Raw genomic sequence first — 52,411 nt, forward strand, 5'->3', positions numbered from 1 at the left:
CCGCGATATCCGAAGGCTTTCGTCATATTGCGGAGGCGACCTCGCAATTGAAGCCGGCAGGTGCGGCGCTGCTGCAATTGGGAGTCCATGGCAGCGTCGACCTGCGTCGCCTCGAACTGGCGGAGTTTCGCAGCGCGCATCCAGATATCGGCTTGCGGGTGCTGCAGCCCGCCGGCCTGCACGAACTGGTCGAGGGCAAGGTCGACCTGCTGATCGCGCGCGGTCTTGGCCACCATCCGGGCTATCGCTGCGACCGGGTCACTGAGGGGACCGGTTTGGGTGATTGGCTGGTTGCGCCTGAGGGCACTGCGGATTGCCCTGAAGTCGTCAGCTTCCGCGAATGGCTGCGCGCCTTCCTCGCCGAGAACCCGCACGCAAACCGCCGCCCCCGCCTGGTCGGCATCAGCGGACGTTGAGGCGGCCCTCTGTCGTTGCCAATCCCGCCTGCGCCGCAATCTCCTCACTTCGCCAGCACCGGACCGCATGTCCGTCGGCACGCGTTTCAAGCACCGGCCCGGGCTCGCGGCGGCACACCGCTTCGGCGTAACGACAGCGCGGGCTGAACGCGCATCCGTTTGGCGGATTGAGCGGATTGGGCAGGTCGCCCCCTGTCGTCGCTAACGGTGCGTGGCGTAAGGGATCGGGGATGGCGGCGATCAGGGCTTGCGTATAGGGGTGCGCCGGCCGTTCGAAAATCTCGCGCCAGTGGCCATTCTCGACGATGCGGCCGAGATACATCACGGCGACCCTGTCACTCATATGCTCGACGACGCCGAGGTCGTGGCTGATCATGATGAACGAGAGACCGAGCGTGTCCTTCAATTCCAGCAGCAGATTGATGATCTGGGCACGGATCGAGACGTCGAGCGCCGAGACCGGTTCGTCGCAGATGACGATCCTGGGATTGAGGATCAGCGCACGCGCAATGCCGATGCGTTGGCGCTGGCCACCCGAGAATTCATGCGGGTAGCGGCCCGACTGTTCGGGCCGCAGGCCCACATGCTGCAGCATCGTCGCAACGCGGTCCTCGATCTCGCTTTTCGCGGTCACGCCGTGCACACGCAGCGGATCTTCCAGCGTACGGCGAACGGTCTGGCGCGGATTGAGCGAGGCGTAGGGATCCTGAAACACCATCTGCACGATGCGGGCCAAGGCCTTCCGATCGCCGGATTGCCGGTTCGTCACGACCTGTCCGTCCACCACGATGCGGCCGCGCGTCGGCGTCAGGAGACCAAGGATCGACAATGCGACCGTCGACTTGCCCGAGCCGGACTCGCCGACGAGGCCGAGGCATTCGCCGCGCCTCAGGCTGAGATCGACGCCGTCGACGGCACGGAGCAGCCGCTTCTCGCGGCCCAGCAAGCCACCCCCGAGCGGAAAACGAACCGCGAGATCCTCGATGCTGAGGATGACATCGTCATCCGCTCTCCCCTGCGGTTCATGCATGATGGTGGCACCTGACAAGTCCGCCTGCCTCCAGCAAATCCGTCTCGGGCGCGACTGTCCGGCAAATATCGGTCGCCTGCGCGCAACGCGGATTGAACCGGCAGCCGTCTGGGAAGCTCGTAATGGCCGGAACGACGCCCGCGATCTCCTTCAGCCTGCTACGGCCAAGCGCGGCGCGGCTGCCAAGCCGCGGCAGCGAGGCGACCAAGCCTTGCGTATAGGGATGCGAGGGCGTCCGGAAGATATCGGCCGAGCCGCGCTCCTCGACGATGCGGCCGGCATACATGACGGCCACGCGGCGGCAGACATTGGCGACCAGGCCGAGATCGTGGCTGATCATCAGGATCGCCGTCCCTCTCTCGGCGCATAGATTGCGCATCAGCTCGATGATTTCCGCCTGCACGGTCACGTCGAGCGCGGTGGTCGGCTCGTCTGCGATCAGGAGATCCGGACCGCATGCCAGCGCGATGGCGATCATCACGCGCTGACGCATGCCGCCCGAGAGCTGATGCGGGTAATCCTTCACGCGCCGCTCGGGCGCGGGGACGCGGACACTCGCCAGCGCCTCGACCGCCAATTGGTTGGCTTCCCGCCAGCTCTTGCCCTTGTGCAGCACGAACATCTCGGCGATCTGCCGTCCCACCGGCGAGACCGGGTTCAGGGCCGTCATCGGCTCCTGGAAGATCATCGCGATGCGGTTGCCGCGCAGCTCCCGCTGCCCGGCGGCGGAAAGCCGCTGGATCTCCTGCCCCTTAAAGCGGATGACGCCGCCTCCGATCGACAACGGCGGCCGCAGCAGGCCGATCAAGGCGAGCGCCGTGATGCTCTTGCCGCAGCCGGATTCGCCGACCAAGCCGAACGTCTCGCCACGATCGATGCGGAACGAGACATTCTCGACGGCAGGCACCTTGCGGGATCCGTCGTTGAGATCGATGCGCAGATCCTCGACTTCGATCAGCGGCGGGCCCGTCATGTGCGCCGGCTCCGCGATTGTGGATCGAGAATGTCGCGCAGGCCGTCGCCGAGCAGGTTGAGGCCGAGCACCGTCAGGAAGATGGCAAGGCCGGGAAAAACCGAGAGCCACGGCGCCGTCGTGATCTGGTCGCGGGCTTCCGACAACATGCTGCCCCAGCTCGGAAACGGCGGGCGGACGCCGAGGCCGAGGAACGATAATGCGGCTTCGGACAGGACCGCGCTGCCCATGCCGAGCGTGCCGATGACGACGATCGGTCCGAGCATGTTGGGCAGCAGCTGCGTGATCATGATGCGCAAATCGCCATAGCCGAGCACGGTTGCGGCCTGCACATAGCCCTGACTCCTCAGCGACAGCGCCGAGGCCCGTGCGATCCGGCAGGTGAAGGACCAGTTGGTCAAGCCGAGCGCGATGAGCAGGCTGGTCAGGCCGGGCCCAAGCACCGCCATAATGGCCAGCGCGAAGATCAGGGAGGGGATCGCCAGCATGAGGTTGGTCAGGGCGTTGACGACATCGTCCCACCAGCCGCCCAAGTACCCGGCGCTCAGGCCCAGTGCCACGCCGATGATGCTGTTGATGAGCTGGGAGACGATACCGACCGTCAGCGAGACGCGCGCGCCGTAGACGACGCGGGAATAGATGTCGCGGCCCTGCCCGTCGGTGCCGAACCACCAGGTCCAGCTCGGCGCCTCCTCTGCGTTCATGAGGTTGGCATCCATGACGGGATCGGTGTGCGCCAGCCACGGCGCGAGCAGGCCGACCAGGATCGCAAGCGCGAACAATACGCCACCGATGATGAGATTGGCGCGGAGCTTCATGCGTATCTGATCCTGGGATCGATCACGCCGTAGAGCACGTCGATCAGCAAATTGATCGCGAGAAAGGCCAGCACCACCACGAGAATGGAGCCCTGAACGGCGGGAATGTCGCGCTGGAGGACACTGTCGACGAGCAGCGAGCCGATGCCCGGCCACGAGAACAATTTCTCGACGACGACCGCCTGTCCCATCAACGCACCGAATTGCAGGCCCATTGTCGTGAGGATCAGGACGAGCGCGTTGCGCATCACGTGCCACTTCACGACACGCATCTCGCTCATGCCCTTGGAGCGCGCCGTGCGGACAAAATCGGCGGTCATGATCTCCAGCACTGCAGCGCGCGTCGTCCGGGCCAGCAGCGCCATCGGCGAGACGCCGAGTGTCACCGCCGGCAGGATCAAATATTTGAGGCCGCCGTCGCCATAGCCGAAGCTCGGCAGCCAGCCGAGCTTCAAGGCGAACAGGTACATCAGCAGCAGGCCGAGCCAGAATTTGGCCATTGACAGGCCCGACACGGCGACAACCATGGAGACCGTGTCGACGATGCCACCCGGTCGCAATGCTGCGACGAAGCCGAGTGGAACGCCAATCGCAATCGCAAACGTCAAGGCTGCGAATATCAATTGCAGCGTCGGCCACATCCGTTTGGCGATCATGATCGTGACCGGCTCACGAGTCCGGAACGACGTCCCCAGATCACCTGTCGCAAGCTTGGCGATGTAGGAGCCAAAGCGCATGTAAACAGGATCGTCGAGCCCGAGCTGCTTCTTCATGCGCTCCACGACCTGCGGGTCCGCTGCCCCTCGGCCGTCATCGCTCATGCTCGAGACGATGCTGCCGGGGACCACGCTGAACAGCACGAAGACCACCAGCACCACGGCCAGCACGGTCGGAACGGTTTGCAGGATTCGACGGGTCAGAAAGGCGAGCATTGCAACTGTTCCTCCCTCCCTCCAGCGCTTCCCGCGATGAAGGGAGGGTGAGAGCGCGTGTCACTTGGCGGGCGACGACTCGTCCACCCAGAGGTCCTCGACGTTCTGATGGGTCAGTTCCGTCGCATTCAACTGAATCCCCTTCAGCCACGGCTGCACCGCCATGACCGCCTTGTTGTAGTTGAAGAACCAGACCGGTGCCTCTTCATAGAGCAGGGCATTGGCCTTCTGGAGCAGTTGATCGCGTTTCGCAGCGTCGTCGGTCTGCCCGGCTTCGTCGATCAGCTTGTCGAAATCTGCGTTCTTGAAGGAGGTGTAATTGCAGGCTGATTGCGGCGTCGACGAGTAGAAGCATTTCAGCGCCGCCTGAGGATCCGGCCCTGTCGCCATGGAATAGACATAGGCCTGGAAGTCGCCTTTCTTGATGACCTCCGCCAGCACCGCGGTCTCGACCTGCTTGACCTTCACCTTGATGCCCACGCGGTCCAGCATCGGGATGATGGCCTCGACGATCGGCAGACCCCAGCTTTCATTCTGACTGGTCGTCCATTCGAATTCAAAGCCCGTGGGATAGCCGGCCTCCGCAAGCAACTGCTTTGCTTTCGCGGGATCGAAGGCGTAGGGCTTCATTGTCTTGTCGTAGATTGGCGAGGTCAGAGGCAGCCAGCTGGTGGCGCGATAGGCCTTGCCTTTGACCAGCTTTTTGATGATCAGGTCGGTATCGATCGCGTGGTTGATCGCCTGCCGGACGCGCTTGTCGGCAAACGGCTTGAATGCCGGATTCATCCCCATGTGACGCGTGAAGACCTCGGCAACTTCGACGATGGTGCCCTTGAGGTCAGGGTCGGCCTGATAGGCGACGTATTGTGCAGGCCCGAGCACCGAGGTGTCGATCTCCTTGTTGCGGAAGGCGACATCGCGGGCCGCGGCCTCTCCCATGACCGACACGATAAGCTTGTCGGCATAGGGCTTGCCGGGCTTGTAGAACCGGTCCCACCGCTCCAGGACGATGCGCGATCCCGGCACATGCTCGACGAACTTGAACGGCCCGAGGCCGATCGGCTTCTGGATGAAGCTTTCCTTTGCACCTTCGTCTGCGGGATAGATCGAGGTCAGCGCGTTGAAGAAATAGAAACCCGGATCGACCTTCTCGGTCAGCTTCATCTCAACGGTGAAGTCGTCGATCTTCTTCAGGCCGGAGATCTCTTTGGCCTGGCCCTTCTCCACTGCGGCCGCGCCCTCGATCACCCGGACGAAACGCGCGCCGGGATAGGCTTTGGTGCCGTCCATGATGCGGTTGTAGGACCAGATGACGTCGTCAGCCGTCATCTTGCGGCCGTTGTGGAAATAGGCATCGTCTCGCAGCTTGAAGGTGTGAACCAGGCCTCCGCCCGAGACCACGTCTTCCTTGGCAAGCTCAAGAACCGGCTTGCCGTCCGCGGAATTCCAGATGTAGAGCGACCGATGCAGGGCCTTGGCGTAGATCTCGTCCTGGGCACGCTGTGTCGTGTGAATGTCGAGGCTGGAGAAACTCGAGCCATAGGGCGCGGTCATGCGGATGGTTCCGCCCTTGCGCGGGGTCTGAGCCTCTGCCGTGGTGACCAGCGCCAGCCCCAAACCAGCGACGACCGCAATCATCCTGAACATCATGTGTCCCCCAACAACGCAGGAATTCCGATCAGGGATTTGATCATTCGTCGCCTGTCGAAAGCAAGCTTCGTTTTGGTGGCAACCGATGCCGGTTCCGAATAGCAGCCCTTCGACGGAGAGCTCGGGGCTCAGGTTGTATCCCCCGGGCGATGCAAGCCGCCGATTGACGCGGTGCGTCATCGAGCGACCAGAACCAGTGAACATTTTTCGCGATCGATGCGACCAAGCTCAGGATCGTTATCTGAGCCCCAGGGATCGCGCACGGCGTCCTGCTCCCGGTGCGGCTTTATTGACGTTCAGCGACAATCCCTCCCCGTCACTGCGAGCGCAGCTCTCTCCACCGTCATTGCGAGGAGCCCTTGCGACGAAGCAATCCAGAGTCTTTCCGGAGAGGGACTCTGGATTGCTTCGCGGAGCCTGTCATCGGGCCGCGCTTCGCGCGGACCCGTTGGCTCGCAATGACGGAGTGCTCTCACGAGGTCCTCAGTTTGACAATTCCGGCATCCAATCCCGCAATTTTCGTGCAGCACCCGTGACCTCAGCGATCGTTCGAAACGCCGCCGCCTCCACCATCATCGCCCTTGCCAGACGGACGGCACGCGCCTCGCTAACCGCTCGCCTCCGTGGGTCCTCGATCAGCTCGAAGTCGATATTGTGGGCAAGACCGAAGATGCGGCGGATGGTTTTTGCGGCGGCGAAGCCGATCGTATCAGTGAACAGGCGCTGCATGTAGGCCTGCCGCTCGGCCTCGAGACGTGCGGCGCCCCTCTCGCCGGCAAAAAGTGAGACGGGATATGCATCGCCCACGGCGCCGGCGCGCCAGAGGTCGAGGAATTTGCGGGCGAACTCGCTCCAGACCTGCTCGATAGTCTCCAGCAGCCAGCCCTCGAATGCGGCCCGCTCCCCTGGCGAGCGCTCGTGACCGGCGGCGGCGAAATAAGCCATCAGCAGGTTGGCCAGCACGGCGCCGACGTCGAAGCCCATCGGGCCGTAAAACGCGAATTCCGGGTCGATCACCCGCGTCTGGCTCTCCGTGACCATGATCGAGCCGGTGTGGAGATCGCCGTGGATCAGCGCCTCGGGGCTTGCCATGAACTGCAGCTTGAGACGGGAGATCGCGACATGCAGGTCCATGTCGTCGCGGAGGCTTGCGGCCAAGCCATCTAGGTAAGGCGCGGTCCAGCGGTTCTGTTCGGCGATGCGGTAGGGATCGGTGAAGATCAGGTCCTCGGTGATCTTGCACAGCGCGTGATTGCCGGCGAAGGCGGCGATGCCCTGCTTCTTCTCGGCCGCGGAGAGCGCGAGGTCGGAGGTGAAGAACAGCGTCCGCGCCATGAAGGTGCTGATGTCGTCGACAAAGCGCGGATATTGCGTTGCCGCAACCAGCCCCTTGCGCATGATGATGTGGGGCTCGAGCAGCTCCATCACCGTCAGCGCCAAGGCCTCGTTGTGATGCAACAGCGCTGGCACCAGGCCGGGTGCGAGCTGGGCCTGCTTCGACAGCGCCAGATATTCGTAATAGGCCCGCGACAACGGCAGCGGCCAGCTCTCGCCGACGAGGCGCACGTAAGGCAGCGCCTGCTTCACCGCGATGCCGCCGCGTCCACCTTTGACGATGAAGACGAGGTTGAGATTGCCGTCGCCGACTTCGGTGATCGACCACGAGGCCTGCTCACCGCCCAGGAGTGCCTTGAGGTCCGGCAGGCCTGCGAGATAATCCCGCAAGGCCGCCTCATGCAGAATCCGGTAGTCCCCCTGCTCCTGCGCCATGACGATCCCATCCCATGCTTGACATGGCCGGATCGTTACTCCCGCTCCAGGAAGCTCGAGCCGATCCCGGCCTTTCTTTTGATCGGATCGTAATCACAATAGACGCTGTCCGCCCCACCAGCGTGTAGCTGGCGCTGACGGTGTATTTGTCCAGCTTGACCGAGTTCAGGCCGATTACCGAGGTGCTCTTGCTGCCGTTCCATTTGAACGGCGTCGAGCTCTTGGCCTGCTCACAGGCCATCACGGCTTCGTTGAAGACGTAGCCCTCGACGAACGCCTTCAGGGTGCGCACCTGCACCGCCATCCTCCATTCGACATAGCCGATCGCGCCAAGGCCGGCGACGATCAGCACCAGAAGCGCGATGACGATGCGCTGAAAAGTCATTCTTCCCCCCAAAACAAAAACGAGCTTAAGATCCTAAGTGAGCAATGAGACTAAGCAACCTCTATCCGCGACGGACCTTCACCTCTCCCCGGTGGGGAGAGGTCGGATTGCGCCTGGCGATGCGAAGCATCATCCAGTGCAATCCGGGTGAGGGGCCGCGGCAGAGAGTGAGACTGTAACCCCTCACCCGGATCGCATCTTTGATGCGATCCGACCTCTCCCTTCGGGAGAGGTGAAACTAGAACGGCATTCCCATCATCTTCGACAGGCGCTCGATCGAGAGATAGCCGGCGTGATAGGCGGCCATGCCGAGGCCGTAGATGACCGCCGAGATGATCGTGGTCCAGATCAGCTTGCGCCCCATCCGCGTCAGGACCGGCGCGCCGGGGTCGGTGCCGGGCGCACCGATGCCGTCCTCGTGCTGGCTGCGCACGCCGAACGGCAGCGTCAGGAACAGCGCGATCCACCAGATGACGAAGTAGATCGCGATCGCCGTTGAGATCTGGATGGCCATGGGGCGGCCTTATGCCTGCTCGATCTCGACCAGGGCGCCGGAAAAATCCTTGGGGTGCAGGAACAGCACCGGCTTGCCGTGGGCGCCGATCTTGGGCACGCCGTCGCCGAGCACGCGCGCGCCCTCCTTCACCAGCGTGTCGCGTGAGGCGATGATGTCGACGACCTCGTAGCAGATGTGGTGGATGCCGCCGTCGGCATTGCGCTCGAGGAACTTTGCGATCGGCGAGGCCTCGCCGAGCGGCTCGATGAACTCGATTTTGGTGTTGGGCAGCGTTGCGAACACGGTGGTGACGCCATGCTCGGGCAGCGGTACGGCTTCCGAAATCTGCGCCCCGAACGCGGCGCCATAGATCTTTGCGGCCTTGACGGCGTCCTTGGTCGCAATCGCGACATGATTGAGCCGGCCCAGCATGTCTCTTCTCCCTTAAGGCATGATCCGGAAGCGATTTTCCGAAGAGATCATGCCCAAATTATACTGTCAGCACATGTACCAGACAGGGGGGCTTTTTGCCCCAATGTTCGTTGATCACGGCCCGGACAGCGCGTCGCACCGACTCGGCCAAAGCATCCGGATCGCGGCGGCGGGGCCGCGGCAAGCCTTCGATGGTGGAGACCACGGCGTCGAAGACGATGTCGTCGAAGGCTTCGCCCGCCCTGTTCTTGTCGGGGATGCCGACGAGATCGACCTCGGGATCGTCGGCGAGCTCGCCCTGCTCCGTCATGGCGACGGCGACGAAGGCGCAGCCGGAGAACGCCATGCGGCGGCGCTCGACCACCGCGCGGGATTTTGCGTCCTCCAGGATCATGCCGTCCTTGTAGAGACGGCCCGACGGCACCTCGCCGACAATGCCGGGATCGCCGGGACCGAGCTTGACCAGATCGCCGTTGCGGCAAACCAGCACACGCGGCACGCCGGCGGCGCGCGCGAGTTTTGCGTGCTCGTGCAGGTGCAGGGCCTCGCCATGAATGGGGATCAGGAGCTGCGGCTTCACCCAGGAGATCAGATCGCGCAGCTCGTCGCGGCGCGGGTGGCCGGAGACGTGGACCAGATGGTCGCGGTCGGTGATGATCTCGACGCCCTGGAGCACCAGATTGTTGATGATCGAGCCGACGGCCTTCTCGTTGCCTGGAATGGTGCGCGAGGAGAAGATGACGCTGTCGCCGCGATTGAGCGTGATCTCGGGATGGTCGTCATTGGCGATGCGCGCCAGCGCCGCGCGCGGCTCGCCCTGGCTGCCTGTGCACAGCGCCAGCACCTTGTCCTGCGGCAGATGGCCGTAGACCTCGGGCGAGCGGAAATTCTGCACGCCATCGAGATAACCGGTCTCGCGCGCGACCTGCACCACGCGCTCCATCGCGCGGCCCACCACGACGACCTCGCGGTCGGCGGCTTTCGCAGCCTCGGCCACGGCCTTGATGCGGGCGACGTTGGAGGCGAAGGTCGTGACCGCTACGCGGCCCTTGGCCGCCTTCACGAGATCAATGATGGTCCGGGCGACCTCGGCTTCCGACGGCGACCGGCCGTCGCGCACCGCGTTGGTGGAATCGCCGATCAAAGCGAGCACGCCCTCCTCGCCGAGCTCGCGCAGGCGCTTCTCGTTGGTCGGGGCCCCCAGCGTCGGGGTCGGGTCGATCTTCCAGTCGCCGGTGTGCAGCACCGTGCCGGCTTCGGTGTGGATCGCCAGCGCATGCGCTTCCGGAATCGAGTGCGCGACCGGGATGAACTCGACGTTGAACGGGCCGACATCGACGCGGCCCCCGGACGGGACCACCGTCACCGGAATGTTGGGCGCACCACGCTCGGCGGCGCATTTGGCCTCGAACAGCGCCGCGCTGAACTTGGTCGCGTAGATCGGGCATTGCAGCTTCGGCCAGAGATCGATGATGGCGCCGAAATGGTCCTCATGGGCATGGGTGAGCACCAGGCCCATCAGGTTCTTGCGCTCCTTCTCCAGGAAGGAGATGTCCGGCATGATCAGGTCGATGCCCGGCAGGTGCTCCTCGTCACCGAAGGAGACGCCGAGATCGACCGCGAGCCAGGCGCGCTGGTGGCGGTTGCCGAGGCCGTAAATCGACAGGTTCATGCCGATCTCGCCGACGCCGCCGAGCGGCGCAAACACCAGTTCGTCGGGCCTCGCCATCACGCAGCTCCCACGGAGGCGGCCGGGCCGAAGAACACCTCGCCCGCCGCAACCGGCACCCGCCGCCCTTCCGCGGTGCGGACGATCAGACAGCCTGTGTCGTCGATGGTGTCAAAAATGCCTTCCAGCGTCATCGTTCCCGTGTGGATTGCGACCTTCTCGCCGAGGCCGGCGGCGCGCTCCAGCCAGAGCTTTCGGATCTCGGCAAAGCCGCGGCCATTGTCCCAGATGCCGCGGAACTCGACCCAGGCGTCGGACAGCGCCGCAAACAGCTCCTCCGCGCTGATCTGGACGCCGAACTCGGCCAGCGAGACCGCCGGCGTCGGCGTGCCCTCGGGCGCGGCCACGACATTGGTTCCGATGCCGACGACGACGGCAAGACGATCGCCAATGGCCTCGGCCTCGAGCGCAATGCCGACGAGCTTCTTGCCGCCGGCAAGCACGTCGTTCGGCCATTTCAGGGCATAGCGGGGACGGCCCTCGCCGAGGCGGAGTGCCGCCTCCAGGCTGACCTTCTCCAGCGCGGCCTCCTCCGCCAGCCCGGCGGCGAAGCCGAGCGTTGCGGCGACCGCCGGGGCTACGTCCATGACTTCGAGGATGCTGGCTGCGAGATTGCCCCGTGGCGCGATCCAGGCGCGCTGGCGCCGGCCGCGGCCGGCAGTCTGCTCGGACGTCACGAACCACATCGGGCCGCGTTCGCCGGCGCGGGCGTGCTCGATCGCGTCGGTATTGGTCGAGCCGGTCCGTTCGAAAGCCGCGAGCTTGAAGCCCGCGGCCTGTGCGCGAGGACCGAGCGCGAACCCCATCCTAGAACAGCGACTTTGCCGCTGCGGAGGCCACGCTCACCACCGGGCCCGCGAACAGCGCAAACAGGATGTTGAACAGGCCCGCGACCGCCAGAACCGTCCGCACCTCGACGCGCACCGGATCGACCTGGCCGGCCGGTTCGTCGAAATACATCGTCTTGACGACGGCGAGATAGTAGTAGGCGCCCACCACGCTGGTCAGCACGCCGATGACGGCGAGCGTGAACAGGTTGGCCTTGATCGCGGCGACGAAGACGTACCACTTGGCGAAGAAGCCGGCGAGCGGCGGAACGCCCGCGAGCGAGAACAGCAGCATCGCGAAGAAGAAGGCGAGCATCGGGTTGGTCCGCGACAGACCGGCGAAATCGCTGATCTGCTCGACCGCCTGGCCGTTGCGTTTCATGGCGAGGATGACCGAGAACGCGCCGAGCGTCATCGTCACATAGATCACGATGTACATCAGTACGCCCTGCGCACCCTCCACGGTGCCGGAGGCAAGCCCGACCAGGGCAAAACCCATATGGCCGATCGAGGAATAGGCCATCAGGCGCTTGATGTTGCTCTGGCCGATTGCCGCGAAGGCGCCGAGCGCCATCGAGGCGATCGACACGAACACCAGGATCTGCTGCCACTGCGGCACGATCCCGGGGAACGCGGTCAGCGTCGCGCGGGTGAAGACGGCGAGCGCGGCAACCTTCGGCGCAGAGGCGAAGAAGGCCGTGACCGGCGTCGGCGCGCCCTCATAGACGTCGGGCGTCCACATGTGGAACGGCACCACCGAGATCTTGAAGCAGAGGCCGGCAAGCAGGAAGACGAGGCCGAAGATCAGTCCGACGTTCGCTGATGTCGCGGCGGTAGCGATGCCGGTGAAGCTGACGGTGCCGGTGAAGCCGTAGATCAGCGAGGCGCCGTACAGCAGCATGCCCGAGGACAGCGCGCCCAGCACGAAGTACTTCAGGCCCGCCTCGTTCGACTTGGCATTGTCCCGGTTCGAGGCCGCCACGACGTAGAGCGCCAGCGACATCAATTCGAGGCCGAGATAGAGCGAGATCAGATCGCCGGCCGAGATCAGCACCATCATGCCGAGCGTCGAGAGCAGCACCAGGATCGAATATTCGAAGATCCGCCGCGACGGGTCGGACAGGAACTCGGTCGACAGCACCAGTGTCACCGCCGAGCCGATCAGGGCCAGGATCTTCATGAAGCGGGCGAAATCGTCGACGATGAAGCTGCCACCGAAAGTGACCTGCTTGCCCGCGGGCTGCATGTAGACGAGCGCGCCGACCACGATCAGCAGCACCACCGCCAGCGAGGTGACGGTCTTGGTCGTCTCCTGCCCGCGATAGGCTCCCAGCATCAGAAGCGCCATCGCGCCGACCGCGAGCAAGAGCTCGGGCAGCACCGGCGCCAGTTGATATCCTGCAGTCTCAAAGCTCATGGCGATGTCCTGACCTGCCCGCTCACTGGAGCAGTGCGGCGGCCTTCACGGCCGTCACAGCGGTGTTGTAATTGTTGACGAGTTGCTGGACCGAGGCGGCCGACATGTCGAGCACCGGCTGCGGATAGACGCCGAACAGGATCGTCAGCGCGATCAGCGGGAACAGCGTCAGGCACTCCCGGAAGGTGAGATCCTTGATGGTCATCAGCGACGGCTTTACCAAGGATCCGAACACGACCTTGCGGTATAGCCAGAGCGCATAGCACGCCGACAGGATGACGCCTGATGTGGCGAAGAACGCGGTCGGGATCGAGGTCTTGAAGGTACCGAGCAGCGTCATGAACTCGCCGACGAAGCCTGAGGTACCCGGCAGGCCGACATTGGCCATGGTGAAGACCATGAAGGTCATGGCGTAGAGCGGCATCCGGTTGACGATGCCGCCATAGGCCGCGATCTCGCGGGTGTGCATGCGGTCGTAGACGATGCCGACGCAGAGGAACAGCGCGCCGGAGACGATGCCGTGCGAGATCATCTGGAACACGCCGCCGGCGACACCTTGCATGGTGCCGGCGAAGATGCCCATGGTGACGAAGCCCATATGCGCGACCGAGGAGTACGCGATCAGCTTCTTCATGTCCTCCTGCATCATCGCCACCAGCGAGGTGTAGATGATGGCGATGGTGGACAGCGTGAAGATCAGCGGCGCGAAGTCATGCGAGGCCAGCGGGAACATCGGCAGCGAGAAGCGCAGGAAGCCGTAGCCGCCCATCTTCAGGAGGATCGCCGCCAGGATCACCGAGCCGGCGGTCGGCGCTTCGACGTGTGCGTCCGGGAGCCAGGTGTGCACCGGCCACATCGGCATCTTCACCGCGAAGGAGGCGAAGAAGGCCAGCCACGCCCAGGTCTGCAAGGACCGCGGCACGGCCGTGTGCATCAGGGTCGGAATGTCGGTGGTGTTGCCGTTCCAGTACAGCGCCATGATGGCGAGCAGCATCAGGACCGAGCCGAGCAGCGTGTAGAGGAAGAACTTGAACGAGGCATAGACCCGGCGCGGACCGCCCCACACGCCGATGATCAGGAACATCGGGATCAGGCCGCCCTCGAAGAACAGATAGAACAGCACGAGGTCGAGCGCCGAGAAGGTACCGACCATCAGCGTTTCCAGGATCAGGAACGCCATCATGTATTCGCGCACCCGGCTCGTAACCTTCCAACTCGCAATGATGCAGAACGGCATCAAGGCGGTGGTCAGGATCACGAAGGGCAGCGAAATGCCGTCCACGCCCATGTGGTAGGTGATGCCGGTGGCGAGCCAGTTCGCCTTCTCGACGAACTGGAAGTCGGCGGTCGAGGAATCGAAGCGCGCTACCAGGATCAGTGACACCGCGAAGGTGATCAGCGTGGTCCACAGCGCGATCCAGCGCGAGTTGCGCTGCGCGGCCTCGTCGTCGCCGCGGCTGAGATAGACGATCAGCGTCCCGACCAGCGGCAGGAAGGTGGTGACGGAAAGGATGGGCCAGGTTGTCATTTACTGGCCTCCAAAGCCGAACATGAACCAGGTGATCAGGCCGGCGACGCCGATCAGCATGGCGAATGCGTAGTGATAGAGATAGCCGGTCTGGATCTTCACGACGTTACGGGTGACGTCCAGCACGCGCGCCGAGACGCCGTCGGGACCGAGCCCGTCGATGATGAAGCCGTCGCCCTTCTTCCAGAGCTGATAGCCGATCCACTTCGCCGGACGGACGAAGATGACGTCGTAGAGTTCGTCGAAGTACCATTTGTTGAGCAGGAACTGGTACAGCATCGGCTGCGTCTTCGCCAGCTCGACCGGCAGATACGGCCGGCGGATGTAGAACAGGTACGACACCAGGAATCCCAGCACCATCATCACCGTCGGCAGGAAGGCGATGGTCTCGGGGATGTGGTGCATCTCCTCGATGATGTGCGGGTTCATCTTCACGGATTCGCGGAAGAACTCCTCGATGCCGTGACCGGCAAACAACTCCTTGAACGGAAGGCCCGCGACGAACGAGCCGACCGCGAGCACGCCGATCGGGATCAGCATCCAGATCGGGGCCTCGTGTGCGGCCTCGTAGTGATGCTCGTCATGCGGCTCGCCGTGGAAGGTCTTGAAGATCAGACGCCAGGAGTAGAACGAGGTCAGGCCGGCGGCGACGACCGTCATCAGGAAGCCATAGACCGCGAACGGATTGTGCGCGGCGTAGGCGGACTCGATGATCGCGTCCTTGGAGAAGTAGCCGGCGGTGAGCGGGAAGCCGGTCAGGGCCAGCGTGCCGACCACCATCACCGCGTAGGTGTAAGGGATCTTGCGCCAAAGGCCGCCCATGTTGCGGATGTCCTGCTCGTGGTGCATCGCGTAGATCACCGAGCCGGAGCCCAAGAACAGCAGCGCCTTGAAGAAGGCGTGCGTGAACAGGTGGAACATGCCGACCGAATAGGCCCCTGCCCCCATCGCCACGAACATGTAGCCGAGCTGCGAACAGGTCGAATAGGCGACGATGCGCTTGATGTCGTTCTGGACGAGGCCGATGGTCGCCGCGAAGAACGCCGTGGTCGCGCCAAAGAACATCACGACGGCCTGCGCGTTCGGGGCGAGTTCGAACAGCGGCGACAGCCGCGCCACCATGAACACGCCGGCGGTGACCATGGTCGCGGCGTGGATCAGCGCGGAGACCGGGGTCGGGCCTTCCATCGCGTCCGGCAACCAGGTGTGCAGCAGGAACTGCGCCGACTTGCCCATCGCGCCCATGAACAGGAGGAGACAGGTCAGGGTCAGCGCGTCGGCATGCCAGCCGAGGAAGTTGATGGTCTTGCCGGTGAGGCCAGGTGCGGCATGGAAGATGGTCTCGAAATCGGTCGAGCCGGCCAGCATGAAGATCGCGAAGATGCCGAGCGCGAAGCCAAAATCGCCGACGCGGTTAACCACGAAGGCCTTGATCGCCGCCGCATTCGCCGAAGGCCTCTGGTACCAGAAGCCGATCAGGAGGTAGCTGGCGAGACCGACGCCTTCCCACCCGAAGAACAGCTGCACGAGGTTGTCCGCGGTGACCAGCATCAGCATCGCGAAGGTGAACAGCGAGAGATAGCCGAAGAAGCGCGGCCGGTTCGGGTCCTGATCCATGTAGCCGATGGAATAGAGATGCACGAGCGAGGAAACCGTCGTCACCACCACCAGCATCACGGCCGTGAGCGTGTCCACGCGCAGCGTCCACCAGACCTGGAGGTCGCCGGAGAAGATCCAGGGCAGCAGCTGGATCCGCGCGTCGTGATGCATGAAGCCGACGTCGACCAGCGTGAACCAGGACAGCGCCGCCGACACGAACAGCAGTCCCGTCGTGATCAGCTCGGCCGCGCGAGAACCAGCCGCTGGCGGCTCGTGGTCGCCCGGCTCGTCATGGGTCTCATGAATGACGCTCCCCTCCTCCTTGATGGAGGCAGCGGAGACATGACCGTTATTCGCACCATTACCGTGCGCCTCGTCGTGATGCTCGACCGTGTCGCCTGAGGGATTGCGGGCATGCGCGCCGACCAGCGAGATCAGGCCGGCGAGAATAGCGCCCAGCAGAGGCAGAAAGACAATTGCCTGAACCATGACTGAGCTCAGCCCTTCATCAGATTGACGTCCTCAACCGCGATCGAGCCGCGGTTGCGGAAATAGACCACCAGGATGGCGAGACCGATCGCGGCTTCGGCGGCGGCGACCGTCAGCACCAAGAGCGCGAAGACCTGGCCGACGATGTCGCCGAGGAAGGTCGAGAACGCCACGAGGTTGATGTTGACCGAGAGCAGGATCAGCTCGATCGACATCAGGATGACGATGATGTTCTTGCGGTTCAGGAAGATGCCGAGGATCCCGAGCGTGAACAGGATCGCGCCGACCGCCAGATAGTGTCCGAGCCCGATCGTCATTTCACCCACTCCGCCGCATCGGCATCCGAGAGCCCCTGCCCTGACGCCACCTTGCGCATCGCCATCGCCATTTCCGGCGTGCGCGCGTTCTGTACGTTGATGTCCTGCCGCTTCACGCTCGCCTTGTGGCGCAGCGTCAGCACGATGGCGCCGATCATGGCGACCAACAGCACCATGCCCGCGAGCTGGAAGTAGTGGATGTACTTCGTATAGAGCACGAGGCCGAGTGCTTCGGTGTTGCTGACATTGGTCGGGATCGCCGCCGTGATGGTCTTGGAGACGCCGGGGTTGATGACCCAGAAGCCGACGGTGAGCAGCAGCTCGAACATGAAGATGCCGCCGATCACCAGCCCAACCGGCAGGTACTCGATGAAGCCCTCGCGCAGCTCGAGGAAATCGACGTCGAGCATCATGATCACGAACAGGAACAGGACCGCGACCGCGCCGACATAGACGACGATCAGGATCATCGCCAGGAATTCGGCGCCCATCAGCACGAACAGGCCGGAGGCGTTGACGAAGGCCAGGATCAGGTACAGCACGGAGTGCACGGGATTGCGCGAGACAATCACCATCACCGCCGAGGCGACGCAGACGCCGGCGAACAGATAGAAGAACAGCGCGGGAAGGATCATGCCCTCACCTCACCGGTACGGCGCGTCGAGCTCGATCGCTTTCGCGATCTCGCGTTCCCAGCGGTCGCCGTTGGCGAGCAGCTTGGCCTTGTCATAATAGAGTTCCTCGCGGGTCTCGGTCGCGAACTCGAAGTTCGGACCTTCGACGATGGCGTCGACCGGACAGGCCTCCTGGCAGAGACCGCAATAGATGCACTTCACCATGTCGATGTCGTAGCGCACGGTGCGGCGGGTGCCGTCGTTGCGGCGCGGGCCGGCCTCGATAGTGATGGCTTGCGCCGGGCAGATGGCTTCGCACAGCTTGCAGGCGATGCAGCGCTCTTCGCCGTTCGGATAGCGGCGGAGCGCATGCTCGCCGCGGAAGCGCGGCGAGATCGGGTTCTTCTCGAACGGATAGTTGATGGTCGGCTTCGGCTGGAAGAAATAGCGCATGGCGAGGAAGAACGCCGAGACGAATTCCGACAGCAGAAGCGAGCGTGCAGTGGCGTTGACGTTGATACCCATGGCGGACCTCACTTCGGCGCGATGCCGGCGAAATGCAGCACGCCGGCCACCACGATCACCATCGCCAGCGAGATCGGCAGGAACACCTTCCAGCCGAGGCGCATCAGTTGATCGTAGCGGTAGCGCGGCACGATCGCCTTGGCCATCGCGAACAGGAAGAACATGAAGAACAGCTTCAGCGAGAACCAGATGATCCCCGGCACCCAGTTGAAGGGCGGCAGGTCGACCGGCGGCAGCCAGCCTCCCAGGAACAGGATCGTCGCCAACGCGCACATCGTGACGATCGCGACATACTCGCCGAGCATGAACAAGAGGTACGGCGTCGAGCCGTATTCGACCATGAAGCCGGCGACGAGCTCGGATTCGGCCTCCACGAGATCGAACGGCGGACGGTTGGTTTCCGCCAGCGCCGAGACGTAGAACACTACGAACATCGGGAACAGCGGCCAAACGTACCAGTTCAGGATGGTGAGCTGCGGCAGCCCGATCAGGCTGGCAAGACCGCGCGCATGCTGGGCCTCGACCACGGCCGTGAGGTTCAGCGTGCCGGCGCAGAGCAGCACCGTGATGATGACGAAGCCGATCGAGACTTCGTAGGACACCATCTGCGCCGCCGAGCGCAACGCGGCCAGGAACGGGTATTTCGAGTTCGACGACCAACCGGCCATGATGATGCCGTAGATCGACAGCGACGAGATCGCGAAGATGAAGAGGATGCCGACATTGATGTCGGAGATCACCCAGCCCAGATTGGTCGGGATCACCGCCCAGGCGGCGAGCGCGAGCACGCAGGACACCAGCGGCGCCAGCAGGAACACGCCCTTGTTGGCGCCGGCCGGGATGATCGGCTCCTTCAGCACGAACTTGAGCAAGTCCGCGAAGGACTGCAGCAGGCCCCAGGGGCCGACCACGTTCGGGCCGCGGCGGATCTGCACCGCCGCCCAGATCTTGCGGTCGGCGAGCAGGATGTAGGCGATCGCGACCAAGAGGACGACGAGCACCAGGACGCTCTCCGCGACCATGATGATCAGCGGCCAGAGGAACCCGGTCCAGAATGCGCTTTCGAAGAATTCCATCAGATCACGCTCACTCCGCTGCGGTCAGCATGTGCCCGGAGGCGAGGCGCGAGCATTCCGCCATCACGGCGGACGCACGCGCGATTGGGTTGGTCAGGTAGAAGTCCTCGACCAGAGGCTTGAACGGCGCCTTCTCCGGCGAGCCGCCCTTCCCCGCCAGCTTCTTGATCTGGTCGGCGGAGCCGGCCTCGATCTGGTCGAGGCGGATCAGATGCGGCACGGCCTTGAAGATCGCCTGGCGCAGGGCGGCAAGCGAGTCATAGCCGAGCTTCTTACCGAGCGCCTCCGACAGCGCGCGGATGATCGCCCAGTCCTCGCGGGCTTCACCCGGCGGGAACGCGGCGCGGCCGGTCATCTGCACGCGGCCCTCGGTGTTGACGTAGATCGCGGACTTCTCGGTGTAGGCCGCTGCCGGCAGGATCACGTCGGCGCGGTGCGCGCCGCGGTCACCATGGGTGCCGATATAGACGACGAAGGTGCCATCCGGCGCCTCGATCTCATCGGCCCCTAACAGGAACAACAGGTCCAGCGTGCCGAACGTCGTCATCTGGGCCGCGTTCAGCCCACCCGCGCTGGCGGAGAAGCCGATGTCGAGCGCGCCGACGCGCGAGGCGGTCTCGTGCAGCACGCCAAAACCGTTCCAATCGTCCTTCACCGCACCGACATCGAGCGCGAGCTTGGCACTGGCGGCAAGGATGGCGGCGCCGTCGTGACGCGAGGCCGCGCCCGCGCCGACCAAGATGATCGGGTGCTTGGCGTTCTTCAGCACGTCCATGAAGGAGTGCTTGCCCGCCGCGAGCTCGCCGAGCGTCTCGGTGCCCGCGCCGAGATGGTCATAGTCGTAGGTCAGGTCGGCCTTGGCGCCGATCACACCGATCCTGAAGCCGCCGGCGCGCCAGCGCTTGCGGATGCGGGCGTTGAACACGGCCGCCTCTTTGCGCGGATTGGCGCCAATGATAAGCAGCGCGTCGGCCTGCTCCACGCCTACGAGCGTCGGGTTGAAGATGTAGGAGCCGCGGCCGAGCGCGGGGTCGAAGGCGTCGCCGCCCTGCACCGCCAGATTGCCCGAGCCATATTTGGCAAGCAGGTCCTTCAGCGCGAACATCTCCTCGACACCGGCGAGGTCACCGGCGATCGCACCGATGCGCTTGCCGTCAGTGCGCGCCGCCTTGGCCGCGATCGCGGCGAAGGCCTCGGGCCAGCTCGCCGCACGCAGCTTGCCGGCTTCGCGGATATAGGGCCGGTCGAGGCGCTGGGTGCGCAAGCCGTCGACGACGTGGCGGGTCTTGTCGGAGATCCACTCCTCGTTCACGGCCTCATTGATGCGCGGCAGTACGCGCATCACCTCGCGGCCGCGGGTATCGACGCGGATCGCCGATCCCAGGCCATCCATCACGTCGATCGACTGGGTCTTGCCGAGCTCCCAGGGGCGCGCCGCAAACGCATAAGGCTTCGAGGTCAGCGCGCCGACCGGACAGATGTCGACGAGGTTGCCCTGCAATTCCGACGTCAGCGCGTGCTCGAGATAGGTCGTGATCTCCATGTCCTCGCCGCGGCCGGTTGCGCCCATCTCGGGCGCGCCGGCGACTTCCGCCGAGAAGCGGACGCAGCGCGTGCACTGGATGCAGCGGTTCATCGAGGTCTTGACCAGCGCGCCGAGATATTTGTCCTCGACCGCGCGCTTGTTCTCGGCGAAGCGGCTGGTGTCGACACCGTAGCCCATCGCCTGGTCCTGCAGGTCGCACTCGCCGCCCTGGTCGCAGATCGGGCAGTCCAGCGGATGGTTGATGAGAAGGAACTCCATCACGCCTTCGCGTGCCTTCTTCACCATCGGCGAACGCGTCGAGATCTCCGGCGGCTCGCCCTTGGGGCCCGGACGGCAGTCGCGCACGCCCCAGGCGCAGCTTGCGACAGGCTTCGGGCCGCCCTTCACTTCGACGAGACACATCCGGCAATTGCCGGCGATCGACAGCCGCTCGTGATAGCAGAAGCGCGGAATCTCGGCGCCCGCGGCCTCGCACGCCTGGAGCAGCGTGTACTCGGCGGGCACATCGATCTCTTTGCCGTCGATGATGAGCTTGGTCATTTATCCTACTCCGCCGCGACCATGTTCACGGGATCGCGGACGCCGATATCGTCGATGTCGGCCCTGTGCGAATAGTGGTCGATGCGCGCTTCGATCTCGTGACGGAAATGCGCGATCAGGCCCTGGATCGGCCAGGCCGCGGCATCGCCGAGCGCGCAGATGGTGTGGCCTTCGACCTGTTTCGTCACTTCAAGCAGCATGTCGATCTCGCGCTTGTGGGCGCGGCCTTCGGCCATGCGGGTCAGCACGCGCCACATCCACCCCGTGCCCTCGCGGCACGGCGTGCACTGGCCGCAGCTCTCATGCTTGTAGAAATAGGAGATGCGGGCGATCGCACGGATCAGGTCGGTCGACTTGTCCATCACGATGACGGCCGCGGTGCCGAGGCCCGAGCGCAGCTTGCTCAAGCTGTCGAAATCCATCGGCGTGTCGATGATCTGCTCGGCCGGCACCATGCGCACGGAGGAGCCGCCGGGGATCACGGCCTTGAGGTTGTCCCAGCCGCCGCGGATGCCGCCGCAATGCTTGTCGATCAGCTCACGGAACGGGATACCCATGGCCTCTTCGACGTTGCAGGGCCGCTCGACATGGCCGGAGATGCAGAAGAGTTTGGTGCCGACATTGTTCGGACGGCCGATGCCGGCGAACCAGGCCGCGCCACGCCGGAGAATGTCCGGCGCGACCGCGATGGACTCGACGTTGTTGACGGTGGTCGGACAGCCGAACAGGCCGACATTGGCCGGGAACGGCGGCTTCAGCCGCGGCTGGCCCTTCTTGCCTTCGAGGCTTTCGAGCAGCGCGGTCTCTTCGCCGCAGATATAGGCGCCGGCACCGTGGGCGACGTAAAGGTCGAACGGCCAGCCGTTGACGTTGTCCTTGCCGATCAGCTTGGCCTCATAGGCCTGGTCGATCGCGGCCTGAAGGCGCTCGCGCTCGCGGATGAATTCACCGCGGACGTAGATGTAGCAGGCATGCGCGTTCATCGCGAAGCTCGCGATCAGGCAGCCCTCGACCAGGAGATGCGGATCGTGCCGCATGATCTCGCGGTCCTTGCAGGTGCCGGGCTCGGATTCGTCGGCATTGACGACGAGGTAGCTCGGCCGGCCGTCGGTCGATTCCTTCGGCATGAACGACCATTTCAGGCCGGTCGGGAAGCCGGCGCCGCCGCGGCCGCGCAGGCCCGACGCCTTCATCTCGTTGATGATCCAGTCGCGGCCCTTGTCGATGATGGCCTTGGTGCCATCCCAGGCGCCGCGGCGCCGCGCACCCTCGAGCCCCCAATCGTGAAGGCCGTAGAGGTTCTTGAAGATGCGGTCCTTGTCCTCGAGCATGTCAGTGCTTTCCGATCAACGATTGGACTGCTTGTAGGCAAGTCCGGCGGCGCAGACGGCGAAGGTCAGCGCCCAGAGCAGACTGGTTTCCAGCGACGCGTTCAGGCTGAAACGCTGCAGCAGGAAAATGAACGCGGCCGCCACCGCGGCGTGCATCGCGATGAAGCCCCACTTCTTCATGGCACCGCTCCCCTGCACTGAAGGCGACGAGAGATCACGCATCAGGTGATCTCCTTCAGCGTGGTCGGCCCGGTGATCGGCGCCGAGAACTGGCGGCCGTTCTGCGGGCCGGGCTTGGGCGGATTGCCCGATGCAAAACCGTCGAGCACCTTGCCAAAGCTCTCCTTGGTCAGGTCCTCATAGGTGTCCTTGCCGATCAGCACCATCGGCGCGTTCACGCAGGCGCCCAGGCACTCCACCTCTTCCCAGCTGAAATTGCCGTCCTTGGAGAGATGGAAGGGCTCGTGATGGATGCGGTGCTCGCAGACGTGGATCAGATCCTCGGCGCCGCGCAGGCGGCACGGCGTGGTGCCGCAGACCTGGACGTGGGCCTTCTTGCCGACGGGGGCGAGCTGGAACATCGTGTAGAAGGTCGCAACTTCCAGCACGCGGATATAGGGCATGTCGAGCATGTCGGCGATGACGCGGATCGCGGCTTCCGAGACCCAACCCTCGTTCTGCTCCTGCGCGCGCCAGAGGATGGCGATGACCGCGGAGGCCTGCCGTCCGGCCGGATATTTCGCGATCTGCTGCCGCGCGAATGCGAGGTTCTCCTCCGTGAACGCAAAGCTCGCGGGCTGGACTTCCTTCGGTGCTAATCGGCGAACGGACATCTCTTCAATCTCTCACTGCATGCGGCGCGCGGACTTGGCATTCAGATTCTTGGCATTCAGGTTCTTGGCATTCAGGGCATCGATCCTGTCCTGCCAGAATGCGCTTGCGGTGCCGAAAACGTTGTAGCCGACATGGGTCGAGACCTTGATGCGGTCGAGGATCGACAGCTCGGTCACGGTCTCCATCCGGTTGCTGCGCGGATCGAACACGATCAGCTTCAGCGGGGTCTGCTCGAGGATGTAGCGCGACACCGCATGGGAGCGGTCGCTACCGTGCTCCTCGCACATGATGACGCTGTCGGCCCGGAGCAGCCGGGCACCGCCCTTGATCGCCTCGATCTCGACGCCCTCGACGTCGAGCTTGATCAGATACTTGCCGCTGGCGGCAACCTTGCCGTCGTCGATCAGGTTGTCGAGCGCGATGACAGGCACCTCCTCGCCGCCCACTGAGGGATCGCCGGCGATGCTGAAGGCTTCATGCTTGGTGCCGGACAAGCGCGCGGTGCCGCGCGATGCACCGATCGCGCATTTCATCGTCTCGAAGCGGCCCTCGTTGATGCGGGCGTTGTTGGCCAGCTTCGGATAGTTCTGGCCCGACGGCTCGATCGCGATCGCCTTGTGCGAGCCGAACGGCCTGCTCGACACCAGCACCGACCAGTAGCCGTAATTGGCGCCGCAATCGAGCAGCGTGTAGTCGACGTCGACGGAGTCGGAAAACAGCAGCTCGAGCTCGTCTTCGTAATTGTAGGAGCGGTTGAGCAGCTTGCTCCAATAGCCGTCGCCGTAGGGGAACTCGAACACGGCGTCGGGATTGAGCCTGATCGCGATGTTGCGCTTGGGCAGCGTCTTCGCCAGCAAATTGGCGCAGGCGATGTAGCCCATATGCGAGAAGTGCGAGGAGATCTTCGATCCCGTCACCAACGCCAAGGCAGCCGTCCGCTCCCACAGGTTGGCCCCTTCAAGGGCCCCCGAGGCACGGTCAAACTGGATTGGCGCCTGCGCCATCACCGATCGACCTCTCCGAACACGATGTCGAGCGAGCCGAGGATCGCCGAGACGTCGGCGAGCAGATGGCCGCGGCAGACGTGGTCCATGGCCTGGAGATGGGCAAAGCCCGGCGCGCGGATCTTGCACTTGTAGGGCTTGTTGGTGCCGTCGGAGACCAGATAGACGCCGAACTCGCCCTTGGGCGCCTCGACCGCGGCATAGACTTCGCCGGGCGGAACGTGGACGCCCTCGGTGTAGAGCTTGAAGTGGTGGATCAGCGCTTCCATCGAGCGCTTCATCTCGCCGCGGCGCGGCGGCGCGACCTTGTTGTCGGCGACGACGACCGGGCCCTTGCCCTCGGGCGCATTCAGCTTCTGGATGCACTGCTTCATGATGCGCACGGACTGGCGCATCTCTTCCATGCGGATCAGGTAGCGGTCGTAGCAGTCGCCGTTCTTGCCGATCGGAATGTCGAAATCCATCTCGGCGTAGCATTCATAGGGCTGCGACTTGCGCAGGTCCCAGGCCGCGCCCGAGCCGCGCACCATCACGCCCGAGAAACCCCACTCCCAGGCCTCCTTGAGCGACACGACGCCGATGTCGACGTTGCGCTGCTTGAAGATGCGGTTGGCGGTGAGCAGACGGTCGAGGTCGTCGACCACCTTCAGGAACGGATCGCACCAGGCCTCGATGTCGTCGACCAGCTTCTGCGGCAGATCCTGATGCACGCCGCCGACGCGGAAGAAGGCTGCATGCATACGGCTGCCCGAGGCGCGCTCGTAGAACACCATCAGCTTCTCGCGCTCTTCGAAACCCCACAGCGGCGGGGTCAGCGCGCCGACGTCCATCGCCTGCGTGGTGACGTTGAGCAGATGCGACAGGATGCGGCCGATCTCGCAATAGAGCACGCGGATGAGCTGGCCGCGGCGCGGCACCTCAATGCCGAGCAGCCTTTCGGCAGCAAGACAGAAGGCATGCTCCTGGTTCATCGGCGCGACGTAGTCCAGGCGATCGAAATAGGGAATCGCCTGCAGATAGGTCTTCTGCTCGATCAGCTTCTCGGTGCCGCGATGAAGCAGGCCGATATGCGGATCGACGCGTTCGACGACTTCGCCGTCGAGCTCCAGCACCAGCCGCAACACGCCGTGCGCCGCCGGATGCTGCGGGCCGAAATTGATGGTGAAGTTACGGAGATTCTGCGGTTGCTCGTTCATGATCAGCTCTTCGGCCCCGCTTTTTCATCCCCCGGCAACGGATAGTCCGCCCCTTCCCATGGCGAGAGGAAATCGAACTTGCGGAATTCCTGGTTGAGCCTGACAGGCTCGTACACCACCCGCTTCTCCTGGTCGTCGTAGCGGACCTCGACGAAACCGGTCAGCGGGAAATCCTTGCGCAGCGGATGGCCCTCGAAACCGTAATCGGTGAGAATGCGGCGCATGTCGGGATGGCCGACGAAGAACACGCCGTAGAGGTCGTAGGCCTCGCGCTCGAACCAGTCGGCGCCAGGGAATTCGTCGATCAGCGACGGCACCTGCGTGGTCTCGTCGGCTTGGGCCTTGAGCCGGATCCGCGTGTTCAGCGTCGGGGACAGGAAGTGATAGATCACGTCGAAACGCTTCTCGCGATCCGGATAGTCCACCGCCGTGATGTCGGTGATGTTGACGAAGCGGCAGTTCGGATCGTCGCGCAGGTACTTGACCACCTCGACGATCTTGGCCGCCTCGACGTCCACCGTGAGCTGGTTGAAGGCCACCGAGTGACCGGTAGCGGCGCCCGGAAGCGCGCTAACGATCGTCTGCCCCAGGGCGTCGAGCTTGGCGTCGTCCATGACGTAAAACCTTAGCGTTCGATGGTGCCGGTGCGGCGGATCTTCTTCTGCAGCAGCAGCACGCCGTAGAGCAGCGCTTCCGCCGTAGGCGGGCAGCCCGGCACATAGATGTCGATCGGCACGATGCGGTCGCAGCCGCGCACGACCGAGTAGGAATAGTGATAGTAGCCCCCGCCATTGGCGCAGGAGCCCATCGAGATGACGTAGCGCGGCTCGGGCATCTGGTCGTAGACCTTGCGCAGCGCCGGGGCCATCTTGTTGGTCAGGGTGCCCGCGACGATCATGACGTCGGACTGGCGCGGCGAGGCACGCGGCGCGAAGCCGAAGCGCTCGACGTCGTAACGCGGCATCGAGACCTGCATCATCTCGACCGCGCAGCAGGCGAGACCAAAGGTCATCCACATCAGCGAGCCGGTGCGCGCCCACGTGATGAGATCATCGGTGGCCGCGACGAAGAAGCCCTTGTCGGACAGCTCGTGCTTGACCTCGAGGAAGAACGGATCATTGGCCCCGACCGGCTTGCCGGTCGACGGATCCAGGATGCCCTTGGGGGCCGGCGCAACGACCGGAGCCAAGGACTGAGTAGGAGGGTTCAATCCCATTCCAGTGCCCCTTTTTTCCATTCATAGGCGAACCCGACCGTCAGCACGGCGAGGAACACCACCATGGACCAGAAGCCGGTCGCGCCAAGCTTGCCGAACGCCACCGCCCACGGAAACAGGAACGCCACCTCGAGGTCGAAGATGATGAAGAGGATGGCGACCAGGTAGAAGCGGACATCGAACTTCATGCGGGCGTCGTCGAAGGCGTTGAAACCGCACTCATATGCCGACAGTTTTTCCGGGTCCGGCTGCTGGAACGCCACGATGAAGGGCGCGATCAGCAGCACGAGGCCGATGAGGCCCGCGACCCCTATAAAGACAACGAGTGGAAGATAGTTCTCTAGAATGCCGCTCATCGACGAGCCCTTTTTCCCGTAGCCTCGGGACAGCCACGGATTCGTCCGATTTGGAATTATTCTGAGCCTTAGCGCAGTGCACCAATGGGCGCAAGACACGCTCTTTTCAGGCCCTTTGCCGCTCCCAGAACGGTGGAAATCCCGGAATCACCCCGCGCTGGTATGGAGCAGAACAGCTGCCCCAGCAAGGGCGATCCCGATCATTCCACGCGCGCTCGGCCGTGACGTCCTCGGTTGGGAAGGCGCACTTTATCTAGGCTGGGACGCAGCAAAGTCCAGACTACAACCAGGACAGGCGCTCCCACCGTCACCCAGGCGACATATTGGCCGGCCTCGCCCCAAAGCAACGCGGCCAGCAAGCCGGTGATGGTGGCGGCCGCCAGCAGGATAGGTGCAGCAAAGACGCGTATCCACAGCCGCGAGCGGTCGGGCGAGCCATGCATCACGACGGGACCGGAACTCGTCTGGCGAATGCGTCGGCGCGGGCGGAGGACCGCTTCCGCCGCCGCGCCAGCCAGAGATAGAGGCCGCTGCCGATCACGACGATCGTGAGCACGTCGAGCGCGGCCCAGATCACCTTGAGCGGCATGCCGCCGTAGTCGCCGAAATGCAGCGGCTGCGAGATCAAGAGCGCCTGCAGATAGAGCGGCAGCGCCCGGCTGTCGGCGACCTCCCCGCTTTCGCCGTCCAGCAGGACAGGCTTGAGCAGCCGCGCCGTCAGGGCCGTATCGCCCCGCATGAAGGCGGCGAAATGATGCGAGGACGTGAACGGCGTGCCCGGAAACGCGATGAAGGCGATCTCCATGCCGGGAGCCGCCCCCCTCGCGCGCGCGACGACATCATCGAGCGAGGCGAGATGCACCGGCGGCGGCTTGCCGGCATAGGGCGCGACCATGCTGGCGAGCTCGGTCGCCTTCCACTGGTTCAGCATCAGTTCGGCCCAGGTGTTGACGACGCCGGTCAGCCCGACCACCAGCGCCCAGGCCACCGTCACCACGCCGATCAGGTTGTGCCAGTCGAGCCAGCGCACGCGACGGGAGGCATGATCGCGGATAGTGGCAAAGCGCAGGCGGCGGGTGAACGGCCAATACAGCACCACGCCCGAGACGATGGCGACGGCGAACAAGAACCCCATCGCACCGAGGAACAATTTTCCGGCCTGGCCGGCGAACATGTCGGTGTGCAGCTTGAGCACGATCAGCATCGGCCCGACCCCGACAGGCCCGAGCAGCTTGGCCGAGACGGCGTCGAACGCTCGCACCGTCGCATTGTCGGGAACCCCGTCAGGGGCGCTGTTGGTGAAAGCCATCACGATCCCGGGCTCGTCCTTGTCCCAGGAGATATATTGCATCACCCGGCCGGGATCGGCGGCGAGCGCGGCCTCGGCGACGGCTTGCGGCGTCGCGCGCGCCGCGCCCGCATGAGCTTCGGGCTGGGGGGCATAGCCCAGGAGCTCATCGATCTCGTGGTGGAACACCAGCGGCAGGCCGGTGAGGCAGAGCAGCAGCAGGAACACGGTCGAGATCAGGCTGGTCCAGGTGTGGACCACGGACCAGAGCCTGACCGTGCGCGCCTTCACGACAGCCTCCCCTCGCCTGCGCCTACCACTTGTAGGAGACGCTGGCGGTGACGCGCCGGCGGTCGCCGTAGAAGCAGGACGTGGCCGACGCGCAGCTCGCGACATAGATCTTGTCGGTCACGTTGATCACGTTGAGCGCCGTCCGCCAGTTCTGCCATTCGTAGTGGACCGCGAGATCGCCGAGCACCACCGCGGGAACCTCGAGAGTGTTGGCTTGGTCGGCCCAGGACGAACCGACATAGCGCACGCCGCCGCCGAAGCCGAAGCCAGTCAGCGGTCCTTCCTTGAATGTGTAGTCCGCCCAGCCCGACACCAGCATCTCGGGCGTGTTGGTCGGCGTCTTGCCGACCAATGCCGGATTGAGATCCTTGCTGGTGAAGAGATGATAGGCTGTGAAGGCGCCGATGAACTTCAGCTCTTTCGTGGCATTGGCCACAGCTTCGAGCTCGATGCCGCGCGAGGTCACCTCGCCGGTCTGCTTTTGCAGCGTGGTGATGACCGGATCGGTGGTGGCCACGTTCTGACGTTTCAGGTCGAAGACCGAGGCGGTGAAGTAGCCATCAAAGCCCTTCGGCGCCACCTTTACGCCGATCTCGGCCTGCTGGCCGGTCTCCGGCAGGAACAGGCGGTTCGTTGCAGTATTGATGCCGATGATTGGATTGTAGCTGGTCGCGTAAGAGACGTAAGGCGCGATGCCGTTGTCGAAATTATAGATCAACCCTGCGCGTCCGCTGAATCTGCTGTCGTCGCGCTGGTCGACAACGGCGCCCGTGTCACGCGCGGCCTGCGTGGTCTCGACCCAATCGTTGCGGCCGCTCAACACCAGCGTGAAGTTGCCGAGCTTCATCTGGTCCTGGATGTAGGTGCCGGCCTGCTTCTGCGTGATCAGGAAATTGCGGAAGGGCGCGCCGGTGATCGGAATGTTCGTACCATAGGTCGGGTTGAACACATTGATCGGCGGCACGGTGGTGAAGTTGAAGGCTTGATAATCGTCGATCTGGTAGCCGCGCAAATCGACCCCAAACAGCATCGTGTGCTTCACCGGACCGGTGTCGAAGCGGTACTCCAGTTGGTTATCGAGATTGGCCTGATTGGCCGTGTTCTTCGCATACCAATTGTACCGATTGAGAGTGGCCGTGTTGATGTCGGCCCAGCCGTTGCCGACGTAACCGCGATAGGTCACGTCCACATGCGCAAAGCGCGCATTCTGCCGGAACGTCACATCGTCAGTGAGATGGCGCTCGAACTGGTAGCCGAGCATCTCCTGCTCGCGCGTGAACTTGTCGACGCTGGGATCGCCGACGAAGAAGCTGGTCGGGATCTTGCCGAACGGCGCGCTGGTCACCGTGCCCTGGTAAGGCAGGAAGTTGATGCCGCGGGTATCCTGCTTCGAGGCCGAGGCCAGCACCGTGAAGGTCGTGTCGGCATCCGGCCTCCAGGTGAACGACGGCGCGATGAAGTAGTTGTTGTCGGGCGTGAAGTTGACCTGCGTCGGTCCGTTCTGGACCTGGCCGACCACGCGGTAGAACAGCTTGCCGTCCTGGGGTTGTGTCGCGACGGGACCGCCGACATCGAAGCCGACATAGGCGTTGCCGAAATTGTTGACCCCGGTCTCGATGTAACGGATCGGCTCGGCCGGCGGCATCTTGCTGATGACGTTGACGATGCCGCTCGGGCTCGATCCGCCATACAGCACGGCTGACGGACCGCGCAGCACCTCGACGCGCTCCATGTTGGGCGTCTGGAGCTTCCAGCTCGCATAGGACGTGTAGAACAGTTGCATGCCGTCGAGGAACAGTCCGATGTCCTCGGACTTGAAGCCGCGGATCAGCCACCAGTCGTTGCGGGTGTCTGTGCCGAACGTTCCGGCGCGCACACCGGCGGTGTAGCGCAGCACCTCGTCGAGCTTGTTCGCCTTCTGGTCGCGGATCTGCTCCGCGCCGATGACGGACACCGCCTGCGGCGTCTCCATGATCGGCGTGTTGGTCTTGGTGCCGGACGAGCTGCGGCCGGCGACGTAGCCGTTCACCGGACCGCGCGGCGTCTCGACGAAGCCGACATTGCGCTGCGGCTGCGGCTTGTTCCTGTTGGCGGTCTGCTCCGACGACCGCGGCGCACGACGCTGAGGGGTCGCCGCTGCGCGGCGGCGCGCTTCCGGCGCCGTGACCGTCACCGACGGAATGTTCTGCGCGCCACCCTGCGCCGACGATTGTGCGAGCGATGCCTGCGGCATCAAGACCCAAGCGGATGCGGTCGCCAACACGGCCGACCGCAGCATTCCAAGACTGTTCAACGCGCCACCCCAAGCTGCATGTTTTGATGCGTCATGCCGCCAGTCCCCGCGGCGACATGCGCTGCGGTGACGCTTATGTGAGGGCGCGCGAATTGCCTAATTGAAAACTTCTTAGAAGAATTCTTAGAAGCACTCCAACATTTCCAGAGATTGCCGAGACATCAGCGCGAATTCTTCTCGCTCTCGAGCATCTCGGCCGCGATCGCCGTGAGCTGATCGACCTGCCGCAGCAGTACTTGGAACTCGGCTTCGCTCAAATGTTGCAGCAGGCGTCGATTGCGTTCCTGCGCGCCATCGACGATCGCGTCATGCGCGGCGAGGCCCGTCGCAGTCAGCGAGATCAACACCTCGCGGCTGTCCTTCGGGTTTGCCGTTTTCACGATCAGCTTGCGCGACAGCAGGTTTGCCAGCGCACGGCTGATTTGTCCCTTGTCCTGGCCGACGGCCTCGGCGAGCCGCGCCACGCTCATGGGCGGCCGCCGCCCGAGCGAGGCAACGAGACCGAACTCGACCGAGTTCAGTCCTGTGAGACGCTTGTAGCGCAGGATGGCGCCGCGCTTGAGCAGGTTGGCGAGCACCATCAGCCGCGACGACAGCATCGCGGTGACCGGCGCCGCCGGCGCGCTCTCGTCCGTTTCGGACGACGTCGACCCGCCCCTGCTCTCCGTCTCGCTCATGATTCCACCTCTGCCAAGAAAGCCGGGGCGTGCCAAGCCCGGGTCACGGCGGCCTCCCCCAATCTCATCCGAATGCGTCTAAGAGGCATTTGGAAGATCGTTGACATTGTCATCGAATTATCTTTCACTCGGGACAAAGCATTAAAAAGGCCCGGCCAGCACGGCCCACAGCGGGAGGAGCAGCATGACCATCACCCAGCGGGATCGCGATCTCGGCACGGCCTATGCGATGAAGCCGGCGCATACGCGCACTGAGCTCACCTCGGTCGTGCGCGGCACGCCGATGGGCGAATTGCTCCGTCGCTACTGGCACCCGGTCGGGCTCATCAGCGACGCGACCGACACGCCGAAAAAGGTGCGCGCGCTCGGAGAGGATCTCGTGCTCTTCCGTGACAAGCATGGGCGCGCCGGCCTGTTGCACGCCCGCTGCTGCCACCGCGGTACCACGCTCTACTATGGCAAGGTCGAGGAGGACGGCATCCGCTGCTGCTATCACGGCTGGAAGTTCGACACCGAAGGCCACTGCCTGGAGCAGCCCTGCGAGCCTGACGGCGGCCAGTTCAAGGACAAGGTGCGTCAGCCCTGGTATCCGGTCGAGGAACGCTACGGCCTGATCTTCGCCTATATGGGCCCGGCCAAAAAACGTCCGGTGCTGCCGACCTACGAATGTCTGGAAAACATGGACGACGGCGAACTGGTCGAGGCCGACGATTCCTCGATCGGCGGCGGCGGTCCCGCCATCATCCCCTGCAACTGGCTCCAGCACTTCGAGAACGTGGTCGATCCCTACCACGTGCCGGTGCTGCACGGCTCGTTCTCGGGGCCGCAATTCACCAACATGATGGCCTCGATCCCTGATGTGAAGTTCGAGAAATCGCCGCGCGGCGTGCTCGTGCGCTCCGAGCGCAAGCAGGACGACGGCAAGGTGTTTTATCGCGTCAGCGAGGCCGCATTGCCGACGCTGCGCGTGGTGCCGAACCCGCGCGTTGCGCAATTCGCCCGCGTCGAGTCGATTGGCTGGGTGCTTCCGATCGACGATACGTCCTTCCGCATCTACGTCGCCGGCCGCGTCAAGAATCCAGGCGACATCGGCCGCATGCGCTCGAAATTCAACGGCAAGTTCTGGTGGGACATGACCGAGGAAGAGCATCAGCAATTCCCGGGCGACTATGAAGCCCAGGTCGGCCAGGGCGAGGTGACCGTGCACTCCGAGGAGCATTTCGGCCAGAGCGACCGCGGCATCCTGATGATCCGGCGCATGCTGAGCGATCAGCTCGACGCGCTCGCCGCAGGCCGTGATCCGATCGGCGTCTCGTTCGATGCAAGCGCGCCGCCGGTCGAATTCGAAGCGGGAAATTATATCCGCGAGGGCTAGAGCTGCTGGACCGACAACGACAACAAAGACAAATTGGGGGAAGCGATGGTCGATGTAGCGTCACAAATGTCGGTGCAAACGGCCGCCGCGGCAAAGCCCTCGACGCGGCGCTATTACGTGTTGGGCCTGCTCACCATGATCTATGCGCTGAATTTCCTCGATCGCACGATCTTCAACGTCCTGATCGAGCCCATCAAGAAGGAGTTTGCACTCAGCGACACCATGATGGGCCTGCTCGCAGGCTTTGGCTTCGCGCTGTTCTACTCCCTGCTCGGCATCCCCATCGCGCGCGTCGCCGACCGGCTCAACCGGCGCAACATCGTCGCCCTCGCCTTCGCGTTCTGGAGCGCAATGACGGCGCTGTGCGGCGCGGCGACCGGCCTAACCTCGCTGGCGCTGGCGCGCATCGGCGTCGGCATCGGCGAATCCGCGGGCTCGCCGGCCTCGCAATCGATCGTCGCCGATCTCTTTGCCAAGAACGAGCGCCCGCGCGCGCTCGGCATCTACGCCATCGGCACCTATCTCGGCGTCTTCCTCGGCTATTTCGTCGGCGGCTACGTCAACCAGCACTATGGCTGGCGAATGGCCTTCTACGTCGCGGGCCTCCCCGGCATCCTGCTCGCATTGTTGCTGTGGCTGACGATCTCCGAGCCCAAGCGCGGCGCTATGCAGGAGAGTTTCGTGCCCGAGCCGCTCGGGCCGACGCTGCGCTTCCTCGCCTCGCAGCGGAGCTTCGTGATCGTGCTGATCGGCTTCTGTCTCACCACCTACACGAACTACGCGACCGCGGCCTGGATCCCGCCGTTCCTGGCTCGCGTGCACCATCTGTCGAGCGCCGAGATCGGCACCTATGCCGGCACCTTCAAGGGGCTCGCCGGCATGGCCGGCACCCTGCTCGGCGGCTTCGTGGTGGCGCAAATCAGCCGTCGTGACGACCGCTGGAAGCTGTGGGCGCCCGCGGTCACCTCCGGCGTCGCCGGCCCGGTGTTCGCGCTCTGCATGCTGACGCAGGATTTTACGATGATGATTGCCATGCTGGCGCTGACCTCGTTCCTGGTCGGCTTCCATCTCGGGCCGATCTTCGCGATCGCTCAGACCGTGGCCAAGCCGAGCATGCGGGCGCTCGCTTCCGCGCTCATTGCTCTCACCGCGACCTGCTTCGGCCAGGGTGTCGGCCCGCTCGCCGTGGGCGTGGTCAACGATGCCCTCAAGGGCAGCTATGGCGCGGATGCCGTGCGCTACTCCCTGCTCTCGGCCGCGGTGACGACCACGCTCGGCGCCCTGCTGTTCATCTGGGCGGCCCGCTCGATCCGGGATGACATCGGCCGGGCGGCCGCCTGACGCCGCTTCAGGCCCACCAGCCCGGCGAAACCAAGCGGGCGTATTGATGAAACCATTTTGCGGAACCCGCGAAACCATCCGGAAACAGAGAGTGCCTAGAAGAAGAGCCCATAGACGGCGGCAAAGCCCGTCGGGAGGCTCAGATGAACCACTCAATTCACTCTGCTGATCGTGCGACCCACCTCAAGATCGTGGTGGTGGCGCTGGTGGCCGGCATTGCAGTGGCCGGCTTCGGGATCGCGGCCCGCACCCATGCCGATTACAGCCAGACCGCCCAGTCCACCCACGTGATCAAGGCCGGCAAGGCGGTGGTGGTAACCAGCGCGGGCACGTCGGAGATTCGCTGAGACGAAAGGTCCGATTCGACGCCAACCGGCCGCCCTCGGGCGGCCTTTTTGATGTCCAGCGACAGGTAAAGACAAGCCGCCAAACCATTGATTTTATGAGATCGAGGGGTGTATTCCGCCATAAAATGGCGCGAGAGACGGGGCTCGAACCCGCGACCTCCGGCGTGACAGGCCGGCGCTCTAACCAACTGAGCTACTCCCGCGTGACACGCAAATGTCTGCGGAACGAGGGGGGACTTAAAGGCCGGACTTGGTGAAGTCAAGGACGTTGCGTCGTTAGCCGCAACGCCGGCATTTCTTACCAAGCACCGCATGCAGACGATGCTTAACGGACCGCGCAAGCGCGTAGTCAGTCCATTCCCGAATCGTCTACGCCTCGCGGAACTTGCGGAGTTCCCAGACTATCTTCCTAGAGGACTCCGACTAGAATCGAGGAGGCAGACATGGCGAAGAAAGCAGCCGCTCCCGCCACCATCACACTCAAGCACCTCGCCGCTGACATCGCGGAGAGCCAGGACCTGTCGAAAAAGCGCGCCGAAGCCGTCCTGACCGACATGGTCGACCTAATCACCAAGCACCTGAAGAAGGGCGACCGCGTCCGGATCGTCGGTCTCGGCATCCTGCAGGTCCGCAAGCGCGCCGCCCGAACCGGCCGCAATCCCGCCACCGGCGAGCCGATCCACATCAAGGCCAGCAGGAAGGTCGCATTCCGCCCGGTCAAGGAACTGAAAGAGGCGATCTAGCAATTACGTTTCGTTAAGCCTGATTCGACCTCGTTCCGGCCGCAACGCGGCCCGCTTTTCTGGTATATCGCCTTGCTCATCTGACCCGGCGGTTTGACCAGAAATGTCCTCCCTCACCTTTTCGCATACCGTGACCGAGCGCTTCCTGCGCTACGTCACCATCGATACCCAGTCCGATCCGGATTCTCCGGCCTCGCCTTCGACCGAGAAGCAGAAGGATCTCGGCCGCGTGCTCGCCGCCGAGCTGAAAGCCATGGGCGTTGAGGACGCGCATCTCGACGACTACGGCTATGTCTATGGAACGATCCCGGCCAATACACCTAAGAAGGTGCCGGTGATCTGCTTCTGCTCGCACATGGACACCTCGCCCGACGTCACAGGCAAAGACGTCAAGCCGCAGGTGGTGACGAACTATCGCGGCGGCGACATCGCGCTGCCTGGCGACACCAGCCAGGTGATCCGCTTTGCCGAGCACCCTGCGCTGAAGAGCCAGATCGGCAACGACATCATCACGACCGACGGCACCACACTGCTGGGTGCCGACAACAAGGCCGGCGTCGCCGAGATCATGGATGCCGCGCATTTCTTCATCAACAATCCCGATGTGAAGCACGGCACCATCAAGATCCTGTTCACGCCGGATGAAGAGATCGGCCGCGGCGTCGACAATGTCGATTTGAAGAAGCTCGGCGCCGATTTCGCTTACACCATGGACGGCGAGAGCGCCGGCTGCGTCGAGGACGAGACTTTCTCGGCCGACGGGGCCACCATCACCATCAACGGCGTCAGCGCCCATCCCGGCTATGCCAAGGGCAAGATGGAGCACGCGATCAAGATCGCCGCCGCCATCGTCGAGCGCTTGCCCAAGGAAGGATGCTCGCCGGAGACGACCTCGGGCAAGCAGGGCTTTCTGCACCCGGTCGGCATCGAGGGCGCGCTGGAACAGGCGACGCTCTCCTTCATCGTCCGCGACTTCACCGAGGAAGGGCTGAAGGAGAAGGAGGTCCTGCTCGAGACCATCGTCAAGGACGTGATGAAGGACTATCCGCGCTCGACCTACACGTTCGAGGTACGCGAGCAGTACCGCAACATGAAGCAGGTGATCGACCGTCACCCGCACGTGCTCGAATACGCCATCGAGGCGATCCGCCGCGCCGGCCTGCGCCCGATGCGCACCGCGATCCGTGGCGGCACCGACGGCTCGCGCCTGTCCTTCATGGGACTGCCCTGCCCCAACATCTTCGCCGGCGAGCACGCGTTTCATTCGCGGCTGGAATGGGTGAGCCGGCAGGACATGGAGAAGGCGGTGCAGACCATCGTGCATCTGGCGATGATCTGGGAAGAACGGGCGTAAGGCCACCGCGACAGGACGCGGGGCCGGCACGGCCCCGCGAGACAGATACGATGTCCGAGGAGTCGCATGAGCTTCTATCAGGACAGGATCTTGCCTTGGCTGACGCAGCTCGCCATGCGCCAGGCCCAGCTCGTGCCTTATCGTACCCGGGTCGCATCCGCCGCAACGGGGCGCGTCCTTGAGCTCGGCATTGGTCCGGGACTCAATCTCGGATTCTACGGGCCGAGCGTGACGCAAATCATCGGCATTGATCCATCACCCAAGCTGCTGGAGGTCGCGCGCAACGCCGGTCGGCAGCATGCGAGCCGGCTCGATCTGATCGAAGGCTCCGCGGAAGCCATTCCGCTGGAGAGTTCGAGCGTGGACACCGTCGTGACGACGTGGACGATGTGCAGCATCCCCAACGTCAATCGCGCGCTCTCGGAGGCTCGACGTATCCTGAAGCCGGGCGGACAGCTTCTGTTCGTCGAGCATGGCCGCGCGCCCGAGCCCAGCGTGCAATGGTGGCAGGATCGTTTGACCCCGCCCTGGAAGGTCATCGCGGGCGGCTGCCATCTCAACCGCGCCATCGCAGACCTGATCCGCACCAACGGCTTCGCCGTCCAAGATCTCAATGTCGGCTATATGCGGGGACCAAAGCCGATGACGTTCATGTATGAAGGTCGAGCCCTCCCGCGTTCGTAATGACCGCAGTTGCCGCGCCCGCGATGCCGAAGGCCGGCATCGTCGGCGGAAACAAACATTCGCGATGCCTTCCGTTTTTGCGGCGCGTCACATGTCCTATGTTAACGACGCCATTACGCGATGCATCAAAGATGCGGTCGGGGCGGAAAACTCGGGAGAGCCGCGTGGACCGCAGAACCGCTTGCCTGAAGCAGGCAGACGCATTTCGGGAAAAGGCCATCGCCGATCCAGCGCACCATGACGAATGGATCGACGAGGCCATCAAGTGGCTGGAGCGGGCAATGGAGGCGAGCCGCCGCGTCGCGGTCACGATCGAAGCCAAAGAAGATTGGCTCCTTCAAGATGCGGCAGCTGAAGCGTTGTTGTCGCAACGCCCCGAGCGCAGTGGCTGATCGCACGCTCTTCCAAAAATTCAGAATTTGCTTAACGCGAACTATATTGCCCCACGCGCAAGATGCCGCCGCGTCCGCCTCTGGCCAAATCGTGATGTCGGGCCGGTTTACAGGTTCCGCCGTGCCATGCGACAACGAGACATGCACCTGAATAGGTTCGCCAAGGTTGTCGTGATGCTGCTCGTGGCGGTCGGGCTCCTGCTCGCACCGCTGGCGACGCCGGCATCTGCCATGGCGGTATCGGGTGCAGGAAGCAGCATGGCGGCGATGTCGGACGACACGCAAGGCATGTCCGAAGACATGCCCTGCTGCCCGGATCAGACCAAGAGCAAGACCTGCGATTCCTGTCCGCTCGTCGCGTTGTGCATGCTGAGCCTGTCGCTCTCCGCTCCTTCCGGAGCGAGCACGGTGATCGAGCGGCAGTCGCAGAAGAGCGCGCTCGCGCCGGGCAATGACCGCCTGCGCGACGGCCTCGCGGCAAAACCTCCCGACCATCCTCCTCGAACCCGGGCCTGATCGGCGCTGACGCGCCTGATGATCGTGCGCGCCGACATCGGCGTGTGCGCCATTGCCTGCCGCTCGGCTGCATCCGGTTTGCCGCGTGCGGCTCCGGCGGCTCCATCAGACCCATCGAGGAACTATAAATTATGACGACCACCAAGCTCGCGCGCGCCGCCATGGCCGCGCTGATCGGCGCTGCGTTCACGGGGAGCGCGCACGCCGAAATCAAGAACTACGAATTCCATCTGGTTCAGCCGACCATCAAGACCGGGGCCGATCGCATCGTGACCGTGCGGCTGGTCGACAAGACCAGTGGCAAGGCGATACCCGATGCGGTGATCTTCGCCAGCCGGCTCGACATGGCGCCTGACGGCATGCAGGAGATGGTCACCAAGGTCACGCCGATGCCGGGCACCGAACCCGGGACCTATCGCTTCAAGGCCAATTTCAGCATGGCCGGACGCTGGCAACTCTCGCTCGGCGCCAAGGTACAGGGCGAGACCGGCACGGTCGAAAACAAGCTCGTCGTCACGGCCGAGAAATGACCCGCCTCGCCATTACAGGCACTGCCGCTGCGATTTTCGCGGCGGCAGGTGTCGCGCTGATTGGCGGCCGCGCCATGCAGCCTCAGTCGGATTCAAGCTCGCTGACTTTCGCCGCGCATGCGGCTGACGCGGGCACACCGATCTATTTCCGGGATCCGGACGGCCGGCCGTTCTACTCCCTCACCCCGAAGAAGACCGCCGACGGCCGCGACTATCGCGCCGTGCGGGCGAGCGAGGACATCAGCTTCGAGGAGGCTGACGAAGCGCCCGACGTCATAGCGACCGACGCCAAGGGCGATCGCAAGATCAAGTATTACCGCAACCCGATGGGCCTGCCGGACACCTCGCCGGTGCCGAAGAAGGACTCGATGGGGATGGATTACATCCCCGTCTACGAAGGCGAGGACAGCGACGATGGGTCGGTGAAGCTGTCGCCCGGCAAGATTCAGCGCACGGGAGCCAGGTCCGAGCCGGTCGTGAGGAGGCCCGTCACCACCCTGATCCGCGCGCCAGGGACCGTCCAGGAAGACGAGAGACGCGTTTCGGTGGTCGCGCTGCGCTTCGAGGGATTCGTCGAGAGCGTCGCGAACGTCACGACTGGCGATCACGTCCACAAGGGGCAACCGCTGCTGAACGTATACAGCCCCGCGCTGTCGAGCGCCGCCGCCGAATATCTCTCCGCCATCAACGCCGGCGCGACCGGGAAGGAACTGAAGGGCGCGCGCCGGAGGCTGGAGAATCTCGCCACGCCGGAGCCCGCCATCAAGGAACTCGAACGCACCCGGGAAATCTCGCTCTCGATTCCCTGGCTCGCGCCCCAGGACGGCGAGATTCTTGAACGCAACGCTGTGCCCGGGATGCGGGCGGGCCCAGGCGACGTGCTCTTCAGGATCGCGGACCACCGCCTGGTTTGGGTGCTCATCGATATGGCGGAGCGCGATCTGCCGCAAGTCGCCGTCGGCACGAAAGTGACCATCAGGCCGCGCGCTCTCGCCGGCCAGAGCTTCGCCGGCACGGTGGCGCTGATCTATCCCCATCTCAACGCTGCGACGCGCACCGCGCGGATCCGGATCGAGGTGCCCAATCCCGACGAAGTGCTGCGGCCCGAGATGTATGTCGATGCCGAGATCGAAGCCGGCACGCCTGGGCCGGTGCTGGCGGTGGCGGAGAGCGCCGTACTCGACAGCGGAAGCCGCCAGGCCGTCCTTGTCGACAAGGGTGAGGGCCACTTCGAGCCGCGTGAAGTGAAGCTCGGCCGTCGCGGCGGCGGCTTCGTCGAGGTGACCCGAGGCGTGTCGGAGGGCGAGGCCGTCGTCACCTCGGCCAATTTCCTGATCGACGCCGAGAGCAACCTGAAGGCCGCGCTGAAGGGGTTTGCCGCGCCCGAGGGTACGCAACCCGCCCAAGCGGCAGGCACGACGGGAGCGCGCCCATGATCGCCCGCGTCATCGCCTGGTCGGCGCGCAACCTGCTGCTGGTGCTGTTCGGCACCGGCTTCGCGGCTGCCGCCGGAATCTACGCACTCGTCCATCTGCCGCTGGACGCCATTCCTGATCTCTCCGACACGCAGGTCATCGTCTACACGGAGTATTCAGGGCAGGCGCCACAGGTGATCGAGGACCAGGTCACTTATCCGCTGGCCACCGCCATGCTCACGGTGCCGAAATCCAAAGTGGTGCGCGGTTTCTCCTTTTTCGGGGTCTCCTTCGTCTACGTGATCTTCGAGGACGGCACCGACATCTACTGGGCCCGCTCGCGTGTCCTCGAATTTCTCAACGCCGCCACCTCACGGCTGCCGGCGGGCGTGACGCCGACCATCGGCCCGGACGCGACCGGCGTCGGCTGGGTCTACCAGTACGCGGTGATGTCCAAGGAACTGAACCTCGCGGACACACGCACCATCCAGGACTGGAATCTCAAATTCGCCCTTGCCAAGGCGGAGGGCGTCGCGGAGGTCGCGAGCGTCGGCGGCTTCGTGAAGCAGTACAACGTCGTCCTCGACGCGCAGCGGATGCGCGATCTCGGCATCACCATGCAGAAGATCCGGGACGCGATCCGTGCCAGCAACGCCGACGTCGGCGGGCGTACTGTCGAGCTGTCGGAGTTCGAGTACGTCATCCGCGGAAAGGGCTACCTGAAGAGTATCGACGATCTCGGCAACATCGTCCTCAAGACCGACAAGGGCACGCCGGTGCTGCTACGGGACGTCTCTAGGGTCGAACTGGGACCGGACGAGCGGCGCGGCATCACCGAGCTCAACGGCGAGGGGGAAGTCGCCAGTGGCATCGTCCTCCAGCGCTTCGGCATGAACGCGCTCGACGTCATCGAGAACGTCAAGAAGCGCTTCAAGGAGATCGCGACCAGCCTCCCCAAATCAGTCGAGATCGTGCCGGTCTACGACCGGTCGAACCTGATCTATGCCGCCATCGACACGCTCAAGCACACGCTGGTCGAAGAAAGCGCCGTCGTCGCGCTGGTCTGCATCGTGTTCCTGCTGCACGTCCGCAGCGCGCTCGTCGCCATCCTGATGCTGCCGGTCGGCGTGCTGATGGCGTTCGGGGCGATGAAGCTGCTCGGAATCGGCTCCAATATCATGAGCCTTGGTGGCATCGCCATCGCCATCGGCGCCATGGTCGACGCCGCCATCGTCATGATCGAGAACGCCCACAAGCACCTGGAGCGCGCCGAGCCCGGCAGGTCGCGGATCGCGATCCTGATCGATTCCGCCTCCGAGGTCGGGCCGGCGCTGTTCTTCAGCCTGCTCATCATCACCGTCTCCTTCATGCCGATCTTCACGCTGGAATCGCAGGAGGGGAGGCTGTTCAGCCCGCTCGCCTTCACCAAGACTTTCGCGATGGCCGCGGCCGCGCTGCTCTCGGTGACCCTGGTGCCGGCCTTGATGGTGATCTTCGTCCGCGGGCGGATCGTTCCGGAGCACAGGAATCCGATCAACCGCTTCCTGATCTGGATCTACCGACCGGTCATCAAGGGCGTGCTGCGCGCAAAGACGTTGGTTATCCTGCTCGCACTCGCCGTGCTCGCGGTGACGATTTGGCCCGCGCGCCAGCTCGGCACCGAGTTCATGCCGAACCTCAACGAAGGCACCCTGCTCTACATGCCGACGACGCTGCCCGGCATTTCCGTGACCAAGGCCGCCGAGCTGATGCAGACGCAGGATCGCATCATCAAGTCGTTTCCGGAAGTGGAGTCCGTCTACGGCAAGGCCGGCCGCGCCTCCACGTCGACCGATCCGGCGCCGACCGAGATGTTCGAGACCGTGGTCAACCTCAAGCCGAAGGGACAGTGGCGGAAAGGCCTCACCATCGACGGGCTGATCGCCGAAATGGACAAGGCGCTACAGTTTCCCGGCGTATCGAACGCCTGGACCATGCCGATCAAGGCGCGCATCGACATGCTCTCGACCGGCATCCGGACCCCCGTCGGCGTCAAGGTGATCGGGACTGACCTCGTCGAAATCGACAAGCTCGCGAAGCAGATCGAGCAGGTGCTGCGGGTGGTGCCCGGGACCTCGTCCGCCTACGCGGAGCGCAGTATCGGCGGCTACTATCTGGAAATCACCCCCGACCGGTCGGCGCTGGCCCGCTACGGAATCATGGTCCAAGACGTCCAGGACACCATCGCGACCGCGCTCGGCGGTCAGGCGGTCACGACCACCGTCGAGGGCCGGCAGCGCTTCGCGGTCAACATGCGCTATCCCCGCGACCTCCGGGACAATCCGAAGAAGATCGCAAGCGACATCCTCGTTCCCATGCCGGCCGGCGGCGCCGTCCCGCTCGCGGAAGTCGCGACCGTCCAACTCGCGCGCGGCCCGACATCGATCCGGACGGAGAACGCACAGCTCGCCACTTACATCTACGTCGACATCCGCGACCGCGATCTCGGCGGCTACGTCGCGGAGGCGCAGCGCGCCGTCCAGGCCAGCATCCAGTTTCCGCCGGGCTACTACGTGGTTTGGAGCGGCCAGTACGAATATCTCGAGCGGGCCATGGCCCGTCTGAAAATCGTCGTGCCAGCGACGCTCCTCATCATCTTCCTGCTGCTGTACCTCAATTTCCGGTCGGTCACGGACACGATGATCGTGATGCTGTCGCTGCCATTCGCGCTGGTCGGCGGGCTCTGGCTGATGTGGTGGCTCGGGTTCAACCTCTCCGTCGCCGTCGCCGTGGGCTTCATCGCGCTCGCCGGCGTCGCCGCCGAGACCGGCGTAGTGATGCTGATCTACCTCAATCAAGCGCTTGCGGAGATCAAGGAGCGCCGCGCCGCCGAGGGTTGGACATTGAGCCGGATAGACCTTCGCGAGGCCATCATGGAGGGCGCCGTCGAGCGCGTCCGCCCGAAGATGATGACGGTGGTCGCGATCATGGCCGGCCTGCTTCCGATCATGTGGAGCACCGGCACCGGCTCGGAGATCATGCAGCGCATCGCCGTGCCCATGATCGGCGGCATGATCTCCTCGACGCTGCTGACCCTGATCGTGATCCCGGCGATCTTTGGCCTGGTCAAGGGCTTGCATTTGCCGTCTGCGGGCAAACCACAGCCTCCGAGAAAACCGAAAGCGATCGTCGCAAAGTTGCGAATCCAAGAGCCAGCCGAATGAGGTGAGCCATGATGCAGGACATGATGTCGGGAATGATGGCCGGCATGGGGCTGATCGCGGTTCTAGTCGTTGTCGTGCTCGCGCTGGGGGCGGCAGCGCTGGTCAAGTATCTCTTCTTCTCAAATCGGGGAGATTGAGCATGGATCGCCTTCTCTTCGTGGCATTCGCGGCCGTCCTCGTCTCCTCGCCGGCCGGCGCGCAGCAGGACAGCGTGGCTCGAGGCGAACGTGATTTTCGCGTCTGTGCGGCATGTCACTCGCTCGAGCCCGACCGCAACATGACGGGGCCAAGTCTTGCAAATCTCTGGGGGAGGAAGGCCGCCAGCTTGCCGAGTTTCGACCGCTACTCCGACGCGCTGAAAGCTTCGGGAATCATCTGGGACGACCGCTCGCTGGATGCCTGGTTGACCGATCCTGCGCGCATGGTGCCGCACAACGAGATGCCGTTCGAGGGGATCGATGACTCACGCGTTCGCGCGGATCTGTTGGCATTCCTTAAGGAGGCCACCAGGCCGGGGGCCGCGCCAGAGCGAACGGCCGAAAGCCGCATGAATGGGGGCGGCATGATGGGAGGGATGATGGGTGGCGGCCGCGCCCCCAATCTGAAGAATCTGAATCCCGCGCAGCGCGTCACCGGCATGACCCACTGTCGGGACACCTATCGGGTGACAACGGCCGACGGCAAGACGCGCCCCTTCTGGGAACGCAATCTGCGTCTGAAAACGGATTCCAGCGAAGACGGACCGCAGAGCGGCGCGCCCGCTATCGTGTCGGCCGGCATGATGGGTGACCGGGCGGACGTGATTTTCGCCGCGCCGAACGAAATCTCCAAAACGATAGAAGATCACTGCTGAGTTCGCGGCTGGTCGCCATCTGGCCGCCAACCAAGGTTTTGTTCTAGGCCGGAGTGAGCTTCAGCTCCATTCGGGAGTGCCGTACCACGACAACCGCTCCCTGAAGCGCGAGGCCGGCCATGATTGCGGCCACGATGATATCGGGCCAGCCCGTGCCGGTGCCGAACACGCCGAGGGCGGCCAACAGCACGGCGATGTTTCCGAGCACGTCATTACGGGTGCAAATCCAGGCGGAGCGCATATTGGCGTCGCCCTTGCGATAGGCCCACAACAATCCGAACGAAGCAGCGTTTGCGGTAAGGGCCGCCACGCCGACCGCACCCATGGTGAAGGCGTTCGGCAGCGTGCCATCGGCTGCGTGCCAGACGATCGTGCCGACCACCCAAAGGCCAAAGACGCCCATCGTCAGCCCCTTCGCCAGGGCCGCGGCAGCGCGATAGCGCAGCGCCATGCCGACCACCAGAAGGCTGATGGCGTAGTTCGCGGCGTCTCCGAGAAAATCGAGCGCGTCAGCCTGGAGCGACGCCGATCCGGCAGCAAGGCCCGCGCCGATCTCAGCGAGGAACATGACGGCATTGACGGCGAGCACCGCCCATAGCACGCGACGATACGCTTTGTTGTCGCGATGGCGATCGAGATTGGGCGGCGGCGGTGAGCAGCATGCATCAGCCATGCTCACAAGATAGAGCGGTTGCACGCGCCGGACAATCACGGTGGGGCCGGCCCCCGCGACATCAAGTTCCCCACACGTAACATTGTTGCCGGTCGACACTGTTCCCGTCGCCGTGCTAGGCCAGCCTGACTGACAGGATGAGTGAATTCGTGGTCTTGAACCGCCGGCCCTTCAGACTGAGGCGCACGCGCAATTGGCGCGGGCTCATGGCTGTGTTTGTTGCGGTCATGTACCTACTGTCGGGCGCGCTCCACGGCACTCATGACATCGATGTGACCAGCCCGTCCGGCGGCCCGGAAATCGCTTCGATCCTCGATGGCTCCACAGGCCACGGCGACCACAAGGCGATCGGCGACCATCATTGCCATGGCTGCTTCTCGGTGACGATGGCGCAGCCGGCACTCTCCGCCGCATTGGTCGCGCTGGTGTCTGCATCGCGCCGGCAACTTGCACCCCGGCTCGCCGGCATTATCCCCGATACCGACTCCCCGCCTCCCAAACCTATTGCCTGAACGGATTGGTCGGGCGCCCCGCGCCCATTAGGTTCATCCTTCACAGGTCGGTTTCATGTTTTGCAGGGGAATGGCCGCGCGCCTCGCGTGCGCGGCGACGTGTCTGCTTGTCGGATTGGCGCTTGCTCCGTCTCACGCCCAGACTTTGACGATGCGGAGTGCGCTGTCGCGCGCGTTGGCCGCGAGTCCGCGCCTGACGGCGGCGGAGCGCGACGTCGGCATCGCCACGGGCCAGCGCATCCAGGCGGGCGCGCTGCTCAATCCGGAGCTGACCTATGAACAAGATGATTCATTCGGCTCCGGCAGATATCGCGGCACGCGATCGGCCGAGACCACGCTCCAGATCAGCCAGGCTTTCGAGCTGTTCGGCAAACGGGAGGCGCGGATTGCCGCGGGCGCAGCCGGCATCGAGGTCGCCGCGATTCAGCGCAAGGCCGTCAGGCTGGAGGTGCTTTCGGAGACCGCGATCGCTTTCCTCAGCGTGCTCGGCGCACAGCGGCGCATCCAGATCCTGGACGAACAGATCGCCGCGATCGACCGCCTGACGCCGCTGCTGCGCCGCCGCGTCGAGGCCGGCGCCTCCTCGCCGGCCGAGACCGGCCGCGCCGAAGTCGCCTCCGCCCTGGTGAAGGCCGACCGCGAGCGCTTCAAGGCGACGCTGGCCAGCGCCCGGCGCGAGCTGGCGGTGCTGATGGGAGATCCCGCCGCGAAATTCGGCGAGGTCTCCGGCCGGCTCGATATCACGGGACGCCCGCCGACGTTCCAGTCGGTCGTCGCCGCGATCGATGCCAATCCGCAACTGGTGCGCTGGACCGCGGTCTATGCTCAGCGCAATGCCGCGCTGTTGCTGGCACGGCTCAAGCCCTACCCCGACGTGCGGATCGCGGCCGGCTGGCGCCATTACAACGAAACCAATGACGATGCCGTGCGCCTGACCCTCTCGGTGCCGATCCCCGTGTTCGACCAGAACCAGGGCAACATCCTCTCGGCCCAGGAAAGCCTCGCCAAGACCAAAGCCGAGCGCGAGGCCAACCGCAACACGCTGATCGTGATCGCCGGCCGGGCCTATGACTCGCTCCAAGGCTCGCTGCGCGAGCTCGCGGTCCTACGCGAGACCGCGATTCCGAAGGCCGTCGAAGCGACCGAGGCGATCTCGCAAGGCTACGGTCAAGGCCGCTTCACCCTGCTCGAAGTGCTGGACGCCCAGGCAAGCGTCACCCAGGCGCGGCTGCGTGAGCAGGAGGCGCTCCAGAACTTTCATGCGGGGGTGGCAACCGTCGAAGGCCTCGTCGGCAATCCCTTCACGCTGGCGCGGGAGAGCGCACGATGAAGACGTCCTCCACCATTGTCGTCGCTGTCATTGCCGCCGCTCTCGGCGCTTGTGGCTATGCCCTGCTGGCGCCGGCCAGGGTCGCGCCCGCCGAGCATGCCGCGGAGAAGAGACCGGAGAAGCCGAACGACCATGTCGAGCAGGACGAGCACGGCGCCGACCGCATCCGCATCTCCGACGTCAAGCTCGCTGCCGCCGGCGTGGTGTTGGCGGAGGCGGCGAGCGCGACGCTGACCGACACGCTCGCCTTCAACGGCATCCTGCGCGCCAACCAGGAAGCCGTGGTGCAGGTGACGCCGCGCTTTCCGGGCATCGCCAAATCGATCCTGAAGCGCATCGGCGACAAGGTCGGCAAGGACGATCTGCTCGCCGCGATCGAAAGCAACCAGAGCCTCACCGTCTACGAGCTGAGGGCGCCGATCGCCGGCACCATCATCGAGCGGCAGATCTCGCTCGGCGAATACGCTTCCGAGCAGAAGCCGGCCTTCATCGTCGCCGACCTCTCCACCATCTGGGTCGATCTGTCGATCTACCGGCAGGACCTCCGGCGCGTCCGCCTCAACGACGAGGTGCTGATCGATCCCGACGGCGGCCGCGGCGAGATCAAGGGCACGATCTCCTACATGGCGCCGATCGGCAGTAGCGAGACCCAGACGGCGCTCGCCCGCGTCGTGCTGCCAAATCCGGACGGACGCCTGCGTCCCGGCCTGTTCGTCACGGCGCGGCTGATCCTCGCCGCGCGCAATGTCGCGGTTGCCGTGCGCCGCAGCGCGATCCAGACGCTGGAGAACAAGACGATCGTGTTCGTCCGCGAGGACGGCGACAAGATCGAGGCGCGCCCCGTGGAGCTTGGGGATTCCGATCCGCGCCATGTCGAGATCAAGGCGGGCCTTGCGGCCGGCGAGCATTACGTCGCGGAGAACAGCTTCGTCGTGAAGGCGGAGATGGGCAAGGGCGAGGCCGAGCATGATTGAGCGTCTCATCGCCGCCTCACTGCATCAGCGCTGGCTGGTCCTGCTGCTCGCGCTGGGCGCGCTCGCCTTCGGTGGCTGGAATTTCCAGCGCCTGCCGATCGACGCCGTGCCAGACATCACCAACGTTCAGGTCCAGATCAACACCCGTGCGCCCGGCTATTCGCCGCTCGAGACCGAACAGCGCATCACCTTCCCGGTCGAGACCGCGATGGGCGGCCTGCCGAAGCTCGACTACACCCGCTCGCTGTCGCGCTACGGCCTGAGCCAGGTGACGGTCGTCTTCAAGGACGGCACCGACATCTACTTCGCCCGCCAGCTCGTCGGCGAGCGCATCCAGCGGGTGAAGGACCAGCTTCCGGCCGGCGTCGAGATCGCGATGGGCCCGGTCTCCACTGGGCTCGGCGAAATCTTCATGTACACCGTCGAGGCCAAGGCGGGCGCCAAGACGCAAGGCGGCCACGACTATTCGCTGACCGATCTACGCACGGTGCAGGACTGGATCATCCGGCCGCAGCTTCGCAACGTGCCGGGCGTGATCGAAGTCAACACCATCGGCGGCTTCGAGCGCCAATTCCACGTGCTGCCGGACCCCGGCAAGCTGATGGCCTACCGGCTCGGCTTTCGCGACGTCATGACGGCGCTTGCCGCCAACAACGCCAATGTCGGCGCCGGCTATATCGAGCGCAACGGCGAGCAATACCTGGTTCGCTCCCCAGGCCAGGTCGGCAACGTCAACGAGATCCAGGACATCGTCATCGGCTCGCGCGGCGGCAATCCCGTCAGGATCAGGGATGTCGCGACCGTGACCGAAGGCCGCGACTTGCGCACGGGCGCCGCGACGTGGAACGGCGAGGAAACCGTGCTCGGCACCGCGATGCTGCTGATCGGCGAGAACAGCCGGACCGTGGCGCGCCGCGTCGCAGCCCGTCTCGCGGACATCTCCAAGTCGCTGCCCGAGGGCGTCGTGACGCGGACCGTCTACGACCGCACCGATCTGGTCGAAGCCACCATCCGCACCGTCCGGAATAATCTGCTGGAAGGCGCGGCGCTGGTGGTGGCCGTGTTGTTCCTGATCCTCGGCAACATCCGTGCCGCGCTCGTCACCGCCTGCGTCATTCCGCTGTCCATGGCCATGACCGTCACCGGCATGGTCGAAACCAAGGTCAGCGCGAACCTGATGAGCCTCGGCGCAATCGACTTCGGCATCATCGTCGATGGCGCCGTGATCATCGTCGAGAATTGCCTGCGCATGCTGGCCGCGGCCCAGCGCGAGAAAGGCGGGCTGCTGACGACCGCCGAGCGGTTGCGCGCGATCCTGCGCGGGTCGAGCGAGGTCATCAAACCGAGCCTGTTCGGAACGCTGATCATCGCGGTGGTCTACCTGCCTGTGCTGACGCTGACCGGCGTCGAAGGCAAGATGTTCACGCCGATGGCGCTGACCGTGCTGATGGCGCTGGGCGCTGCCGTGCTGTTCTCCATCACCTTCGTGCCGGCGGCGGTTGCCATCTTCGTCACCGGCAAGGTATCCGAGCACGAAAACCTGTTCATGCGGGCAGCGAAGCGCGCCTATCTTCCCCTGCTCCGATTTGCCATCGACAACCGGCTCGCCTTCGCAATCATGGCCGTCGTCATCGTGGTCGCAAGTGGCATCGCCGCCGCGCGCATGGGCGGCGAGTTCATTCCGAGCCTCGACGAAGGCGACGTCGCGCTGGCCTCGATCCGGATTCCCGGCACCAGTCTCACGCAGTCGCTGGACCTTCAGAAGGCGCTGGAGAAACGCATCAATCAGATTCCCGAGGTCAAGGAGTTCTTCACCCGCATCGGCACCGCGGAGATCGCAACCGACCCGATGTCGCCCGCGCAGACCGACGGCTACATCATGCTGAAGCCGCGCGCCGAATGGCCCGACCCGGACAAGCCGAAATCGGAGGTGATCGAGGCCATCGATCACGCCGCTGACGACATTCCCGGCAGCGCCTATGAAATCTCCCAGCCGATCCAGTTCCGGGTCAACGAGCTGATCTCCGGCGTGCGCAGCGACGTCGGCGTCAAGATCTTCGGCGATGACCTCGACATCCTGCAAGGCGCGGCCAAACAGGTGGAGGCCGCGATCCGCGGCATCCGCGGCGCCAGCGACGTCAAGATCGAACAGGTCGCAGGCCTGCCGATCCTCACCGTCCGGCTCGACCGCCAGGCGCTCGCCCGCTACGGCCTCAGCGTTGGTGAGGTGCAGGGCATCGTCGAGATCGCGGTGGGCGGCAAGTCGGCCGGCAAGCTGTTCGAGGGCGACCGCCGCTTCGACATCGTCGTCCGCCTGCCGGAGCATCTGCGTGGCAATCTCGAAGCGATCCGGGCGATCCCGATCCCGCTGCCGCCCGGTGAGGAGGCCGGCTCCGGCACGGCCATTCGAACCGCGCTGGCCGCCTCCCCGCTCACCCAGATGCGTTATGTGCCGCTGTCGTCGGTCGCAACGGTCGATGCGACGCCTGGTCCCAACCAGATCAGCCGCGAAAACGGCAAGCGGCGCATCGTCGTCACCGCCAATGTCCGCGCGCGCGACCTCAGCTCCTTCGTCGTCGAGGCCGAAGCGGCGGTGGCTGAGAAGGTCAAGCTGCCGGCGGGCTACTGGATCGGCTGGGGCGGCCAGTTCGAGCAACTGGTCTCCGCGACCAAGCGATTGAAAATCGTGGTGCCGGTGGCGCTTCTGCTCGTGTTCCTGCTGCTGTTCATGGGCATGGGATCGGCTGCGGATGCGGCGCTGGTGTTCTCCGGCGTGCCGCTGGCGCTGACGGGCGGCGTCGCAGCGCTGCTGCTGCGCGACATCCCGCTGTCGATCAGCGCCGGCGTTGGCTTCATTGCGCTGTCGGGCGTGGCCGTGCTCAATGGGCTCGTGATCATCGCCTTCATCGAGCGGCTGCGCAGCGAGGGGCGGTCTGTCGTGGATGCCGTCCGCGAGGGCGCGCTGACGCGGCTGCGCCCGGTGCTGATGACGGCCCTCGTCGCCTCCCTCGGCTTCGTGCCGATGGCGCTCGCGACCGGCGCCGGCGCCGAGGTGCAGCGGCCGCTCGCAACCGTGGTGATCGGCGGCATCATCTCCTCGACCGTGCTGACGCTTTTGGTGCTGCCGGCGCTCTATGTGCTGTTCCGCCGTGACGCAGCCACCGAAACGCCTACAATGGCGCCCGATTTGGCAGCGTCAGGGGAGCGCTAGAGGTGGCCGGCCACGACCATCGCGGACATCACTACCATGATCATGGCGGCCATTCGCATGACCATGGTCACGACCATGCTCATGGTCTTGGGCACGCGCATGTCCATGGGCCCGCCAATTTCGACAAGGCGTTCGCGATCGGAATTTCGCTCAACACCGCGCTGGTCGTGGCCGAGGCGGTCTATGGTTATATCGGCAACTCCACCGCCTTGCTCGCGGACGCCGGCCATAACCTTTCCGACGTGCTCGGCCTGGTCGTGGCTTGGGGCGCGTCGATCGCGGCAAGGCGCGCGCCGAGCGGCCGCTTCACCTATGGCCTGCGTGCCTCCACGATTCTTGCGGCACTGGCGAACGCTGTGTTCCTGCTGGTCGCAACCGGTGCCATTGGCTGGGAGGCGATCCTGCGCCTGCGCCAGCCGGAGCCGGTCGCCGGCGTCACGGTGATGGTGGTGGCCGGCATCGGCATCCTCATCAACGGCTTCACCGCCATGCTGTTCGCGCGCGGGCGCAAGGACGACATCAACATCGAAGGCGCGTACTTGCACATGGCCGCCGATGCCGCGGTCTCGCTCGGTGTCGTGGTCTCGGCGGCGCTGATCATCTGGACCGGCTGGCTCTGGCTCGATCCCTTAACCAGCCTCGTCATCTGCACCACCATCCTCTGGAGCACGACCAGTTTGTTGCGCGGCTCCATCGACATGTCGATGGCGGCCGCGCCCAAAGGCACCGACCTCGCCGCGATCAGGGCGTTTCTCCTCGCGCGGCCGGGCGTCTCCGGGATCCACGATCTCCACGTCTGGCCGATCTCGACCACCGAGACAGCGCTGACCTGCCACCTCGTGATGCCCGCCGGGGCCGGCGACGCATTCCTGATGGAGACCGCGCAGCTGCTCAAGACCTCCTTCCGCATCGGCCACACCACGCTTCAGGTCGAGACGCATCCCGACAACGGCTGCGCGCTGGCGCCGGACGATGTGGTGTGAGGCGCTCTATCTCCACATCGTCATGTATGGACGGCCCCCTCTCGGCATGTATGGACGGCCCCCTCTCGGCAAGGGCTTTTTGGTGCTTCAGCAAATGAATCGGGGAGCGGTCATGTATACGGCCTCGAGAAGCGGCCATTGACCGCGGGCCCTGATGGAGATCGCTGATCGAATTCCAATCATTGCGGCGCGCTGTGACGCGCGATGACGATGCGGAGTGTTTCGATCCCGGTTTCCAGACCATTTGCCATCACACCTTTAGTGCCCTTCCGATAGGCATGGAGCGCGAGCGCGGCGGCTGTTGCCCCTCAACTAGGCCGCAGCCGGCGCGCTCGCGCGGTCTCGGTAGGTTTCTCCTTTGACCAGCATGGCCCAGATGA

General features: G+C 64.5%; 50 protein-coding genes and 1 tRNA gene (1 of these 51 running past the window's edge). 19 read left to right on the forward strand and 32 right to left on the reverse strand.

Annotated elements, in window-relative coordinates; all coding sequences use genetic code 11:
• On the forward strand, positions 1-416 hold the 3' portion of the coding sequence (locus tag BLV07_RS13390) for a LysR family transcriptional regulator (RefSeq protein ID WP_091885928.1). 211 nt of this gene lie to the left of the window's left edge; 416 of the gene's 627 nt are visible here — the last part of the coding sequence; the start codon falls outside the window, past its left edge; it ends in the stop codon at positions 414-416.
• On the opposite strand, the gene BLV07_RS13395 is transcribed toward BLV07_RS13390, so the two are convergent.
• The 30 genes from BLV07_RS13395 to BLV07_RS13540 all read right to left on the reverse strand — a co-directional run bounded on the left by BLV07_RS13395 (position 403) and on the right by BLV07_RS13540 (position 31,595).
• Complete coding sequence (locus BLV07_RS13395) at positions 403-1,446, reverse strand: ABC transporter ATP-binding protein (protein ID WP_091885933.1); 1,044 nt, start codon at positions 1,444-1,446, stop codon at positions 403-405. The genes BLV07_RS13390 and BLV07_RS13395 overlap by 14 nt on opposite strands.
• Complete coding sequence (locus tag BLV07_RS13400) at positions 1,439-2,419, reverse strand: ABC transporter ATP-binding protein (RefSeq protein ID WP_091885936.1); 981 nt, start codon at positions 2,417-2,419, stop codon at positions 1,439-1,441. Before BLV07_RS13400 ends, BLV07_RS13395 begins: the two co-directional genes overlap by 8 nt.
• A complete protein-coding gene (locus tag BLV07_RS13405) occupies positions 2,416-3,237 on the reverse strand; it encodes an ABC transporter permease (protein WP_091885939.1) in 822 nt (273 codons plus the stop codon). The genes BLV07_RS13400 and BLV07_RS13405 overlap by 4 nt, the downstream gene beginning before the upstream one ends.
• Positions 3,234-4,169, reverse strand: coding sequence for an ABC transporter permease (locus BLV07_RS13410; RefSeq protein WP_091885942.1), 936 nt, complete (start codon positions 4,167-4,169; stop codon positions 3,234-3,236). Before BLV07_RS13410 ends, BLV07_RS13405 begins: the two co-directional genes overlap by 4 nt.
• 60 nt (positions 4,170-4,229) lie before the next feature.
• A complete protein-coding gene (locus BLV07_RS13415; protein ID WP_091885946.1) occupies positions 4,230-5,819 on the reverse strand; it encodes an ABC transporter substrate-binding protein in 1,590 nt (529 codons plus the stop codon).
• A 483-nt stretch (positions 5,820-6,302) separates the two neighbouring features.
• Positions 6,303-7,589 (reverse strand): S-methyl-5-thioribose kinase, encoded by a 1,287-nt coding sequence (mtnK, locus tag BLV07_RS13420; RefSeq protein ID WP_091885949.1) that lies wholly within the window; start codon positions 7,587-7,589, stop codon positions 6,303-6,305.
• Positions 7,552-7,974: a hypothetical protein gene (locus BLV07_RS13425; RefSeq protein WP_244551080.1), complete on the reverse strand. Its 423-nt coding sequence runs from the start codon at positions 7,972-7,974 to the stop codon at positions 7,552-7,554. Before BLV07_RS13425 ends, mtnK begins: the two co-directional genes overlap by 38 nt.
• 238 nt (positions 7,975-8,212) lie before the next feature.
• Complete coding sequence (locus BLV07_RS13430) at positions 8,213-8,488, reverse strand: DUF1467 family protein (RefSeq protein WP_091885952.1); 276 nt, start codon at positions 8,486-8,488, stop codon at positions 8,213-8,215.
• Positions 8,489-8,497: 9 nt separating this feature from the next.
• Entirely contained in the window at positions 8,498-8,902 is a 405-nt protein-coding gene (gene mce / locus BLV07_RS13435; protein WP_091885955.1) for a methylmalonyl-CoA epimerase, read from the reverse strand.
• A gap of 58 nt (positions 8,903-8,960) precedes the next feature.
• Positions 8,961-10,631, reverse strand: coding sequence for a ribonuclease J (locus tag BLV07_RS13440; RefSeq protein WP_091885959.1), 1,671 nt, complete (start codon positions 10,629-10,631; stop codon positions 8,961-8,963).
• Positions 10,631-11,437, reverse strand: coding sequence for a biotin--[acetyl-CoA-carboxylase] ligase (locus BLV07_RS13445; RefSeq protein ID WP_091885962.1), 807 nt, complete (start codon positions 11,435-11,437; stop codon positions 10,631-10,633). The genes BLV07_RS13440 and BLV07_RS13445 overlap by 1 nt, the downstream gene beginning before the upstream one ends.
• Position 11,438: 1 nt before the next feature.
• On the reverse strand, positions 11,439-12,875 hold the full coding sequence (nuoN, locus tag BLV07_RS13450) for an NADH-quinone oxidoreductase subunit NuoN (RefSeq protein ID WP_091885965.1): 1,437 nt from the start codon (positions 12,873-12,875) through the stop codon (positions 11,439-11,441).
• Between the two features lie 22 nt (positions 12,876-12,897).
• The gene (locus BLV07_RS13455) at positions 12,898-14,403 is read right to left on the reverse strand and encodes an NADH-quinone oxidoreductase subunit M (protein WP_091885968.1); all 1,506 of its coding nucleotides are present in this window, start codon (positions 14,401-14,403) and stop codon (positions 12,898-12,900) included.
• Positions 14,404-16,491 (reverse strand): NADH-quinone oxidoreductase subunit L, encoded by a 2,088-nt coding sequence (nuoL, locus tag BLV07_RS13460; protein ID WP_091885970.1) that lies wholly within the window; start codon positions 16,489-16,491, stop codon positions 14,404-14,406.
• An 8-nt stretch (positions 16,492-16,499) separates the two neighbouring features.
• The gene (nuoK, locus tag BLV07_RS13465; RefSeq protein WP_008547737.1) at positions 16,500-16,808 is read right to left on the reverse strand and encodes an NADH-quinone oxidoreductase subunit NuoK; all 309 of its coding nucleotides are present in this window, start codon (positions 16,806-16,808) and stop codon (positions 16,500-16,502) included.
• Positions 16,805-17,443, reverse strand: coding sequence for an NADH-quinone oxidoreductase subunit J (locus tag BLV07_RS13470; protein ID WP_091885973.1), 639 nt, complete (start codon positions 17,441-17,443; stop codon positions 16,805-16,807). The genes nuoK and BLV07_RS13470 overlap by 4 nt, the downstream gene beginning before the upstream one ends.
• Positions 17,444-17,452: 9 nt before the next feature.
• Positions 17,453-17,947 carry an NADH-quinone oxidoreductase subunit NuoI gene (gene nuoI, locus BLV07_RS13475; RefSeq protein WP_210342510.1) on the reverse strand — a complete coding sequence of 165 codons (495 nt, stop codon included), beginning with the start codon at positions 17,945-17,947 and terminating at the stop codon, positions 17,453-17,455.
• Positions 17,948-17,955: 8 nt separating this feature from the next.
• Entirely contained in the window at positions 17,956-19,023 is a 1,068-nt protein-coding gene (gene nuoH, locus BLV07_RS13480) for an NADH-quinone oxidoreductase subunit NuoH (RefSeq protein WP_091885977.1), read from the reverse strand.
• Between the two features lie 10 nt (positions 19,024-19,033).
• Positions 19,034-21,109 (reverse strand): NADH-quinone oxidoreductase subunit NuoG, encoded by a 2,076-nt coding sequence (gene nuoG, locus BLV07_RS13485; RefSeq protein WP_091885980.1) that lies wholly within the window; start codon positions 21,107-21,109, stop codon positions 19,034-19,036.
• Between the two features lie 5 nt (positions 21,110-21,114).
• Positions 21,115-22,440 (reverse strand): NADH-quinone oxidoreductase subunit NuoF, encoded by a 1,326-nt coding sequence (gene nuoF / locus BLV07_RS13490; RefSeq protein ID WP_091885982.1) that lies wholly within the window; start codon positions 22,438-22,440, stop codon positions 21,115-21,117.
• A gap of 15 nt (positions 22,441-22,455) precedes the next feature.
• Positions 22,456-22,662, reverse strand: coding sequence for a hypothetical protein (locus BLV07_RS13495; RefSeq protein WP_091885985.1), 207 nt, complete (start codon positions 22,660-22,662; stop codon positions 22,456-22,458).
• Positions 22,662-23,273 carry an NADH-quinone oxidoreductase subunit NuoE gene (gene nuoE, locus BLV07_RS13500; protein ID WP_091885987.1) on the reverse strand — a complete coding sequence of 204 codons (612 nt, stop codon included), beginning with the start codon at positions 23,271-23,273 and terminating at the stop codon, positions 22,662-22,664. Before nuoE ends, BLV07_RS13495 begins: the two co-directional genes overlap by 1 nt.
• A gap of 12 nt (positions 23,274-23,285) precedes the next feature.
• Positions 23,286-24,278, reverse strand: a complete 993-nt coding sequence (locus BLV07_RS13505; protein WP_176945516.1) for an FkbM family methyltransferase — start codon at positions 24,276-24,278, stop codon at positions 23,286-23,288.
• Entirely contained in the window at positions 24,278-25,474 is a 1,197-nt protein-coding gene (locus BLV07_RS13510) for an NADH-quinone oxidoreductase subunit D (protein WP_091885993.1), read from the reverse strand. Before BLV07_RS13510 ends, BLV07_RS13505 begins: the two co-directional genes overlap by 1 nt.
• 2 nt (positions 25,475-25,476) lie before the next feature.
• Positions 25,477-26,088: an NADH-quinone oxidoreductase subunit C gene (locus BLV07_RS13515; protein WP_091885996.1), complete on the reverse strand. Its 612-nt coding sequence runs from the start codon at positions 26,086-26,088 to the stop codon at positions 25,477-25,479.
• A gap of 11 nt (positions 26,089-26,099) precedes the next feature.
• Entirely contained in the window at positions 26,100-26,690 is a 591-nt protein-coding gene (locus BLV07_RS13520) for a NuoB/complex I 20 kDa subunit family protein (RefSeq protein ID WP_164935041.1), read from the reverse strand.
• Entirely contained in the window at positions 26,681-27,046 is a 366-nt protein-coding gene (locus BLV07_RS13525; RefSeq protein WP_091886001.1) for an NADH-quinone oxidoreductase subunit A, read from the reverse strand. Before BLV07_RS13525 ends, BLV07_RS13520 begins: the two co-directional genes overlap by 10 nt.
• Positions 27,047-27,488: 442 nt before the next feature.
• Entirely contained in the window at positions 27,489-28,625 is a 1,137-nt protein-coding gene (locus BLV07_RS13530) for a PepSY-associated TM helix domain-containing protein (RefSeq protein WP_143035400.1), read from the reverse strand.
• Between the two features lie 22 nt (positions 28,626-28,647).
• Positions 28,648-30,903 carry a TonB-dependent siderophore receptor gene (locus tag BLV07_RS13535; RefSeq protein WP_091886004.1) on the reverse strand — a complete coding sequence of 752 codons (2,256 nt, stop codon included), beginning with the start codon at positions 30,901-30,903 and terminating at the stop codon, positions 28,648-28,650.
• A gap of 176 nt (positions 30,904-31,079) precedes the next feature.
• Positions 31,080-31,595 (reverse strand): MarR family winged helix-turn-helix transcriptional regulator, encoded by a 516-nt coding sequence (locus BLV07_RS13540; RefSeq protein WP_091886006.1) that lies wholly within the window; start codon positions 31,593-31,595, stop codon positions 31,080-31,082.
• A 184-nt stretch (positions 31,596-31,779) separates the two neighbouring features.
• On the opposite strand from BLV07_RS13540, the gene BLV07_RS13545 reads away from it, so the two are divergent.
• The 3 genes from BLV07_RS13545 to BLV07_RS13555 all read left to right on the forward strand — a co-directional run bounded on the left by BLV07_RS13545 (position 31,780) and on the right by BLV07_RS13555 (position 34,658).
• Positions 31,780-32,970, forward strand: coding sequence for an aromatic ring-hydroxylating dioxygenase subunit alpha (locus BLV07_RS13545; protein ID WP_091886009.1), 1,191 nt, complete (start codon positions 31,780-31,782; stop codon positions 32,968-32,970).
• A gap of 45 nt (positions 32,971-33,015) precedes the next feature.
• Complete coding sequence (locus tag BLV07_RS13550) at positions 33,016-34,311, forward strand: spinster family MFS transporter (RefSeq protein ID WP_091886011.1); 1,296 nt, start codon at positions 33,016-33,018, stop codon at positions 34,309-34,311.
• Between the two features lie 143 nt (positions 34,312-34,454).
• On the forward strand, positions 34,455-34,658 hold the full coding sequence (locus BLV07_RS13555) for a hypothetical protein (protein WP_091886014.1): 204 nt from the start codon (positions 34,455-34,457) through the stop codon (positions 34,656-34,658).
• Positions 34,659-34,784: 126 nt separating this feature from the next.
• Here the strand turns inward: BLV07_RS13555 and BLV07_RS13560 are convergent.
• Positions 34,785-34,861: transfer RNA gene (locus tag BLV07_RS13560), tRNA-Asp, on the reverse strand.
• Between the two features lie 240 nt (positions 34,862-35,101).
• Between BLV07_RS13560 and BLV07_RS13565 the strand changes: the two genes are divergently transcribed.
• The 10 genes from BLV07_RS13565 (at position 35,102) to BLV07_RS13605 (ending at position 44,348) form a co-directional block, all read left to right on the forward strand.
• Complete coding sequence (locus BLV07_RS13565; protein WP_091886018.1) at positions 35,102-35,401, forward strand: HU family DNA-binding protein; 300 nt, start codon at positions 35,102-35,104, stop codon at positions 35,399-35,401.
• A gap of 103 nt (positions 35,402-35,504) precedes the next feature.
• Positions 35,505-36,755, forward strand: a complete 1,251-nt coding sequence (gene pepT, locus BLV07_RS13570; RefSeq protein ID WP_091886022.1) for a peptidase T — start codon at positions 35,505-35,507, stop codon at positions 36,753-36,755.
• A gap of 66 nt (positions 36,756-36,821) precedes the next feature.
• Positions 36,822-37,439, forward strand: coding sequence for a class I SAM-dependent methyltransferase (locus BLV07_RS13575; RefSeq protein ID WP_091886025.1), 618 nt, complete (start codon positions 36,822-36,824; stop codon positions 37,437-37,439).
• 164 nt (positions 37,440-37,603) lie between these two features.
• Positions 37,604-37,831, forward strand: a complete 228-nt coding sequence (locus BLV07_RS13580) for a hypothetical protein (RefSeq protein ID WP_091886028.1) — start codon at positions 37,604-37,606, stop codon at positions 37,829-37,831.
• A 141-nt stretch (positions 37,832-37,972) separates the two neighbouring features.
• Positions 37,973-38,347: a hypothetical protein gene (locus BLV07_RS13585; protein ID WP_244551082.1), complete on the forward strand. Its 375-nt coding sequence runs from the start codon at positions 37,973-37,975 to the stop codon at positions 38,345-38,347.
• A 131-nt stretch (positions 38,348-38,478) separates the two neighbouring features.
• On the forward strand, positions 38,479-38,877 hold the full coding sequence (locus BLV07_RS13590; protein WP_091886033.1) for a FixH family protein: 399 nt from the start codon (positions 38,479-38,481) through the stop codon (positions 38,875-38,877).
• Positions 38,874-40,313: an efflux RND transporter periplasmic adaptor subunit gene (locus tag BLV07_RS13595; protein ID WP_091886036.1), complete on the forward strand. Its 1,440-nt coding sequence runs from the start codon at positions 38,874-38,876 to the stop codon at positions 40,311-40,313. Before BLV07_RS13590 ends, BLV07_RS13595 begins: the two co-directional genes overlap by 4 nt.
• Positions 40,310-43,495 (forward strand): efflux RND transporter permease subunit, encoded by a 3,186-nt coding sequence (locus tag BLV07_RS13600; RefSeq protein WP_091886039.1) that lies wholly within the window; start codon positions 40,310-40,312, stop codon positions 43,493-43,495. Before BLV07_RS13595 ends, BLV07_RS13600 begins: the two co-directional genes overlap by 4 nt.
• 8 nt (positions 43,496-43,503) lie before the next feature.
• Positions 43,504-43,632 (forward strand): hypothetical protein, encoded by a 129-nt coding sequence (locus BLV07_RS49725; protein ID WP_283806517.1) that lies wholly within the window; start codon positions 43,504-43,506, stop codon positions 43,630-43,632.
• A 2-nt stretch (positions 43,633-43,634) separates the two neighbouring features.
• A complete protein-coding gene (locus tag BLV07_RS13605) occupies positions 43,635-44,348 on the forward strand; it encodes a c-type cytochrome (protein ID WP_091886042.1) in 714 nt (237 codons plus the stop codon).
• A gap of 43 nt (positions 44,349-44,391) precedes the next feature.
• Here BLV07_RS13605 and BLV07_RS13610 read toward each other — a convergent pair whose 3' ends face one another.
• The gene (locus BLV07_RS13610) at positions 44,392-45,021 is read right to left on the reverse strand and encodes a cation efflux transmembrane domain-containing protein (RefSeq protein WP_091886045.1); all 630 of its coding nucleotides are present in this window, start codon (positions 45,019-45,021) and stop codon (positions 44,392-44,394) included.
• Between the two features lie 206 nt (positions 45,022-45,227).
• Between BLV07_RS13610 and BLV07_RS13615 the strand changes: the two genes are divergently transcribed.
• The 5 genes from BLV07_RS13615 to BLV07_RS13635 are packed head-to-tail and all read left to right on the forward strand — an operon-like array spanning position 45,228 to position 52,031.
• Positions 45,228-45,533, forward strand: a complete 306-nt coding sequence (locus BLV07_RS13615) for a hypothetical protein (protein WP_244551083.1) — start codon at positions 45,228-45,230, stop codon at positions 45,531-45,533.
• A 55-nt stretch (positions 45,534-45,588) separates the two neighbouring features.
• Positions 45,589-46,863 carry a divalent metal ion exporter subunit IhpA gene (gene ihpA, locus BLV07_RS13620; RefSeq protein ID WP_091886048.1) on the forward strand — a complete coding sequence of 425 codons (1,275 nt, stop codon included), beginning with the start codon at positions 45,589-45,591 and terminating at the stop codon, positions 46,861-46,863.
• Entirely contained in the window at positions 46,860-47,837 is a 978-nt protein-coding gene (gene ihpB, locus BLV07_RS13625; protein WP_091886051.1) for a divalent metal ion exporter adaptor subunit IhpB, read from the forward strand. The genes ihpA and ihpB overlap by 4 nt, the downstream gene beginning before the upstream one ends.
• Positions 47,830-51,048, forward strand: coding sequence for an efflux RND transporter permease subunit (locus BLV07_RS13630; RefSeq protein ID WP_091886054.1), 3,219 nt, complete (start codon positions 47,830-47,832; stop codon positions 51,046-51,048). Before ihpB ends, BLV07_RS13630 begins: the two co-directional genes overlap by 8 nt.
• A 2-nt stretch (positions 51,049-51,050) precedes the next feature.
• Positions 51,051-52,031, forward strand: coding sequence for a cation diffusion facilitator family transporter (locus BLV07_RS13635; protein WP_176945517.1), 981 nt, complete (start codon positions 51,051-51,053; stop codon positions 52,029-52,031).
• Positions 52,032-52,411: the final 380 nt, after the last annotated feature.

Source organism: Bradyrhizobium sp. Rc2d (assembly GCF_900099855.1).
GTDB lineage: Bacteria > Pseudomonadota > Alphaproteobacteria > Rhizobiales > Xanthobacteraceae > Bradyrhizobium.

Bases quoted from the DNA above. Each gene is read 5' to 3' on its own strand.
- BLV07_RS13585 (WP_244551082.1), top strand. From the start codon at position 37,973: ATGCACCTGAATAGGTTCGCCAAGGTTGTCGTGATGCTGCTCGTGGCG.
- nuoF (WP_091885982.1), bottom strand. From the start codon at position 22,440: ATGCTCGAGGACAAGGACCGCATCTTCAAGAACCTCTACGGCCTTCAC.
- BLV07_RS13440 (WP_091885959.1), bottom strand. From the start codon at position 10,631: ATGGCGAGGCCCGACGAACTGGTGTTTGCGCCGCTCGGCGGCGTCGGC.
- BLV07_RS13410 (WP_091885942.1), bottom strand. From the start codon at position 4,169: ATGCTCGCCTTTCTGACCCGTCGAATCCTGCAAACCGTTCCGACCGTG.
- BLV07_RS13540 (WP_091886006.1), bottom strand. From the start codon at position 31,595: ATGAGCGAGACGGAGAGCAGGGGCGGGTCGACGTCGTCCGAAACGGAC.
- BLV07_RS13455 (WP_091885968.1), bottom strand. From the start codon at position 14,403: ATGACAACCTGGCCCATCCTTTCCGTCACCACCTTCCTGCCGCTGGTC.
- BLV07_RS13605 (WP_091886042.1), top strand. From the start codon at position 43,635: ATGGATCGCCTTCTCTTCGTGGCATTCGCGGCCGTCCTCGTCTCCTCG.
- nuoE (WP_091885987.1), bottom strand. From the start codon at position 23,273: ATGTCCGTTCGCCGATTAGCACCGAAGGAAGTCCAGCCCGCGAGCTTT.
- BLV07_RS49725 (WP_283806517.1), top strand. From the start codon at position 43,504: ATGATGCAGGACATGATGTCGGGAATGATGGCCGGCATGGGGCTGATC.
- nuoN (WP_091885965.1), bottom strand. From the start codon at position 12,875: ATGAGCTTTGAGACTGCAGGATATCAACTGGCGCCGGTGCTGCCCGAG.
- BLV07_RS13525 (WP_091886001.1), bottom strand. From the start codon at position 27,046: ATGAGCGGCATTCTAGAGAACTATCTTCCACTCGTTGTCTTTATAGGG.
- BLV07_RS13630 (WP_091886054.1), top strand. From the start codon at position 47,830: ATGATTGAGCGTCTCATCGCCGCCTCACTGCATCAGCGCTGGCTGGTC.
- BLV07_RS13425 (WP_244551080.1), bottom strand. From the start codon at position 7,974: ATGACTTTTCAGCGCATCGTCATCGCGCTTCTGGTGCTGATCGTCGCC.
- BLV07_RS13595 (WP_091886036.1), top strand. From the start codon at position 38,874: ATGACCCGCCTCGCCATTACAGGCACTGCCGCTGCGATTTTCGCGGCG.
- BLV07_RS13615 (WP_244551083.1), top strand. From the start codon at position 45,228: ATGGCTGTGTTTGTTGCGGTCATGTACCTACTGTCGGGCGCGCTCCAC.
- BLV07_RS13395 (WP_091885933.1), bottom strand. From the start codon at position 1,446: ATGCATGAACCGCAGGGGAGAGCGGATGACGATGTCATCCTCAGCATC.
- BLV07_RS13495 (WP_091885985.1), bottom strand. From the start codon at position 22,662: ATGCGTGATCTCTCGTCGCCTTCAGTGCAGGGGAGCGGTGCCATGAAG.
- BLV07_RS13590 (WP_091886033.1), top strand. From the start codon at position 38,479: ATGACGACCACCAAGCTCGCGCGCGCCGCCATGGCCGCGCTGATCGGC.
- BLV07_RS13520 (WP_164935041.1), bottom strand. From the start codon at position 26,690: ATGGGATTGAACCCTCCTACTCAGTCCTTGGCTCCGGTCGTTGCGCCG.
- BLV07_RS13555 (WP_091886014.1), top strand. From the start codon at position 34,455: ATGAACCACTCAATTCACTCTGCTGATCGTGCGACCCACCTCAAGATC.
- BLV07_RS13550 (WP_091886011.1), top strand. From the start codon at position 33,016: ATGGTCGATGTAGCGTCACAAATGTCGGTGCAAACGGCCGCCGCGGCA.
- nuoG (WP_091885980.1), bottom strand. From the start codon at position 21,109: ATGACCAAGCTCATCATCGACGGCAAAGAGATCGATGTGCCCGCCGAG.
- mce (WP_091885955.1), bottom strand. From the start codon at position 8,902: ATGCTGGGCCGGCTCAATCATGTCGCGATTGCGACCAAGGACGCCGTC.
- BLV07_RS13430 (WP_091885952.1), bottom strand. From the start codon at position 8,488: ATGGCCATCCAGATCTCAACGGCGATCGCGATCTACTTCGTCATCTGG.
- BLV07_RS13415 (WP_091885946.1), bottom strand. From the start codon at position 5,819: ATGATGTTCAGGATGATTGCGGTCGTCGCTGGTTTGGGGCTGGCGCTG.
- BLV07_RS13565 (WP_091886018.1), top strand. From the start codon at position 35,102: ATGGCGAAGAAAGCAGCCGCTCCCGCCACCATCACACTCAAGCACCTC.
- nuoK (WP_008547737.1), bottom strand. From the start codon at position 16,808: ATGACGATCGGGCTCGGACACTATCTGGCGGTCGGCGCGATCCTGTTC.
- BLV07_RS13445 (WP_091885962.1), bottom strand. From the start codon at position 11,437: ATGGGGTTCGCGCTCGGTCCTCGCGCACAGGCCGCGGGCTTCAAGCTC.
- nuoI (WP_210342510.1), bottom strand. From the start codon at position 17,947: ATGGGTATCAACGTCAACGCCACTGCACGCTCGCTTCTGCTGTCGGAA.
- mtnK (WP_091885949.1), bottom strand. From the start codon at position 7,589: ATGGCGCAGGAGCAGGGGGACTACCGGATTCTGCATGAGGCGGCCTTG.
- BLV07_RS13600 (WP_091886039.1), top strand. From the start codon at position 40,310: ATGATCGCCCGCGTCATCGCCTGGTCGGCGCGCAACCTGCTGCTGGTG.
- BLV07_RS13575 (WP_091886025.1), top strand. From the start codon at position 36,822: ATGAGCTTCTATCAGGACAGGATCTTGCCTTGGCTGACGCAGCTCGCC.
- BLV07_RS13510 (WP_091885993.1), bottom strand. From the start codon at position 25,474: ATGAACGAGCAACCGCAGAATCTCCGTAACTTCACCATCAATTTCGGC.
- BLV07_RS13515 (WP_091885996.1), bottom strand. From the start codon at position 26,088: ATGGACGACGCCAAGCTCGACGCCCTGGGGCAGACGATCGTTAGCGCG.
- pepT (WP_091886022.1), top strand. From the start codon at position 35,505: ATGTCCTCCCTCACCTTTTCGCATACCGTGACCGAGCGCTTCCTGCGC.
- BLV07_RS13470 (WP_091885973.1), bottom strand. From the start codon at position 17,443: ATGATCCTTCCCGCGCTGTTCTTCTATCTGTTCGCCGGCGTCTGCGTC.
- BLV07_RS13405 (WP_091885939.1), bottom strand. From the start codon at position 3,237: ATGAAGCTCCGCGCCAATCTCATCATCGGTGGCGTATTGTTCGCGCTT.
- BLV07_RS13400 (WP_091885936.1), bottom strand. From the start codon at position 2,419: ATGACGGGCCCGCCGCTGATCGAAGTCGAGGATCTGCGCATCGATCTC.
- ihpB (WP_091886051.1), top strand. From the start codon at position 46,860: ATGAAGACGTCCTCCACCATTGTCGTCGCTGTCATTGCCGCCGCTCTC.
- nuoH (WP_091885977.1), bottom strand. From the start codon at position 19,023: ATGGAATTCTTCGAAAGCGCATTCTGGACCGGGTTCCTCTGGCCGCTG.
- BLV07_RS13505 (WP_176945516.1), bottom strand. From the start codon at position 24,278: ATGGCGCAGGCGCCAATCCAGTTTGACCGTGCCTCGGGGGCCCTTGAA.
- nuoL (WP_091885970.1), bottom strand. From the start codon at position 16,491: ATGGTTCAGGCAATTGTCTTTCTGCCTCTGCTGGGCGCTATTCTCGCC.
- ihpA (WP_091886048.1), top strand. From the start codon at position 45,589: ATGTTTTGCAGGGGAATGGCCGCGCGCCTCGCGTGCGCGGCGACGTGT.
- BLV07_RS13610 (WP_091886045.1), bottom strand. From the start codon at position 45,021: ATGGCTGATGCATGCTGCTCACCGCCGCCGCCCAATCTCGATCGCCAT.
- BLV07_RS13535 (WP_091886004.1), bottom strand. From the start codon at position 30,903: ATGCTGCGGTCGGCCGTGTTGGCGACCGCATCCGCTTGGGTCTTGATG.
- BLV07_RS13545 (WP_091886009.1), top strand. From the start codon at position 31,780: ATGACCATCACCCAGCGGGATCGCGATCTCGGCACGGCCTATGCGATG.